This window comes from Ruminococcus sp. AF31-8BH, from assembly GCF_003460605.1.
GTDB classification, from domain to species: Bacteria; Bacillota; Clostridia; order Lachnospirales; family Lachnospiraceae; genus Blautia_A; species Blautia_A acetigignens.
This window is the reverse complement of the sequence record NZ_QTVN01000005.1, coordinates 115,343-172,755: the sequence shown is the minus strand read 5'-3', so window position 1 is coordinate 172,755 and position 57,413 is coordinate 115,343. Positions and strand designations below refer to the sequence as shown.

57 protein-coding genes, 1 tRNA gene and 1 pseudogene (2 of these 59 running past the window's edge) are annotated in these 57,413 nt (G+C 47.1%); 10 read left to right on the top strand and 49 right to left on the bottom strand.

Annotated features, from left to right (window positions below; all coding sequences use genetic code 11):
• The 5 genes from DWZ38_RS08225 to fba form a co-directional block, all read right to left on the bottom strand.
• Window positions 1-21, bottom strand: partial view of a response regulator gene (locus DWZ38_RS08225; protein ID WP_117851527.1) — the beginning only. It extends 1,524 nt beyond the left edge of the window; the window shows 21 of its 1,545 coding nt (coding positions 1-21); the start codon lies at window positions 19-21; its stop codon lies beyond the left edge, outside the window.
• 149 nt (window positions 22-170) lie between these two features.
• Window positions 171-1,007: a carbohydrate ABC transporter permease gene (locus DWZ38_RS08220; RefSeq protein WP_117851524.1), complete on the bottom strand. Its 837-nt coding sequence runs from the start codon at window positions 1,005-1,007 to the stop codon at window positions 171-173.
• Window positions 1,007-1,861 (bottom strand): sugar ABC transporter permease, encoded by an 855-nt coding sequence (locus DWZ38_RS08215; protein ID WP_117851522.1) that lies wholly within the window; start codon window positions 1,859-1,861, stop codon window positions 1,007-1,009. Before DWZ38_RS08215 ends, DWZ38_RS08220 begins: the two co-directional genes overlap by 1 nt.
• Window positions 1,862-2,037: 176 nt before the next feature.
• The gene (locus DWZ38_RS08210) at window positions 2,038-3,315 is read right to left on the bottom strand and encodes an ABC transporter substrate-binding protein (protein ID WP_021924352.1); all 1,278 of its coding nucleotides are present in this window, start codon (window positions 3,313-3,315) and stop codon (window positions 2,038-2,040) included.
• 318 nt (window positions 3,316-3,633) lie between these two features.
• Complete coding sequence (fba, locus tag DWZ38_RS08205) at window positions 3,634-4,503, bottom strand: class II fructose-1,6-bisphosphate aldolase (protein WP_117851519.1); 870 nt, start codon at window positions 4,501-4,503, stop codon at window positions 3,634-3,636.
• A 201-nt stretch (window positions 4,504-4,704) separates the two neighbouring features.
• Here fba and DWZ38_RS08200 point away from each other — a divergent pair.
• Window positions 4,705-4,786: transfer RNA gene (locus DWZ38_RS08200), tRNA-Tyr, on the top strand.
• Window positions 4,787-4,896: 110 nt separating this feature from the next.
• On the opposite strand, the gene DWZ38_RS08195 is transcribed toward DWZ38_RS08200, so the two are convergent.
• From DWZ38_RS08195 to DWZ38_RS08085, 22 genes are all read right to left on the bottom strand, one after another.
• On the bottom strand, window positions 4,897-6,081 hold the full coding sequence (locus DWZ38_RS08195; protein WP_117851517.1) for an MFS transporter: 1,185 nt from the start codon (window positions 6,079-6,081) through the stop codon (window positions 4,897-4,899).
• Complete coding sequence (locus tag DWZ38_RS08190) at window positions 6,081-8,219, bottom strand: glycoside hydrolase family 13 protein (RefSeq protein ID WP_117851515.1); 2,139 nt, start codon at window positions 8,217-8,219, stop codon at window positions 6,081-6,083. The genes DWZ38_RS08195 and DWZ38_RS08190 overlap by 1 nt, the downstream gene beginning before the upstream one ends.
• Before the next feature lie 322 nt (window positions 8,220-8,541).
• Window positions 8,542-10,392, bottom strand: coding sequence for an ATP-dependent zinc metalloprotease FtsH (ftsH, locus tag DWZ38_RS08185; protein WP_117851513.1), 1,851 nt, complete (start codon window positions 10,390-10,392; stop codon window positions 8,542-8,544).
• A gap of 16 nt (window positions 10,393-10,408) precedes the next feature.
• Window positions 10,409-10,936: a hypoxanthine phosphoribosyltransferase gene (hpt, locus tag DWZ38_RS08180; protein WP_021926454.1), complete on the bottom strand. Its 528-nt coding sequence runs from the start codon at window positions 10,934-10,936 to the stop codon at window positions 10,409-10,411.
• Window positions 10,929-12,368, bottom strand: a complete 1,440-nt coding sequence (tilS, locus tag DWZ38_RS08175; RefSeq protein WP_117851511.1) for a tRNA lysidine(34) synthetase TilS — start codon at window positions 12,366-12,368, stop codon at window positions 10,929-10,931. The genes hpt and tilS overlap by 8 nt, the downstream gene beginning before the upstream one ends.
• A gap of 27 nt (window positions 12,369-12,395) precedes the next feature.
• Window positions 12,396-13,886 (bottom strand): SpoIIE family protein phosphatase, encoded by a 1,491-nt coding sequence (locus DWZ38_RS08170; protein ID WP_117851509.1) that lies wholly within the window; start codon window positions 13,884-13,886, stop codon window positions 12,396-12,398.
• 139 nt (window positions 13,887-14,025) lie between these two features.
• Window positions 14,026-14,340: a septum formation initiator family protein gene (locus tag DWZ38_RS08165; protein ID WP_243000201.1), complete on the bottom strand. Its 315-nt coding sequence runs from the start codon at window positions 14,338-14,340 to the stop codon at window positions 14,026-14,028.
• A gap of 460 nt (window positions 14,341-14,800) precedes the next feature.
• Window positions 14,801-15,082, bottom strand: coding sequence for a sporulation protein YabP (gene yabP / locus DWZ38_RS08155; protein ID WP_021926450.1), 282 nt, complete (start codon window positions 15,080-15,082; stop codon window positions 14,801-14,803).
• Between the two features lie 81 nt (window positions 15,083-15,163).
• Window positions 15,164-15,403 (bottom strand): RNA-binding S4 domain-containing protein, encoded by a 240-nt coding sequence (locus DWZ38_RS08150; RefSeq protein ID WP_021926449.1) that lies wholly within the window; start codon window positions 15,401-15,403, stop codon window positions 15,164-15,166.
• 103 nt (window positions 15,404-15,506) lie between these two features.
• Window positions 15,507-15,782 (bottom strand): HU family DNA-binding protein, encoded by a 276-nt coding sequence (locus DWZ38_RS08145; protein ID WP_117851504.1) that lies wholly within the window; start codon window positions 15,780-15,782, stop codon window positions 15,507-15,509.
• A gap of 71 nt (window positions 15,783-15,853) precedes the next feature.
• A complete protein-coding gene (locus DWZ38_RS08140) occupies window positions 15,854-16,837 on the bottom strand; it encodes a CotS family spore coat protein (RefSeq protein ID WP_021925032.1) in 984 nt (327 codons plus the stop codon).
• Window positions 16,838-17,162: 325 nt separating this feature from the next.
• Window positions 17,163-18,497, bottom strand: a complete 1,335-nt coding sequence (locus DWZ38_RS08135; protein ID WP_117851501.1) for a CCA tRNA nucleotidyltransferase — start codon at window positions 18,495-18,497, stop codon at window positions 17,163-17,165.
• On the bottom strand, window positions 18,487-18,648 hold the full coding sequence (locus tag DWZ38_RS22470) for a hypothetical protein (protein WP_195587510.1): 162 nt from the start codon (window positions 18,646-18,648) through the stop codon (window positions 18,487-18,489). Before DWZ38_RS22470 ends, DWZ38_RS08135 begins: the two co-directional genes overlap by 11 nt.
• Complete coding sequence (gene proS, locus DWZ38_RS08130) at window positions 18,638-20,077, bottom strand: proline--tRNA ligase (RefSeq protein WP_021924533.1); 1,440 nt, start codon at window positions 20,075-20,077, stop codon at window positions 18,638-18,640. Before proS ends, DWZ38_RS22470 begins: the two co-directional genes overlap by 11 nt.
• A gap of 623 nt (window positions 20,078-20,700) precedes the next feature.
• Window positions 20,701-21,234 (bottom strand): dCMP deaminase family protein, encoded by a 534-nt coding sequence (locus DWZ38_RS08120; protein ID WP_330385686.1) that lies wholly within the window; start codon window positions 21,232-21,234, stop codon window positions 20,701-20,703.
• Between the two features lie 14 nt (window positions 21,235-21,248).
• A complete protein-coding gene (gene rpiB, locus DWZ38_RS08115) occupies window positions 21,249-21,683 on the bottom strand; it encodes a ribose 5-phosphate isomerase B (protein ID WP_021924530.1) in 435 nt (144 codons plus the stop codon).
• Window positions 21,680-22,744: an L-threonylcarbamoyladenylate synthase gene (locus DWZ38_RS08110; RefSeq protein ID WP_021924529.1), complete on the bottom strand. Its 1,065-nt coding sequence runs from the start codon at window positions 22,742-22,744 to the stop codon at window positions 21,680-21,682. The genes rpiB and DWZ38_RS08110 overlap by 4 nt, the downstream gene beginning before the upstream one ends.
• A 143-nt stretch (window positions 22,745-22,887) precedes the next feature.
• Complete coding sequence (locus tag DWZ38_RS08105) at window positions 22,888-25,161, bottom strand: DUF2298 domain-containing protein (protein ID WP_243000200.1); 2,274 nt, start codon at window positions 25,159-25,161, stop codon at window positions 22,888-22,890.
• On the bottom strand, window positions 25,145-27,124 hold the full coding sequence (locus tag DWZ38_RS08100) for a hypothetical protein (protein ID WP_117851496.1): 1,980 nt from the start codon (window positions 27,122-27,124) through the stop codon (window positions 25,145-25,147). The genes DWZ38_RS08105 and DWZ38_RS08100 overlap by 17 nt, the downstream gene beginning before the upstream one ends.
• A gap of 77 nt (window positions 27,125-27,201) precedes the next feature.
• Window positions 27,202-27,888: an N-acetylmuramoyl-L-alanine amidase gene (locus DWZ38_RS08095; RefSeq protein ID WP_021924526.1), complete on the bottom strand. Its 687-nt coding sequence runs from the start codon at window positions 27,886-27,888 to the stop codon at window positions 27,202-27,204.
• Window positions 27,889-27,994: 106 nt separating this feature from the next.
• Window positions 27,995-29,671, bottom strand: a complete 1,677-nt coding sequence (locus DWZ38_RS08090; RefSeq protein WP_117851494.1) for a glycosyl hydrolase family 18 protein — start codon at window positions 29,669-29,671, stop codon at window positions 27,995-27,997.
• Between the two features lie 266 nt (window positions 29,672-29,937).
• Complete coding sequence (locus DWZ38_RS08085) at window positions 29,938-30,132, bottom strand: hypothetical protein (protein WP_021924524.1); 195 nt, start codon at window positions 30,130-30,132, stop codon at window positions 29,938-29,940.
• Between the two features lie 487 nt (window positions 30,133-30,619).
• Here DWZ38_RS08085 and DWZ38_RS08080 point away from each other — a divergent pair, with 487 nt between their 5' ends.
• Window positions 30,620-31,399, top strand: a complete 780-nt coding sequence (locus tag DWZ38_RS08080) for an adaptor protein MecA (protein WP_021924523.1) — start codon at window positions 30,620-30,622, stop codon at window positions 31,397-31,399.
• A gap of 71 nt (window positions 31,400-31,470) precedes the next feature.
• On the opposite strand, the gene DWZ38_RS23405 is transcribed toward DWZ38_RS08080, so the two are convergent.
• Complete coding sequence (locus DWZ38_RS23405; RefSeq protein WP_317259451.1) at window positions 31,471-31,611, bottom strand: DUF6783 domain-containing protein; 141 nt, start codon at window positions 31,609-31,611, stop codon at window positions 31,471-31,473.
• On the opposite strand from DWZ38_RS23405, the pseudogene DWZ38_RS23400 reads away from it, so the two are divergent.
• Window positions 31,549-31,707, top strand: a pseudogene (locus DWZ38_RS23400) (DUF6783 domain-containing protein); the annotation flags it as partial. The gene DWZ38_RS23405 and the pseudogene DWZ38_RS23400 sit on opposite strands and share 63 nt — an antisense overlap.
• On the opposite strand, the gene DWZ38_RS08070 reads toward DWZ38_RS23400, so the two are convergent.
• The gene (locus DWZ38_RS08070) at window positions 31,640-31,843 is read right to left on the bottom strand and encodes a DUF1858 domain-containing protein (protein WP_117851487.1); all 204 of its coding nucleotides are present in this window, start codon (window positions 31,841-31,843) and stop codon (window positions 31,640-31,642) included. The pseudogene DWZ38_RS23400 and the gene DWZ38_RS08070 sit on opposite strands and share 68 nt — an antisense overlap.
• A gap of 220 nt (window positions 31,844-32,063) precedes the next feature.
• Here DWZ38_RS08070 and DWZ38_RS08065 point away from each other — a divergent pair, with 220 nt between their 5' ends.
• Complete coding sequence (locus DWZ38_RS08065; protein ID WP_021926804.1) at window positions 32,064-32,234, top strand: 4Fe-4S binding protein; 171 nt, start codon at window positions 32,064-32,066, stop codon at window positions 32,232-32,234.
• Window positions 32,235-32,286: 52 nt separating this feature from the next.
• Here the strand turns inward: DWZ38_RS08065 and DWZ38_RS08060 are convergent, their stop codons facing one another.
• The 13 genes from DWZ38_RS08060 to DWZ38_RS08000 form a co-directional block, all read right to left on the bottom strand.
• Window positions 32,287-32,841: a MerR family transcriptional regulator gene (locus DWZ38_RS08060; RefSeq protein ID WP_021926805.1), complete on the bottom strand. Its 555-nt coding sequence runs from the start codon at window positions 32,839-32,841 to the stop codon at window positions 32,287-32,289.
• Window positions 32,842-32,989: 148 nt separating this feature from the next.
• A complete protein-coding gene (gene dnaB, locus DWZ38_RS08055; RefSeq protein ID WP_021926806.1) occupies window positions 32,990-34,318 on the bottom strand; it encodes a replicative DNA helicase in 1,329 nt (442 codons plus the stop codon).
• Window positions 34,319-34,347: 29 nt separating this feature from the next.
• Entirely contained in the window at window positions 34,348-34,797 is a 450-nt protein-coding gene (gene rplI, locus DWZ38_RS08050) for a 50S ribosomal protein L9 (RefSeq protein ID WP_021926807.1), read from the bottom strand.
• A complete protein-coding gene (locus DWZ38_RS08045) occupies window positions 34,794-36,848 on the bottom strand; it encodes a DHH family phosphoesterase (protein ID WP_021926808.1) in 2,055 nt (684 codons plus the stop codon). Before DWZ38_RS08045 ends, rplI begins: the two co-directional genes overlap by 4 nt.
• A gap of 197 nt (window positions 36,849-37,045) precedes the next feature.
• Complete coding sequence (gene rpsR / locus DWZ38_RS08040; protein ID WP_021926809.1) at window positions 37,046-37,312, bottom strand: 30S ribosomal protein S18; 267 nt, start codon at window positions 37,310-37,312, stop codon at window positions 37,046-37,048.
• Between the two features lie 42 nt (window positions 37,313-37,354).
• Window positions 37,355-37,807, bottom strand: coding sequence for a single-stranded DNA-binding protein (locus DWZ38_RS08035; RefSeq protein WP_021926810.1), 453 nt, complete (start codon window positions 37,805-37,807; stop codon window positions 37,355-37,357).
• 73 nt (window positions 37,808-37,880) lie between these two features.
• Window positions 37,881-38,168 carry a 30S ribosomal protein S6 gene (rpsF, locus tag DWZ38_RS08030; protein WP_117851485.1) on the bottom strand — a complete coding sequence of 96 codons (288 nt, stop codon included), beginning with the start codon at window positions 38,166-38,168 and terminating at the stop codon, window positions 37,881-37,883.
• 109 nt (window positions 38,169-38,277) lie between these two features.
• The gene (locus DWZ38_RS08025; RefSeq protein ID WP_021926813.1) at window positions 38,278-38,469 is read right to left on the bottom strand and encodes a DUF951 domain-containing protein; all 192 of its coding nucleotides are present in this window, start codon (window positions 38,467-38,469) and stop codon (window positions 38,278-38,280) included.
• A 62-nt stretch (window positions 38,470-38,531) separates the two neighbouring features.
• Window positions 38,532-39,269 carry an NAD-dependent protein deacylase gene (locus DWZ38_RS08020; RefSeq protein ID WP_021926814.1) on the bottom strand — a complete coding sequence of 246 codons (738 nt, stop codon included), beginning with the start codon at window positions 39,267-39,269 and terminating at the stop codon, window positions 38,532-38,534.
• Window positions 39,270-39,355: 86 nt separating this feature from the next.
• Window positions 39,356-40,282, bottom strand: coding sequence for a class B sortase (gene srtB, locus DWZ38_RS08015; RefSeq protein WP_347519177.1), 927 nt, complete (start codon window positions 40,280-40,282; stop codon window positions 39,356-39,358).
• Between the two features lie 30 nt (window positions 40,283-40,312).
• Complete coding sequence (locus DWZ38_RS08010; RefSeq protein ID WP_117851481.1) at window positions 40,313-41,842, bottom strand: AAA family ATPase; 1,530 nt, start codon at window positions 41,840-41,842, stop codon at window positions 40,313-40,315.
• 10 nt (window positions 41,843-41,852) lie between these two features.
• On the bottom strand, window positions 41,853-43,244 hold the full coding sequence (locus DWZ38_RS08005) for a VWA-like domain-containing protein (protein ID WP_243000199.1): 1,392 nt from the start codon (window positions 43,242-43,244) through the stop codon (window positions 41,853-41,855).
• On the bottom strand, window positions 43,213-43,569 hold the full coding sequence (locus DWZ38_RS08000; RefSeq protein ID WP_117851479.1) for a hypothetical protein: 357 nt from the start codon (window positions 43,567-43,569) through the stop codon (window positions 43,213-43,215). Before DWZ38_RS08000 ends, DWZ38_RS08005 begins: the two co-directional genes overlap by 32 nt.
• Before the next feature lie 230 nt (window positions 43,570-43,799).
• Here DWZ38_RS08000 and DWZ38_RS07995 point away from each other — a divergent pair, with 230 nt between their 5' ends.
• A complete protein-coding gene (locus DWZ38_RS07995) occupies window positions 43,800-45,029 on the top strand; it encodes a 6-phosphofructokinase (RefSeq protein WP_117851477.1) in 1,230 nt (409 codons plus the stop codon).
• A 185-nt stretch (window positions 45,030-45,214) separates the two neighbouring features.
• Here DWZ38_RS07995 and DWZ38_RS07990 read toward each other — a convergent pair whose 3' ends face one another.
• From DWZ38_RS07990 to DWZ38_RS07965, 6 genes are all read right to left on the bottom strand, one after another.
• The gene (locus tag DWZ38_RS07990) at window positions 45,215-46,600 is read right to left on the bottom strand and encodes a nucleobase:cation symporter-2 family protein (RefSeq protein WP_117851475.1); all 1,386 of its coding nucleotides are present in this window, start codon (window positions 46,598-46,600) and stop codon (window positions 45,215-45,217) included.
• 179 nt (window positions 46,601-46,779) lie between these two features.
• On the bottom strand, window positions 46,780-47,004 hold the full coding sequence (locus DWZ38_RS07985; protein WP_117851473.1) for a hypothetical protein: 225 nt from the start codon (window positions 47,002-47,004) through the stop codon (window positions 46,780-46,782).
• A 92-nt stretch (window positions 47,005-47,096) separates the two neighbouring features.
• Complete coding sequence (locus DWZ38_RS07980) at window positions 47,097-48,830, bottom strand: S8 family peptidase (protein ID WP_117851471.1); 1,734 nt, start codon at window positions 48,828-48,830, stop codon at window positions 47,097-47,099.
• A gap of 77 nt (window positions 48,831-48,907) precedes the next feature.
• The gene (locus DWZ38_RS07975) at window positions 48,908-49,693 is read right to left on the bottom strand and encodes a prolipoprotein diacylglyceryl transferase (protein ID WP_117851468.1); all 786 of its coding nucleotides are present in this window, start codon (window positions 49,691-49,693) and stop codon (window positions 48,908-48,910) included.
• Window positions 49,690-50,529: an arginase gene (locus DWZ38_RS07970; RefSeq protein WP_243000198.1), complete on the bottom strand. Its 840-nt coding sequence runs from the start codon at window positions 50,527-50,529 to the stop codon at window positions 49,690-49,692. Before DWZ38_RS07970 ends, DWZ38_RS07975 begins: the two co-directional genes overlap by 4 nt.
• Window positions 50,517-51,347, bottom strand: a complete 831-nt coding sequence (locus DWZ38_RS07965; protein WP_117851464.1) for a DUF308 domain-containing protein — start codon at window positions 51,345-51,347, stop codon at window positions 50,517-50,519. Before DWZ38_RS07965 ends, DWZ38_RS07970 begins: the two co-directional genes overlap by 13 nt.
• A gap of 152 nt (window positions 51,348-51,499) precedes the next feature.
• Here DWZ38_RS07965 and DWZ38_RS07960 point away from each other — a divergent pair, with 152 nt between their 5' ends.
• The 5 genes from DWZ38_RS07960 (at window position 51,500) to DWZ38_RS07940 (ending at window position 56,919) form a co-directional block, all read left to right on the top strand.
• Window positions 51,500-52,594 carry an ABC transporter ATP-binding protein gene (locus tag DWZ38_RS07960; protein WP_021926826.1) on the top strand — a complete coding sequence of 365 codons (1,095 nt, stop codon included), beginning with the start codon at window positions 51,500-51,502 and terminating at the stop codon, window positions 52,592-52,594.
• Between the two features lie 11 nt (window positions 52,595-52,605).
• Window positions 52,606-53,499 carry a sugar ABC transporter permease gene (locus tag DWZ38_RS07955; RefSeq protein ID WP_021926827.1) on the top strand — a complete coding sequence of 298 codons (894 nt, stop codon included), beginning with the start codon at window positions 52,606-52,608 and terminating at the stop codon, window positions 53,497-53,499.
• A gap of 19 nt (window positions 53,500-53,518) precedes the next feature.
• Complete coding sequence (locus tag DWZ38_RS07950; protein WP_021926828.1) at window positions 53,519-54,391, top strand: carbohydrate ABC transporter permease; 873 nt, start codon at window positions 53,519-53,521, stop codon at window positions 54,389-54,391.
• Window positions 54,388-55,998 carry an extracellular solute-binding protein gene (locus DWZ38_RS07945; protein ID WP_021926829.1) on the top strand — a complete coding sequence of 537 codons (1,611 nt, stop codon included), beginning with the start codon at window positions 54,388-54,390 and terminating at the stop codon, window positions 55,996-55,998. The genes DWZ38_RS07950 and DWZ38_RS07945 overlap by 4 nt, the downstream gene beginning before the upstream one ends.
• A 141-nt stretch (window positions 55,999-56,139) precedes the next feature.
• Entirely contained in the window at window positions 56,140-56,919 is a 780-nt protein-coding gene (locus DWZ38_RS07940) for a hypothetical protein (protein ID WP_117851461.1), read from the top strand.
• Window positions 56,920-57,125: 206 nt separating this feature from the next.
• Here the strand turns inward: DWZ38_RS07940 and DWZ38_RS07935 are convergent, their stop codons facing one another.
• On the bottom strand, window positions 57,126-57,413 hold the 3' portion of the coding sequence (locus DWZ38_RS07935; protein WP_117851459.1) for an MATE family efflux transporter. Its footprint extends 1,059 nt past the window's final position; only the last 288 of its 1,347 coding nucleotides appear in the window; its start codon lies off the right edge, out of view — the gene reads right to left on this strand; it ends in the stop codon at window positions 57,126-57,128.

Here is a 57,413-nt window from a genome sequence, read left to right as displayed (position 1 = left end):
GGCAATTAAAACTCTATACATATATATTTTCTCCGATCTTAGTGAATATAAAGATAGCCCTCTGCATTACTGCAAAGAACTATCTTTATTTTATCATTCTGATGTCATATTGAAAAGAGAATTCTTCCCGAAAATATAATGAAAAAATCGTCTGTTTTCACAAATCCGAATCAGCCTTTTACGGCTCCTGCAACAACACCTTCAATAATATATTTCTGGCATACCAGATAAACAATAACGATTGGAATAATATCGATCATAATACTTGCCATCATAGGTCCCATCTGTACATGACCGTAGCTTCCACGGAAATACTGGATTGCCATTGGAATGGTCTTATATTTCTTAATATCCAGAACCAGAGTCGGCAAAAGATAATCATTCCATACCCACATTAATTCCAGAATTGCAGTGGAAATAATGGTTGGTTTCAAAATCGGGATCAGGATTTTAAAGAAAACCTGAAGTGGACTGCAGCCATCGATCATGGCAGCTTCCTCGATTTCAAGAGGACTTCCTTTTACAAATCCTGTAAACATAAATACAGCAAGTCCGGCACCAAAGCCAAGGTAAACGATACAGATAGTGTACGGGCTGTTCAGACGAAGTGTATCCGCTGTTTTTGCCAGCGTAAACATAACCATCTGGAACGGAACAACCATACTGAATACACAAAGGTAATACAGAACCTTGGAGAGTGTTCCGTTTACACGAACAATGTACCATGCGCACATGGAACAGCACAGTAAGATCAAAACAACAGACATTACAGAAATTACAAGGCTGTACCAGAAAGATTTCAGGAAATCCATCTGTGTAACGCTGGCAACAAAGTTCCGGATTCCATTCCAGGTTTCAGATGTAGGAAGCTGAAAAACGCCAGATGTAGTGATCGCAGATTCTATCTTCAATGAGTTAAATAAAATCATGACGATCGGATAAATCCAAATAATTGAAATAATCGTAAGGATTATGGTTGGAATAATACTTTTTTTCTTATCTGCCATTATGCCTGCACCTCCTTAGATGACGTTGAGCGAAGCTGGATCAAAGCGATTACCACAACCAGAACAAAGAACACAACTGCCTTTGCCTGACCAATGCCTTTCCACTGTGGGCCGCTTCGACCATAAAATGTATCGTAAATGTTCAGAGCCAGCAACTGGGACTTCTTTCCAGGATCTCCACCTGTAAGGGAAAGGTTCTGGTCGAACATCTTGAATCCGTTTGTAAGTGTAAGGAATGTACAAATTGTAACAGATGGCATAATCATCGGAATCTTAATCTTAAACAGAATCTGTGATGCCGTTGCACCATCAATCTGTGCTGCCTCAATAAGATCAGGTGATACGTTGTTCAGACCAGCCACATAGATGATCATCATATATCCAATCTGCTGCCACAACAGAAGGACTACCATTCCTATAAAACCATTTGTTGCAGACAGTTTCAGAAGAGGCTGTCCCCACATGGAAAGCAGACCGTTCAACAGTGTCTGCCAGATATAACCAAGTACAATACCACCGATCAGGTTTGGCATAAAGAATACGGTACGGAATGCATTCGTTCCTTTAAAGCCCTTTGTAAGAGCAAGTGCAATGGAGAATGCAAGCACGTTAATCAGAATACTTGATACAAATGCGAATACAACAGTCAGCCAGAATGCGTGACTGAAATCACCGCCGATCATAATTTTCTTATAGTTGGCAAGACCAACCCAAACTACATCTTTTACTGTAGTGAATTTACAAAATGAAAGGTAAATTCCCCAGATAAAAGGCCACAAAAAGCCGATAATAAATGCGGCAAATGTGGGTAATACAAATACAGGCCACCATTTTTTCAAAGATTTTCCTACCATCTTCGCTCCTCCTTTTCCTCTATAACACTATGAAACTATTTTCAGTGCTTTTTCCTTTCCAATAAAACAGGGAGGCAAGTTCACTGCCTCCCCACCCTGTTCACCATTCTATGATTCTGGAATGTCTTCCTACCATATTATCATATACTGTTGGAAAGATTTATTTATTACTTTGATTATTCAGAAAGAGCTTTCTCTGTTGCCCATCCGTCAACGAATGCAGATACAACATCATCCCACTCACCTGCACCAGCTGCATATGATGTAAGAGCAGTACCAAGACCATTCTTCCACTCTTCAGATGGCATTGTTGTGAAGTTCCATGATACTGGTGTAAGACCGGATTCTGTGTAAGCCTGATCCTGTTTTACAAATACGTTAGTAGGTTCTTCTGCTGTTTTGAAAGGAATTGTGAAGCCCATGTCTTCTCCCATAGCCTTTGTTCCTTCGTCAGAAGTTACACACCAGTTCATGAAATCAAGTGTTGCCTGAATGTCGTCCTCAGAAGCTTCTTTATTTACGCACCAGTAGTTCTCTGTACCGGTTGCAAGTCCTTCGTTTTCATCATCAACACCGAAGTAAATCGGAATCATAGCCAGCTCATCATCGCTGTATGTCTTGGACAGTTCGCCATACTCCCAGGAACCGTTCTGATAGAATACTGCATCACCGTTGATGAACTCGTTACGGGAATCATCTGCTGTCTTAGCGGAAAGATCTGCTCCATCGCAGGTTGAATCTGTGATGTAAAGATCAAATACAGCCTTGTAATTGTCAAGGTATGTTCCCTTAATAGCATCTGTATCATCGATACCGTCTGCTTTGTATTCATAATAGATTGGCAGGTTTGCAAGATGTGTTTTGAATCTCCAGTCAGAGGATCCATCCATACCAGCGCTTGTGAAAGCACCCTTTACACCCAGCTCATCTTTTCTTGCCTGGATATCATCAGCTACCTTCTTCAGATCTTCAAAGCTCTTGATATCATCTACAGTGTAACCAGCTTTTTCAAGTAAGGTCTTGTTTACGATCAGTCCGTAGGACTCGATTACGTATGCAATACCGTCAACTGCGTCACCGTCTTTTACAGTGTAGGAATCAGAGGTAAGCTGTGAATAAATATCAGTTCCGGACAGATCATAGCAGTAATCTTTCCAGTTCTTAAGTCCTACAGGTCCGTTTACCTGGAACAGTGTAGGAGCATCACTCTTAGCCATCTCAGACTGAAGTGTTGTCTCATACTGTCCGGAAGCTGCTGTAACAACGGTTACCGGAACGCCTGTCTCCTCTGTATATTTAGCAGCTAAGTTCTGCCAGGCTTCATCCTGCTCTGGTTTGAAGTTTAAGTAGTAAACCTTTCCTGCTGCGTCATCAGCCATAACTGGTAATGCCGGTACCATAGAAGCTGCCATAACTGCGCTAAGTCCCATTGCTGCGATTTTTCTCATCTTCATAATTCTTACTCTCCTTTTTTTAAGAATCTGTTTTCTTAAGCTGGTTATATAGTACTGTTTTTTGTATGAAAAAACCATGATAAAAATCCAAGAAACATGTTCATTTTTCAAGAGAGTAAATTTGGTACATGAAATTTTTGTCACAATCTGTCTAAAACGGACGGAAAATTTATTGGAGCATGGTTCTTTTAAACAAAAAGCCATGGCAGCTGGCCACGGACTTTCCTGCAGTTTTGTTATTTTGTTTTCAGTTCAAAAAAGGAGGACTGCAAAAGCAGTCCTCCTCTGGCTTTCCGCAGATGCGGAACAAAGTCATATTCAGGCTTTTCCAACGGATCCGAAGATCTCCATTTTCTCTTTAACAGTAGCTTTGATAGCCTCGAAGCCAGGTGCAAGAAGTTTACGTGGGTCATATCCTTTACCCTGCTCATCCTTGCCTTCCTCGATGTATTTACGTGTAGCTGCTGCGAAAGAAAGCTGGCACTCTGTGTTAACGTTGATCTTGGAAACTCCAAGGTCGATTGCTTTCTTGATCATGTCTGTAGGAATACCTGTACCACCGTGAAGTACTAACGGCATGTCCCCTGTAAGCTGCTGAATAGCATCCAGAGTCTCAAAGCTTAAGCCCTTCCAGTTAGCCGGATATTTACCATGGATGTTACCAATACCTGCTGCCAGGAAATCGATACCAAGATCAGCGATCATCTTGCATTCCTTAGGATCTGCGCACTCGCCCATACCTACAACGCCGTCTTCCTCTCCACCGATGGAGCCAACCTCTGCCTCGATAGACATTCCGTGCTCTCTTGTGATCTTAACCAGCTCTGTAGTCTTAGCAACGTTCTCTTCGATCGGGTAATGAGAACCGTCGAACATAATGGATGAGAATCCAGCCTCAACACATTTCAGGCATCCTTCATAGGAACCGTGATCCAGATGAAGAGCAACCGGAACAGTAATCTTCAGCTCTTCCATCATGCCTTTCACCATACCAACAACAGTCTTGTAACCAGTCATATACTTACCAGCACCCTCAGAAACACCCAGGATAACCGGGGAGTTCAGTTCCTGTGCTGTAAGCAGGATAGCCTTAGTCCACTCAAGGTTGTTGATGTTGAACTGACCAACTGCATAATGTCCAGCTTTTGCTTTTTTGAGCATCTCTGTTGCATTAACTAACTCATACATGATAAAATTCCTCCTATCTTTGGAAACACCTTAACTATTTCCATTGCTTGTAGTTTAGCAGATTTTTTTCAATTCGTCTAGCTATTTGCAAAAAAAATGGATTATTGATTGTTTTTTTCATTTCTAAGCAGCAAAAGGTGTAAAAAAAGAAAAAATAACTTGCAAAATATGCCGGGATTGTATATAATGGAACAGGTTCATGGATGGATTCCCGAGTGGCCAAAGGGGACAGACTGTAAATCTGCTGGCGATGCCTTCGAAGGTTCGAATCCTTCTCCATCCACTACGTATCTCCCGAATATAGTTCGGGAGATCTTTTTGTCTAATACCAAATCTTTTCATATAGAAAAAACTCTGGAACATATCGCCATACATTCCAGAGTCCTTTCACCTTTATGCTTTCTTTCTTAATTTCGAGATCATTTCCACTCCCACGATCAGCAGAACCGGAAATACCAGAGCTGCGAAAATACCGGTTTTCAGGTTATCGTGAAATCTGCTGGAGATCATTCCCACGTAGGTAGGTCCTGAGGAGCATCCCAGGTCACCGGCCAGGGCAAGAAGTGCAAACAGCGCTGTACCGCCCCTTTTCATGGCAGCGGATGCCATACTGAAGGTGCCCGGCCACATAATTCCAACGGAGAGGCCACAAAGCGCACAGCCCAGGAATCCAAGTGCCGGAATAGGAATAAATGCAATCATCAGGTAGGATACAATGCAAAGAGCCGCGCTCCACTGCATAAATCTCTCAAGATTAATCTTGTCCCCGAATTTTCCGTAAAAAGCTCTGGAGCATCCCATCAGCGCCGCAAAGGACAGGGGACCTGCCAGATCTCCCACTGTTTTACTGAAGCCAAAGCCTTTCTCTGCAAGGGCAGATGCCCACTGGCTCACCGCCTGCTCGCTGGCACCGGCACACAGCATCATAAGCATCAGCACCCAGAAAATTTTCATGCTGAACAGCTCTTTCATGGACATTCCCTTCTCTCCCTCTTCCAGAAGGGACGCCATGGGAACCCGTGTAAAGACCGCTGCGTTGCAAAGAGGGACAATGGCCCAGATCACAGCCAGGATCTTCCAGTTGGAAATTCCAAATACAGTAAAAAACAGGGTGGAAACAAGCACAACGCCCACATGTCCCCAGCAGTAAAAGGAATGCAGAAGACTCATAGCCTTCTCCTTATTATCTGTAGGGCATGCCTCCACAACCGGGCTTACCAGCACCTCCAGAAGTCCGCCGCCAGCTGCATACACCAGCACAGCCAGAAACAGGCCCACAAAGGGATCACTCATAACCTCTGGCAAAATGGTAAGCAAAATAAGTCCCAAAGCTGCCAGCAAATGTGCCAAAATCATAGATGCCCGATAACCAATCCGGTCCACAAACCCAATGGACACCAGGTCAATGATCAGCTGCAGACCGAAATTAAAAGTAACCAGCAAGGTAATCTTCTCCAGGGAAATCCCATAAGTCCCCTGAAAAGTCAGAAACAGCAGCGGCACAAAATTATTTACAATCGCCTGCACCACATACCCCACGAAACAGGCCTGCAGAGTTCTGTTATAATTCTCTTTCATCAATTTTCCTCTTCCACAAAAATCGTAGGATTCTCGCATTTATGATACAGCACCATTGCACCAAACGCAGGCATTGGCACTTTGATCACGCCGGCTTTGGCGGTGTATTCGTATTCCTCGGTTGTGTATCCATCCCTGTAGGACAGCATGATTCTTTTCAGCACAGAATCGCGGAGTCTGCTGATTCCGGTCTTCCATACTTCGATTTCTACCTCGCGGTCCTCATTCCGGTTGTTTAAGATCACGATCATTCTCTCATCATGGGAAAATCTTCCGAAGCAAAGTCCCTGATAATCGTTCCACAGGAACACTAAGGAGCCGTTGCTGAGGAATCCGTATTCTTTATGGATCTTGATCATATCCCTGTGGAATGCAATCATCATCTGATCCTCATGTCCCCACGGATAAGTTCTTCTGTTATCCGGATCGGTAAATCCACAGACGCCAGCCTCATCTCCATAATAAACAGTAGGCGCACCCGGCCAGGTCATCTGTACCACAACGCCTTCACGCATCACTGCCGGATTTATATTCTGGGAAGCAGCCTCCGCTCCTGCATAGGAAATTCGTCCTACCCTGCGGTTGGTTCTGGTCAGGAATCTGGAATGGTCATGGTTGGAAAGCTCATTCATGGAAGTATAAAGGGCGGACATATGAAGGGCTCGCATATGAGTCTTCATAGCCCCGATAAAGGCATCACTGTTTCCATAAAGGTCATCCCTGCACTCATCACTGTGCTTCTCCATACCGGTCAGGAACCAGGTCAGCGGCTCCATAAATGCGTCATAGTTCATGACCGTATCCCACTCATCACCCTGCAGCCAGCTCTCCGGGTTGCCGTAATGCTCAGCCAGAATAATGGCATTGGGGTTGGCATCCTTCACAGCCTTGCGGAAATCCTTCCAGAACTGGTGGTTAAACTCATTGCTGTGTCCAAGGTCTGCTGCCACATCCAGTCTCCATCCGTCTACATTGTACGGAGCGGAAACCCATTTTTTGCCAATCTCAAGGATCTTGTCGTAAAGCTCTCTGGAAGCCTCATAGTTCAGCTTCGGCAGTGTATCATGGGTCCACCAGCCATCGTAGGTTGGGTTATACGGCCAGCGGTTCTCATCATAGAAATTAAAATAGTATCTGTAGGGGCTGTCTGCAGAAATATAAGCACCCTTTGGATATCCCTCCTGGTTCTCATAGATCCGCTCTCTGTCCATCCATTTATTGAAAGAGCCACAGTGATTAAATACACCATCCAGGATCACCTTCATGCCGCGTTTATGAATCTCATCTACCAGATGGGCAAACAGTTCATTGCTGGCTTCCAGATTCTTCTTATCTGTCACACGCTTGATAAACTTCTGCGCATGTGCATTCTCGCGGTCCCCTTCATTCAGAAGCCCACCCTCTATATCCTCCACGATCTTGCCGTAATGAGGATCCACGTACTCATAATCCTGAATATCATACTTGTGGTTGCTTGGGGAAACGAAGATCGGGTTCAGATAAATAACATCCACGCCCAAATCCTGAAGGTAATCCAGCTTATCCAGAATACCCTGCAGGTCTCCGCCGTAGAACTCTCTTACGCCCATAACTGCCGGAACCTTGCCCCAGTTACGGACTCTTGATGTGGTATCTCCAATATAGAAATACTCCCTGTCCTCCACATCATTGGACGGGTCTCCGTTATAGAAACGATCCACAAAAATCTGGTACATAACCGCACCCTTGGCCCACTCCGGTGTATCATAATCCGGATAAATCTCGAACTCCAGTCGTTCCTCCGGGTTCATGGAAACACCCTGGTAATTATAATAACAGGTCACCCATCCATAGGTGATCTCAAAATGGTAGCGGACGATCTCCTCTCCCATAATAATAGAAGTCTCATAATAATCAAATCCGTTTGACTTAGCTACACGCTCCATCTGCTGGCGCTTGCCGTCGTATACCAGATAAACCATATCTACATTATTTCGCTTGGTACGGAAACGGATCCTTACTTTCTCTCCTGCCTTAGGGTTTGACGGACAGCGGTAATAATCAGAACCATCGCTAAACAATGCCTCTGTGTTCAAAATCGGTCTCATATTCAAGATATACTGCATTTTTTTCATTACATCTGCATTATTACGCTCCATAACGTCCCTCTTTCATTCTGCACTCATTCATTCTGCATTTATTTTAACTGAAATTCCTGTTTTCCACAACAGTTAAAATTCGGCTTATCCTCCAAACTTCCGTTTATGTTCAAGGCGTTTTCACCAAAGTTTTTGATCTAGCCCCTATACGTAAAAAAGACAGCCGATGAAAGCTGTCTTTTTTGGAGAAGGTATTTCTTCTTATGGGGTGTAGCAAAAACTATATAATGTATTGGGGGGTTTTTACGATGTATATAGTACCATGCGGCAACGAAAAAGTGTGCACAAACTTCACAAAAATTGATATTATTTTTTGTGCATGTTATATACTCTCGTTGTTTTCACCCTGATTTTCCATTGTAAAAAGTGCTTCAAACTCTTCCCGATGTACTTTTTCCTTCTCGAGAAGAAGCTTCGCACAGCCATGAAGAACGTCCATATGCTGGGAAATAATCTTCACAGCATTCTCATGGCATTCCTCAATAATACGGTGGATCTCACTGTCAATGGCCTTGGCCACATCCTCGCTGTATCCGCGGGTATGGGCAAGATCCCTGCCGATAAATACCTCATCATCGTCGTCTCCATAGGAGATCAGACCAATCTTATCAGACATGCCGTACTTGGTCACCATAGCTCTGGCCTCGCTGGTAGCACGCTTGATATCATTGGAAGCACCTGTTGTAATGTCCCCGAAAATCAGCTCCTCTGCCACGCGGCCTCCAAGGAGGGTGGTAATATCCTGGAGCATTTTGCCCTTGGTGTTGAACATCTCATCATTCTCAGGAAGAGGCATGGTATATCCCGCAGCGCCCATTCCGGTAGGAATAATGGAAATGGTATAAACAGGCTCCATATCCGGCAACACATGGAATAAGATTGCATGGCCTGCTTCGTGATAAGCAGTGATGCGCTTCTCTTTCTCAGAGATCACCTTGCTCTTCTTCTCAGCTCCGATGCCGACCTTGATAAAACTGTTCTTAATATCCTTCTGGCGGATAAAAGAATGGCCTTTCTTTGCAGCTGCAATGGCAGCCTCATTCATCAGGTTCTCCAGATCAGCGCCGGTAAAGCCAGCAGTAGTCTGGGCGATCTGCTTCAGATCCACATCCTCTCCAAGAGGCTTATCCTTGGCATGAACCCGAAGAATCTCCTCACGGCCTTTAATATCCGGACGTCCCACTCCAACCTTACGGTCAAATCTTCCTGGACGGAGAATAGCCGGATCCAGAATATCCACACGGTTGGTGGCAGCCATTACAATGATTCCCTCATTCACGCCGAAACCATCCATCTCTACCAGAAGCTGGTTCAGGGTCTGCTCTCTCTCATCATGGCCGCCGCCCATTCCGGTACCACGCTGTCTTGCCACAGCATCGATCTCATCAATGAAAATAATACATGGTGCATGGCGCTTGCCTTCCTCAAAAAGGTCTCGCACACGGGATGCACCTACACCGACAAACATTTCCACAAAGTCAGATCCGGAAATGGAGAAGAAAGGAACTCCTGCTTCCCCTGCAACCGCCTTGGCAAGAAGAGTCTTACCGGTACCTGGAGGGCCTACAAGGATTACGCCCTTGGGGATTCTAGCACCCACTCTGGTATACTTCTGTGGATCCTTCAGGAAATCTACAACCTCCTTCAGTTCCTCCTTCTCTTCCTCAAGACCGGCAACATTCTGGAAGGTAACCTTCTTGTCATCCGGCATGGACATTCTTGCACGGCTTTTGCCGAAATTCATCATCTTGGCATTGGTACCGCCGCCACCGCCTGACATCTGGCGGTTCATCATCATCATGAGAAAAATAATGAGACCGCAGGTAAGGAGCACCGGAAATACAGAGGTGAGAAATACGCTCTGCTTGGGTACATCCTCAATAGCGGGATCCAGCCCGTTCTCACGGAGAAGCTGCTCTGCCTCACTTACATCTGCCACATAAATACGCTTCTGTCCTTCGTCCTTGATGCTTGCGATCACAGAACCTGTAGGAACCTCACTGTTCTGGTGGATCACGGCATCATTCACCTTGCCGTCTTCCAGGGCCTGCTCAAGCTGTCCCAGAGTATAGTCGCTCTGAGTCTGCACCTGATTGTTCAGATACAGATACCCTGCAATCAAAGCTACGATCAGAACAAGATACAAGCCGATTCTGCCTGACTGCTTATTCACTTGTATAATTCTCCTTTCATTCGAACTCTACCACACCGATGTATGGCAGATTTCTGTATTTCTGGGCATAGTCAAGACCATAGCCCACAACAAACTCATCCGGAATATTGAAGCAGCAGTAATCCACATCAACGCCCTCAACCACTCTGCGGTCCGGCTTGTCAAGCAGGGTACAGAGCTTCACGCTGTTGGGGTTACGTCTCTTCAGAACATCCAGCAGATAGCTTAAGGTTCTTCCGGAATCAATAATATCCTCTACAACCAGAACTTCTTTATCCTCAAGAGGCTGATCCAGATCCTTGACGATCTTGACAACTCCGCTTGATTTGGTGTCGTCTCCGTAGCTGGAAACAGACATGAAATCAAGAGTTACCGGTACTGTGATTCTCTTAGCCAGCTCGCACATGAAAAATACACCGCCCTTAAGAACACAGATCATGTGAATTTCTTTGCCCTTGTACGCTTCGCTGATCTGGGCAGCAACCTCGCAGATACGTTTTTCTACTGTTTCCTCATCCAGTAAAACCCTAATTTTCTCACTCATGATTATCTTTTCCTCCTTGGTATTGTATTTCCAATATTCTCCTGGTTCTGGGAGTAATCTTATAGTTCTCGTTAATTCTGCCTCCCACCACCCACAAAACCTCAGATCCGGCCACCAGAAGGGGAATCTTATCTCTTTCTTCTGATGGAATCTTCTCATCTATGAAATAGCGGTTCAGCTTCTTATGGCTTCCCGCCTCATCCACGATCAGAAAATCCCCCGGCCTGCGGGTTCGGATGGACAATTCCTGTTTTATTCTATCATAATCCAGCCATTTCGTATATGCTTTTTCTTCAATCTTCTGGCCCTGATTTAAAATTATTTGGGTAAAAAATGGATTTTCCCTGAAAAAAGTTCTCCCCGGGATCAAAAGCTCCTGCATTTCCGTTGTTTCCAACTGCCTGCTTTCCATCTTTCCAATGAAAATGCCGCCGTAGGTGCGCTGGGCCTTCAGGCCGTAGGGCAGGCTGATCTGCCTTCCCACCTGAAGCGCCAGAAGCCCGGCAGTACTTTTTATATGAACGGCTGTAAAATCCTTTCGCCTGCCTGCCAGCTGCTCAAACACCCCTAACACGCCATAGGAAGACACAACAGGCTCTTTTTGCCAGAATTCTTCCGAAAGAAGCATCCCGTTCTCCCGCTTCTGTCCGTATTTTTCCACCAGAAGAGCGCCCTGGCGGGATAAGTATTCCTCAGCCTGCGCCGCCAGCTGGGCCGTCTCTGCCATATGGCGGATGCTTCCCTGGTTGATCTCATTTTCCAGAAGGGGAAGAATCCTGTGACGGATACGGTTCCGGGTGTATTCCTCTGTCAGGTTGGTACTGTCTGTAATATAAGGTATATGCTCTTCCATTAAATAATTGACAATTTCCTGCTTGTTTAAACACAAAACAGGGCGGATAATGCCATCTCTTACCGGCAAAATCCCCGCCAGCCCTTTCAGCCCGGTTCCCCGGCAGAGATTGTGAATGAGAGTCTCCGCCGCATCGTTCTCATTGTGGGCAAGGGCAATACGGTATTCCAGAGGATTTGCGCCGTCTTCCAGCTTCCTGGAAACAGCTTCTCCCTGCAATTCCCTAAAGTCCTGTTTCGCCCGGGCAAAAGCTTCCTGTCTTACTTTTCTCCCTGTCTCTTCGGTTCCCATCTTCCATTTCTTTGAAAGCTCCAGAACTGGATAATGATAGGACAAAAAAGGAATTCCCCAGCTGCGGCAGGTGTCCTGCACAAGAGCTTCATCCCGGTCTGCCTCCTCCCCGCGGATTCCATGATGTACGTGTACCGCGCACAGGGAAAAAGGAACTTCCTGGCTGTACTTTCTTAACATGTCCAGCATTGCCATGGAATCTCCGCCGCCGGACACACCTGCCAGAACCACATCCCCGTGGTTTATCATATGATGTTCTTCAATATAAGACTTTACTTTATGATACATGATGTACCTGACTTTCCTTTATGCTTCTTACTTCTTCCACATTCCCGCTACCAGAACGGTCATGTCATCTCTTGCGCAGTAATCGCTGTACCCAAGCACCCTCTCCAGAATACTCCTGCTCATCTCCCTTGGCGTCTCCTCGTGGATGTCCATAATGATCTCCTTCATGGTCTCTTCCTCCCGCTCCGGCGGCAGCGCATCCAGCACGCCATCTGTCATCATGATCAGATAATCCCCGTGATACAGCTTCCTTGAGGAGGTCTCGAAATCCACCTGCTGCATCAGCCCTGCTGCCAGACTCTCAGAAGAGATGGCTTCCACCCAGTGATCCCTTTTGATAAAGGTGGCGCAGGCACCTGCCTTCAGGAAATTGCAGATTCCGGTGTACAGATCCACTGCACAGATATCTACTGTAGAAAACATGCCGTCCTGTCCCTTCATCACAAGAGCAGAATTTACCATTTTCGCAGCAGTCTCCTGGGAAAAGCCGGATTCCAGAAACTGTTCCAGCAGTTCTACCACTTTCTCGCTCTCTCTGCTGGCCTCCACCCCAGAGCCCATGCCATCCGAAAGGCACATGACAAACCGCCCGGCTTCTTCCTGCCGGCAAATATAATTGTCTCCGGAAACATTCTCCTGCTCCTTGGTCAGCTTGGCCACTCCGTAAAGCACCTGGTAGCTTACGTCCTCCACAAAATGAACGGTGTGAAATTCCCCGTTCACGATCCGTCTGCCTCCCCTGGCTGCCGCCATTGGCGTACCGAATTCCCTGGACAAAAGCTGAGCCACCTCATTGACGGAAATACATTGTCCGCTCCTTGCCCGCATGGTCAGAAAGATCTGTCTTCTTCCTTCCACCTTATCCATAACCCAGACCTGCTTTACCACAATGTGGCGCTTCCGAAGAAGCTTCTGCAGATCCAGCATCAGGGAGGGCTCAGCCAGGGAAATGTCGTACAAATCATCTGCCACCATGTCCATGATCCTGGACATTTCCTGCAGCTGCTGTGCCACAGCAAGGCGGCTCTCGATCATCCGGTTGTCCCAGATCAGCCGCTGCCTTTCCCTTTGGAAGCCTTCCTTTAAAGCTTCATAATACTGTACAAAGCGGCTGCATACGCTCATCCAGTCGCTCTTTTTCTCCTGTATGTCCTGGGGATCTCCCGCTTCCATGGAGCGGAGCATCCGTTCCGTCCCCCGGTACATTTCCTGTGACTGGCTGCCCCAGCAGATTTCCCGCTGATAGCAGTGACTGCACACATTCTCACAGGCTTCCCGGATAATGGAATCCACCTGCCCGCTGCTTAAGTAATCCTTCCTGTAGGGAAGTCCGTAAAAGCTGTCTGCAAGCTTCCGAAAGGACGCCGCATACCGCTCTACCTTCTCCTTCTGGGGATTTTTCTCCTGCTCAGGCTGCTCTGCCTTCCTGAAACTTCTTCCCCGGAAAAAAGTTTTTGCCATGTCCCGCAGCACCAGCAGCACACTGATCACGAGCATGGCAATCATCCATTCCTGCATATTCTCCCCTCCCCCTGTACAGCCTTATGCCTATTATAGGGGAGCGGTATGAAAATATATGTCAAACACAGACGAACACTTTCAAAAAGTTTTCGTCAGAAAATCCTATCCTTCGTTCCTTCTCTTATGCGGCAGCGGATCAGTTCGCCTCCTGGAAAATAATCTCATTGTCCTTCACAAGGCCTAACTTCTCTCTGGCAGCCTGCTCTGCATATTCATCCGTCTGCATGTATTCCTTCAGTTCCTTGATCTCCTCCGTGCGGGCCTGCTCTTCCTCCAGCTGCTGGGACAGCGCCTCAGCCCTGGTCTCATATCCGGCGAGAGATTCCTTAAGGTCACGGCTCTGCACCATAAGAGACAGAAGCAGTACCAGAACGATCAGAGAAATCCCAAACATTCCAAGCTGATTATACCCTATTGTCTTTTTTCTTTGTTTTTTCCCTGATTTTCCCAACTTTCCTGCCTTTCTTCGTCTGCAAGGGATTTCTGGTACTATTTTTGTACCGATTTGCAGATTGTCTAGCCAAAATTTTACAACTTTTCCCCCAAAATAGCAACCTGTTTGAAAGCTTTTTTGAAAATTTTTTCATAAATCTGACAGGTATTTCCAGGATTTTGTAACAGATCAGCTCGAATGCTGATGCTAAGGTCAGATATGTAAAAAAGGCACCGGACAACAGCCCGAAAAACAGAAAATTCCGGAGAATGCCCTGGTTGGTCTGATAGATTCTAGCAAAAACAAGCATGGTCAGGACCAGCCAGTACAGAATGTCAAAAAGCCCTGAAGACGCCGAACTGCGGGAAAAAAGCCGCCTTATGACGCGGATCAGACGGTAGAATAAAAGAAGTCCGGCTCCCAGCACAAAGGACTGCAAAAAAAGCCAGATCTCATACTGAATATAGGTGCTCATCCTTTAGCGGAACATCCTTTTAAGCAGAGGTTCTTCTTTTCGCACAGAATCTTTTGATAAATAGACAAGAGAATCCACATGTCCGGCAAGAGCAGCTTCTCCTTTTTCCAGGTTCAGTCCTTTTACATGAAGCTGGCTGCCCCGAATCTGCAGCCTTCCGTCAGCAGTCTGAAGGAGGATTTCTTTCTCATCGAAAGATACCACGTCCTTCACCCCTGTGACAAATGCTTCCTTCCTGTTATCCAGCGTCAGCCTGTGGGATGTATTTACTGATTTCTCTTCCAAATCCCTCTCTCCCGAATATGTGGGTTCAATGATAATCTATGTGCTTCCTGGGGAAAATATGCCTTACCCCCGGCGAGCCTTTTAAATATAACGGTAAAGATTCTCCACTTCTTCTTTCTTTACCGTTTCCTTCACATCCAGCACTTCCACCTTCACATTGCGGCTTCCAAACTGGATTTCGATGGTATCGCCGGTCTTCACCTGCACGGAAGCCTTGGCCGGCTTGTCATTTACCAGCACTCTTCCTGCATCGCAGGCCTCATTGGCCACTGTCCGTCTCTTGATCAGGCGGGATACTTTCAAAAATTTATCTAATCTCATAATTTACTCCTGTTTCTTATACGACCCGTTCACATGTTCTTTGTCACGCAGGGACAAAAAAAGAGGGAACCGAAAAAGTTCCCCCTGGCAAAAGCCTCCGCTATTATGCGTTTACCATATCCTTTAAAGCTTTTCCAGCTTTGAATTTCGGAGCCTTGGAAGCTTCAATCTTCATGGTCTCACCAGTCTGAGGATTTCTTCCCTCTCTGGCAGCTCTCTCGCTGACTTCGAATGTACCAAAGCCAACTAACTGAACTTTCTCACCTTTTTTCAGTTCTTCAGATACAACGTCGATGAATGATTTTAAAACAGCTTCAACGTCCTTTTTGGACAGATTAGTTTCTTTCGCCATAGCTGCTACTAATTCAGTCTTATTCATGGTGTTTCCTCCTCTAATAATTCTTCTATCTATATATATACCTTTTGCCCTGTATTGTCAAGGTTTTTGCATCAGAAAGGGTACTTTCCAAAGCATTTTTCGGGGAAATCTCCCCATATTTCCTTCTGGGCAATTACCTTGGTCAGCTTCTCTGTATTCTTCCCGGAAATCCACGCTTTATTATGGGAAAAGTAGTAATTTGCCAGTTTCCAGTACTTTTCTGGGTAGGTAAAGCGAATCATCAGGTTCTGCCACTGGGCTCTGGAAATTGGATGGATCTGGTGGTATTTTTCCAGCATCTGGCGGGCAAGGATCACATCCCAACTGTATTTTTCCAGAATTTTCCGCATGAAGCAGTACAGGTCGCTGATCTGGATATCAAAGCAGAAATGTCCGAAGTTGGCGGCGGCTGTTCCATCTCTTCTGAAAAAAACGTTGTGCTGGTTGTACTCTCCATGGCAGACGCAGCCCTCTTTCAGTGCTTCTTCCCGAAGGGCAGCATAGTCAGACTGCTGCAGAAGATTCAGCGCCTTTTCCCCTTTTTCCAGAAACCACTGGACGCTTCCTAAGAATTCCTTTTCGAATAAGGCACTGGCTCCTTTTTTGCGGATAAACTTGCGGATTTTGCGGATCTCACAGTTGTGCTTCTGGTATTCCTCCTCTAAGGAGCGCTCCACGTAGGCTTCCTCCACCGGCATTTTCATGGATTTATGTAGCTTTGCAAGCATCTGCACGCTTCTGAAAATGTCTTCCCGGGATTTGGTGTCGCATTCCCTGCCTTCAAACCAGTTCTGAATGGTATAGGGAATGTTGTCCTTATCTTTGGTGATCAGAGAACCGGTCTGGTTCTCCAGGAAGGTATCCACCTGGCAGCCCTCTTTGGCAAGCTTTTGAAGCAGCTCCTGCTGAAACTGCAGTTTTTTTTCCGAGCCGTGAAATTGTTTCAGGATCAGAAGTCCCTGGTCTGTGCGGCATACAAGTGCACCGCGGGTCCGAGACGCAGACTGGGCTGTGATCCCGTATTGCGTCAGGGTGCTAAGACCATAATCATACAATAAAAATCCCCCCGTTGCTCACAAATCGGACATGTCGCCTGCCGGCGACATCACCATATATGAAAGTCAGCTGTTCCGCGCCTATGGGCGCTCCCACAGCTGCCGACCGCATTCGTAATCCGGGCTATCGCCCTACTTACTCATACGGTCTAGCCCATCCGATATCCAAGAATTCGCTCATGCAAAGCATGGCTCATTCTTGGCTGCCGTCTGGGACTTTCATAGTACATCAGATACCTTCTATCTTATGAGGGGGAGGGATTCGATATTCTAAAATGCAGTGGGGCCAGGTGCCAAAAGCTACGGGGCATCTGGCGGACAGGCTTTAGCGATTCCGGTTGGAAAAAGCCAGCTTCAGAAGAGTTTCTTTCTCATTCAGATCCGGATCCTCCAGAACCTGTTCCAAAAGTTTATGAAGCACCTCGCCCATTTCTTTTCCAGGCTTCATGCCGGCGGCGATCAGGTCGCTTCCGGTGACTGCAAGCCCTTTTAAGGATACGCACTGGCCTTTTTCTACAATTTCTTCCCAGGTCTTTCTCACACCTGCCTGGCGGGCTGCCTTTTCCTGGCCTTTGTAATCACTTTTGGCCTTATTATCCGCATACTGGACTTCCATCCACATAAGGAAAAGATCCTCGCCAATGATATTCATAGCTTTTCTCACATCCGCAGGAACCGGTGCAGGACGCAGGTCATGCCAGCGTACCAGACAGCTTACCTTTGCAATGGTATCGTTGTCGAACTTCAGGCGGCGGAGAATTTTCTTCGCCATCTTTTCCCCAAGCACTGCGTGGGTTTTGAAATGGTCTCTGCCATTTTCATCTGTTGTCCTCACGTCAGGCTTGGCAATGTCGTGAAGAAGCATGGTCAGGCGCAGCACCTTATCCTCCTTTACGTACAAAAGGCTGTGAAGAATGTGCTCTCCTACGTTATAGCAATGGTAAGGCGTATTCTGAGGTGTCTCCATACAGCGGTCAAATTCCGGGAGAAATTCCCTGGTAACACCAGCTTCATAGGCAATCCGCAGGTAATCCGGATGTGGAGAAACAAGAAGCTTCACCAGCTCCACCTGGATTCGTTCCGCGCTCACATGCTTCAGATTCGGAGCCAGAACTGCCAGCCCTTTTCTTGTATTTTCCTCCAGGGAAAAGCCGAGCTGGGCAGAAAAACGGACTGCACGCATGATTCGCAGAGCATCCTCTGTAAAACGCTCCAGGGGATCCCCCACGCAGCGGATCACTTTTTTCTCCAGGTCCTCCTGGCCTCCAAACAGATCCACAAGGCCTTTCTTCGGATTATAGGCCATTGCATTGATGGTAAAATCCCGGCGCTTTAAATCCTCCTCAAGGCTTGCGGTAAAGGTCACCTCTTTTGGGTGGCGGCCATCCTCATATTCTCCGTCCACACGGTAGGTGGTTACCTCGAAGCCGTCCTTATCCAGCAGTACCGTCACAGTGCCGTGGGCGATTCCGGTGTCCACTGTTCTGTGAAATAAGGCCTTGACCTGCTCCGGTGTGGCTGAGGTGGTGATATCCCAGTCATTGGGCGTCCTTCCAAGCAGCGCGTCCCTGACGCAGCCGCCAACTGCATAGGCCTCAAAGCCTGCTGCCTCCAGTGTATGGATGATAGTCTCAACTTTTGATGGAATTTCAAATTTCATAGTAATCACCTGCCTCATCTGATAAATCATAATTCCAGACACATTTTTCCTTCTTCACAAAAATTGGGGCAAAATATTTTGCCCCAATACTTTCCAGTGTCTGTATATCTGCACAGGCACTTTCCAGAACTTTTTGTGAATTAATAAGCACGTCCCCAGTAAACCATTTTCTTAGCAGGCTTTCCGCAGCATACGCACACGTCGCTTAAATGCTCCTGCTGGAAAGGCATGCATCTGGAGGTTGCCTGAACATCCTCTTTGATCTTGTCTTCGCATTCGCGGTTGCCGCACCACATAGCCTTCACAAATCCAGGCTTGTTGTTGATGGTTTCCTTGAATTCTTCGTAGTTTGTTGCCACATAGGTATGGGCATCTCTGTGAGCTCTTGCTCTTTCCAGCATTTCCTTCTGCATAGTATCCAGAACTTCCTGTACCTTTGCTGCAAGCTCTTCGAATTTCACTACGTATTTCTCTCTAGTATCTCTTCGGCAGATAACAGCCTGTCCGTTCTCGATATCCTTCGGACCGCACTCGATTCTTACTGGAATACCGCGCATTTCCTGCTCTGCGAATTTGAATCCCGGGCTCTTGTCTGTAGCATCTGTCTTCACGCGGATTCCAGCTGCCTTAAGGATCTGGGTAAGCTCCTCAGCTTTCTCAAGAACGCCTTCTTTTCTCTGCTGGATCGGGATCACAACTGCCTGAACCGGAGCGATTCTTGGCGGAAGTACGAGTCCGCTGTTGTCACCGTGAACCATGATTAGGGCACCGATCATACGGGTAGTCATTCCCCATGAGGTCTGGTGCACATACTGAAGCTGATTGTTCTTGTCTGTGTACTGGATTCCGAATGCTCTTGCAAATCCATCGCCGAAGTTGTGGCTGGTTCCGGACTGAAGTGCTTTTCCGTCATGCATCAGGGACTCGATGGTGTAGGTTGCCTCTGCACCTGCGAATTTCTCTTTGTCTGTCTTCTGGCCTTTGATAACCGGGATTGCAAGTACTTCCTCACAGAAGTCCGCATACAGGTTCAGCATCTGGATGGTACGCTCTTTGGCTTCCTCTGCTGTTGCATGTGCGGTGTGGCCTTCCTGCCATAAGAACTCACGGGAACGTAAGAACGGACGGGTTGTTTTCTCCCAGCGAACAACAGAACACCACTGGTTGTATACCTTCGGAAGGTCTCTGTGGGACTGGATCTCTTTCTGATAGAAATCGCAGAACAAGGTCTCGGAAGTAGGACGTACGCAAAGACGCTCCTGAAGTTGGTCAAGTCCGCCATGGGTAACCCATGCAACTTCCGGTGCAAATCCTTCTACGTGATCTTTCTCTTTGTCCAGAAGGGACTCTGGAATAAACATTGGCATATATACATTCTCTACGCCTGTCTCTTTAAATCTGCGGTCAAGCTCTTTCTGGATGTTCTCCCAGATTGCATATCCTGCAGGTTTGATTGCCATACAGCCTTTTACACTGGTATAGCCGCAAAGCTCAGCTTTTTTTACAACGTCTGTATACCACTGTGCAAAATCCACATCCATGGAAGTGATGGCTTCTACCATTTTCTTCTCTTTTGCCATGATTCTTTCTCCTTTTCTAAAAACTGTTCAGTACCTTCACAGCTGCGCCGCTGCGAACAGTTACTTTTTTACATAAAAAAAGCCCCTTCATCCCTGTATAAGGGACCGAAAGGCTTCGGCGGTACCACCCTGATTAGCAACAGATCTACGCCATAATTCCGCATGCGCATTTCCTGCTGCCCACTTAAGCGTCCCGGTAACGTGGGACATACGCCGTACTTCAATTGCACGGAGCTTGGAGGCCGGTTCCATGATTCACGCACAAAATCCTCACACCATTGTCCTGGAGCCGTATCTGCAAAATCATTTCTGCAAAAGACATGTTCCAGAAGCCGGATTTCTCTCTGAGATTGCTCCTCATGTACTATTCTCTTCATTGCTTTTTCATTATTTAAATAAAATTCCTGGCAGCCATCCGGCAAACATGATCAAAGATGCCAAACAGCTACAACTCCTGTATATTTTATGCGAAATAGTTCCAGGTGTCAAGTACGGAATTTGAAAAAGACGTTTTATTCCTGTTACTGGGCAGGTTGTGAACAATAGCCAGCACAGTAAAAATTAAGCATCTGCTATATTGACACAAGATGAACAAGTCAATATGGCAGATACCTAACTTTTTTCTATACATTCAATGTAATTTTCCGTCCGGTCCTTGTGTACTGGTAATAGCGTACGCCTGCGGCATCCAGCATTCTTTTGGAGGCCAGAACGGATGGGGTGCTTGCATATTTGTCGCAGTCATAGACCAGGGTCTTGATTCCCGCCTGGATGATTGCCTTGGCACATTCATTGCACGGGAAAAGAGTCACATACATCTTGGCTCCTTCAAGGCTGCCGCCCCGGTAATTTAATATGGCATTCAGCTCACTATGGGTAACATACAGATACTTGGTGTCCAGAGGCTCGCCCTCTCTCGCCCACGGAAAGGCATCATCGGAGCATCCCTTTGGAAATCCGTTGTATCCCATGGACAGGATCTTATTGTCCTCGCTGACAATACATGCCCCTACCTGTGAATTGGGGTCCTTGGAGCGCATGCCGGAAAGCATGGCAACACCCATGAAATATTCATCCCAGGTCAGATACCCCTCTCTTTTGTGGGTAGCTGCGTAGGCGGCTCTTGGATCCATCTGCTTGCGGTTTGTATTTTCCATAGAAGCTCTCCTTCCTACTCGGTCTCGATCTGTGCGATTCTGCGGATATGTCTCTCATCTCCGGAAAACGGAGTATTCAAAAATGTATCCACAATCTTAACAGCCAGTCCAGGACCTACCACACGTCCTCCAAGTGCAAGGATGTTGGCATCATTGTGAAGTCTTGTTGCCTCTGCGGTAAAGCAGTCTGTACATACAGCGGCACGAATTCCCTTGATCTTGTTGGCTGTAATGGAAATGCCGATTCCGGTTCCGCATACCAGAATTCCAAGATCACACTCGCCATCCAGAATGCCGTGTGCAACCTTCTTGGCATAAATCGGGTAATCCGTAGACTCGGTGCTGTGGCAGCCATAGTCCTTGTACGCAATCTGTTTTTCCTCTAAATATTTGATGATCTCCTGTTTCAGCTCAAATCCGCCGTGGTCACTTCCTAATGCAACTCTCATTGGTTACTTCCCCCTACGTTTATTATTTTATGGCCGGCTGCTTTTAACAGTCGGTTCATAATTGCCTGTCCCATTTTGGGTGTATAAAAAGCCTCTGAATAAATCTTACTTACCTGACACTGGTCAAATTCCCTTAAAACCTCATACAGATTGTGGGCAATGGTTTCCTCTGCCGCTCTGCTTCCAATGCATTTCACAATTCCATCCGGATACTGGGAAATGGTTTCCTCTGTGGCAATGATTCCTGACTGAAGACCGTTGGCAGCATCTTCTTTTACAAACTGATTGATGGCTTTGATCACTTCTTCTGTGGGGCCTTCCACAATAGCAAGATCTGCCTTAGGCGCATAGTGCCTGTACTTCATGCCTGGAGCCTTAGGACGGATGTTGCTGTCAGGCTTTATCAGCCCCTTGTCCATGCGCACATCTCCAAGAACCTCCTGGAGCATTTCCAGGGAAATATATCCGGGACGAAGCACCACTGGAACCTCCTCTGTAAAATCCACAATAGTAGATTCCAGGCCGATTCCAACCGGACCGCCGTCAATGATCATATCAATGGCATCCCCTAGATCTTCCTCCACATGCTGTGCCGTAGTAGGGCTTGGACGCCCGGAAGTATTGGCGCTTGGTGCTGCCACATATCCGCTGGATGCAAGGATCAAAGCTGCTGCAATGGGATCACTTGGGAAACGCACTGCAACGCTTTCCAGCCCGCCTGTTGTCTCAAGGGGAACCAGATCAGACTTCTCAAAAATCATGGTAAGGGGACCTGGCCAGAACTTTTTGGCCAGAATCTTCGCCTTCTCCGGGACGCTTTTTACAATGGGAGCAAGTGCTTCCATCTCTGCAATATGCACGATCAGAGGATTGTCAGAAGGACGTCCCTTGGCCGCATAAATCTTTTTGGAGGCCATAGGATCCAGGGCATTTCCTCCAAGACCGTAAACTGTCTCTGTTGGGAAAGCCACCAGGCCTCCCCTTTTTAATATTTCTCCGCCTCTGGCAATGGCTTCTTTATCAATGGCCTCTGCCGTCATGGCTACTATTTCTGCTTTCATTTCCATCCAGCTTTCTTTTCGCTGCAGCAGGCTGCAGCTTGTATTTTTCAATATTGGCAGCTGCATGATGCCAGAGTGTACTCCCCAAAAGGCTCTGCACAGCTGCCAGTCCTCATTACTATAACACCAGTTCTTTACCGGTGTCAATCCACCTTCACAATGTAGGTTCCCGAATCCTCATCTATAAATACAATGTCGCCAAGGCTCTGAAGCAGTGCATTATTCAGTGCATCCTCGTATTTCTCCCGTTCCTTGGAGCCTACAAAAATATAGGAAACATCATATTGCTTCAGAAGGGTTCTCACCTGTTCTTCGCTCTCTGAAGTATAAATATTCCGAATATCTGTGCTCTTCACATTCAGGTCTTCCGTGTCATTTCTCCACAGCCACTCATGAACATACCAGCCAAGAATGGTGGGAAGACCAGTGGATGCAGACACACGTTCAAATCCAGTGTAGCTGTCCCCGTTTGCCTCAAGCACCACCGGGGCACCCTCGATATTTTCCTTCAGCCATGTAATTGCAGATACATCCTCCGGGAAATCCGTCTCCAGATATCCAAGGGCATAAAGTCCCTTATAGCCAGATGGATCCAGCACATTTCCAAACCAGGAATTCACGCTTTTTCCGAAATATCCCACTGTCCATACCAGGAAAAACAGGCAGATTCCTGCGATAACTTTAAATATTTTCTGCCTTGTAACCACAAGAAGGCGGTAAATTCCGTATCCCATAGTCAGCCCGAAAAGAATATACGCCTGATAAGTCAGCTTAAACATGGTGTTGGCTCTTGCGTTTCCATTCTCATAAATATCACGCACATATACCAGTTCCGGAATCATCACCAGTCCCATGGCGCAAAGTCCCATGATAATGGCAAACAGGTCTGCCGTGCGCATGGCCTTCATAAGACGGTACAGGCTTTTGTGTTCCATTTTGCGCAGCTTTTCCCAGAGCATTGACACAACAAAGGTGATGGTCAGCACTGCCGGAAGTCCCCACAGCACCATCAGCTGATAGAAATAGGAATGATATTTGGCAATTCCCACACCGTCGATCATGGTATCAAACTGCAGAGTAAAGGGCAGGATTACCAGATAGCCGATGAGATAAATCTCCGCCATCTGCGCAAGAGTCACTGCCAGAATCTTCTTAATCTTGCCCTGGAACCGGATAATATTGGCAAAAAGCACAGTTCCAAGGATCACCACATAATAGATCACAAAATCCCAGAAGTTTGTCCACTGGAACATTCCAAGAAGCACACTGATCACCAGAAGATGAGGCATCAGAAGCTGCTTCTTCCAGAAGCTTCCATCCTTCATGGAAACCTCTGCGGATACGGTTTTCTTGCGCACGCCCCTTAACCACACATAGAGAAGGGCAATTACAAGAAGTACAAATATAATGTTCACCACATGGGCGTGAAGATCCCCAAGAACAAAGGAGTAACAGGGAAATTCGTGAATGGTCCGGTCTTCCTCCCTGTATGGATTGTATCCAATATAACGGGTCGCATCCGGGAACCAGTAACTGCTCACTTCCTGTCCGGTCAGCTTCTGGATCCAGGGAATGATCTGTGCATAGATCACGTAATGCATGTTTCCCGCAATAGAGACAGCCGTACCTGCGGTAAATCCGGCAATAAACGGAAGACGCTTCTTGATTTTCTCCCCCTTTGGCTGTCCCTTCATGCGATCCACCGTCATCTGGTAAACCAGGGAAAAAGGCATGGCAAAGGCAAGTCCAGCCACAAAAGTACGCATCAGGTTATAGGTAAGCTCCACCTTCGTATGGGAAAGCTTGGTAAGAAAAACGGCAAAGTACTGGCCGCCATAATAATAATTAATGTGCCCTTCTGAATACCACAGATCTCTTGCCGGAAGAACTGTGCTTCTCATCATGGCTTCCATAAATCCATAATCCATAAACTTCTCTGTGCCATATGCGGCAGGGTGGAATCCAGCCACATAAGTCCACAAAAGAAAGGCAAGGAAAAAGATCAGTTCTTCCCAGTATACAAGAGAAATCTTCTCTACTGGAAAACACTCAATCTTCTCTTTTGATTCCTTTTTCAGAAGTAAAAAACAAAGAACTGCGCATATCACAGTCACAGCCGCACAGGTGATCCCGGTAAAAGGCACCAGCTTAATGGAAACCAGGAACCATGTGATAAATCCCGCAGCTGCCACAGCCAGAACCTTGGAAAAAATCCAGCCCTTGTCCTCAAAGCGCCAGAACAGCCTGCCAGTCACAGGCATAGCAGCAAAGCCCATCACAGCAGCCAGAAGCCACCAGGTCCAGAAGGTCCACACATCTCCCTTCAGAAGAAAGGCAGATGCTCCAAGCGCCGCTGCTGCCAGCAGAATTTTGACGATCAGTTGTATCTTTCTTTTTTTCTCATTGCTCTGTTCCATAAATTCTGATTCTCCCATCATCTGACTGATAAACCAGAGGATAAGTCTCTGCGATCACATCTTCCCTGCATTCCTTTTCCTCATATGTCATTCCATCCTCATAAAGGATATATGTAATCTGTTCTGCTTCTGCTGTATCCTTCAGTACCTGCGGGTCTGCAGTGGTGTACATCAAAGCTCCCTTTTCTGCACGGTAATAGGTATCGTACCCTGCTGACCATGCATAATAAGGCCATCCCATATACAGCATTACCCCGGCCATGGTCACCTCATTCATGCTGTATTCCGGCGTAAGAAGCAGATCATCCTTCCTAAGATTCTCATCCAGCCACGCAGTCAGATTGCTCTGAAGCTTCACTCCTACGCGGTGGGAGGAATCGTTGTCCTTTAATATTACCACAAAATCATAAATTCCTGTAACCGTAAGGCTAAGGGCAAGAATCACCCCAAGTACCCTGAAGGGCCACTTTTTCCGGAACATCCGGCATACCGCTCCAGCCCAGAAAACCGTGAGAAAGGCGTAGGAAATCATAATATATTTGTGATTTACATTCACATCCGGCGTCAGGGAAACGAAAAATGCAAAAGCAGCCGGAAAAAGAAAGCTTACCGCTGCTGCCCTTTCCATCCTTTTCATAAAAAACAGCAGTACCACAACACCCAGGAAAACAATGCCGCTGATTTCAAACAAATAGGCAGCCACACCAAAAGCGGATTTATCCTCCGCCAGAAATCCCAGATACAAAGACGGAGAAACCACGTTTCCCCACACAAACATCTTGGACTGGATTTCTGAAAACATTACCGTCACCAAAGCCAGGATCACATAATCCAGCTTTCCGTCAGAAAAAGCAGCAAATCCCATCAGGATCAGAAGCCCTGCAATCACTGCCGCTCCATTCCAGAACGCACACAGCCCAAGAAGCATTCCCATCAGAAGCGCCGTCTCCGGCTTCCGGCATTTCCAGGCTTCTTTGGAAGAAATACGGTTCTTCAGCCAGAGGAGCTCCTTCTCCTCATGCGTGCATCCTGCCTCCAGCCATTCCAGGAAAACCCACAGCGCCAGCGCCACGATCAGAAGCCCGAATGCCAGATGCCTCTGATTCAGATACACATTAAAATTCCACAGTCCCCAGTTTTCATTGGCTGTATAGCCAATAAAACTGGAATTAGACGAAAGGGTCTCAAGAAGGTCTCCAGCCTGTATATGCTCATAAGCAAACTGGAAAAAGGCAGTTCCGCTTCTGAAAACCATGAAGCATACAGCCAGAACCCCAGCGCTCATTTTGCCCCAAAACCTTTTGGCCAGGGAATACAGCATCATGAAAAAGCACCACAGTGACAGAATACTCACACTGTTGTATGCAAGGTCAATGGGCATTCCCAGATACTCCAGGTTTCCGGACAGGAACTGAAACATAAAGTGATATTTCACATCCTGTCCGCCAAAATGGGGATACTGGGTAGGAAAATTATTTTCCAGGGAAAAGGACCTCATCATGGCAGTGTGGGGCGCATAATCCCCAAACACAGAAAAGCCGGAATACAGGACGCCGTCACTTATATGAAATACATAATACATAATCCAGGTAATTGCTCCAAGAAGCAGCACAAAAAACAAAATTTCCTTCCACGGCGGCAGCATGGCCTGCAGCTTCTTCTTACAGTCCTTTAAAGCTTCCCTCCTTCTGTAACCAAGGTAAGCCAGAAAAACGGCCGCAGCTGTCATAACGATCAGGTTCGCTCCAAACAGCGGCGTATTAGAGCCTCCATACACGCTAAGCAACCATGCCGCTATGTAAACAGCCCAGGTCAGAAGCAGCACGCCGCATCCATAGGCTGCTGAGAACAGCACCCAGAAAGGCGTAACTCCTTTTTCTTTTATTTTTTGACATGACAGAAGATTTCCGGCAATCTCACGTCCAAGAAGCAGTGCCAGAATCAGATAAACACATCCTAACATGGTATTTCCTCACTTATTTTTTTCCAGTATAGCAGAATCCATGGATTCTGAAAAGTGTATTATTCATGCCTGGGAGGTTAAAGCGTTTCTTCTATGTATTCTTTCACTCCGTCTGCGATCGCCTGGGCCACCTTCTCCTGATATTCCTCTGAGGAAAGGCTGGCTGCCTCCTCCGGATTGGTAAGAAAACCACACTCTACAATATTCAGGACTCCCGGACTTCTCTTTAAGAGATAATAGGTGGTATTTCCCTTGATTTCCCGCGGGCGCTCCACCTCAAGATTCTCGTTCAGCTTCTCCTGGATTTTCTTCGCCAGCGCTTCCCCCTGTGCAGAATCCCGGTAATAGAATACCTGCGGACCCTTTACAGCCGGATCCTCATAGCTGTTCTGGTGAATGCTCACCGTCAGTACCGGATCCACCTTTTGTATGAGGAGAATTCGCTTTTGCATGTCCTGGGCTTTCTTGTTCTGGGAATCCTCATCGTAAAGTCCGGTATCTGTTTCCCTGGTCATCACCACCTGATAGCCGTAATCCTCCAGAGCCTTTTTTAATTTCATTCCTATGGCAAGATTGAATTCCTTCTCCTTAAGCCCATCGATCCCGATCATTCCCGGATCAATTCCTCCATGGCCGCAGTCCACCACAATCACCTTCTTCTGACTCATTCTGGCTGACACCGCTGCAGCTTCCCTGGAAAGACAGTAAAAGCATAAGAGCAGAAGACAGCCCATGATCAGTTCCATTGCATGCTTTTTCAACACAAAACACCCCCTGGCACATACATGATTCAGTATATGTCTCAGAGAGTGTTTTTATCATTGGTGTATAAAACTGTAACCATTCCTTGCCTTCACAGTTACATAAGTCTTACTGGGCAGTACTTCCTGACAGATTGTCTGTAATTACCTGCCAGATGCCGCTGTTCTCAAATCCAAGCTTCCATGCTGCGACGCCTGCAAGATTGTAGGTCTGCACCAGCTGTACCTTGGCTGCGATAGACTGGGCATCCTCGATCCAGATCTGGTAAGTGCAGCCGTCCTTCTCGAAGCTTCCGTAATTCTGGCTTACATCGCTGTCCCAGTATACCTGGGCATTGTTGGTGCTTACCACTTCCTGGGCAGTATCCATGCCGATTGCCTCACTGGATAAGGTACCTGCCTCTGTTTTCCACAGTCTTGTGTAGAATGGAACTGCATTGATCACACGTTCTGCCGGAACCTCTGCGATGGTATCCTGGATTCCTTTCTCCACCCATGGAAGGGATGCTACGGAACCAGCTTCTTCAGAACCTACATAATGCTCATCATATCCCATTATAATTACATAATCCACCACGCGGCCCTGCTCTGCCCTGTCGTAATGGCTGGTGAAATCCTCCGGTACCGGATTGTCCACTGACAGAACCAGGTTATTCTTGTGGCATTCTATGGAAAGCTCACGAAGGAATTCCAGGAAATGGATTCCCACATCCTCGCTAAGCTGCTCAAAGTCAACGTTGATTCCGTCGATGCCGGCACCAACCGCTGCATTCACCAGCTGTGTGATCAGATTCTGTCTGGAGCTGGTCTTGGAAAGAACCTCATAAGTACTGATATCCTGAGTAAAGTTATCTACCAGTCCCCAAACCTTCAGGCCTCTGTCGTGTGCTGTGCTGACATAATCGATCGTGGCATTATTAATGATATTGCCGCTGTTGTCTGACACATAGAACCAGGTAGGTGAGATCACATTCACCCCTGTCATATTCTGGATAGAATCGGAAAGTCCTGCATTGGCATCTGTGGACATAACCTGATGCCATACCAGATTCACAGGCTGATCCATGGTCAGGTAGGTGTAATCCTCCCCTGCAAATGTACGGTCCATAGTCACAGTCTGCACGTCGCTTACGCTCTTCTTCTCCACGTAACCGATATAGCCATCCCAGGTGGCAACCTGAACCCAGTTTTCCAGTTCTTCCATAAACAGAAGATTATCGCCTTTGTTAATCTTGCTCAGGACTTCCGCCTTGATTCCGCCTCTGTAGCGCACATACGTATCCTTATTTGCAGTTACCACTGAAATGCCGGAAAAATCCTTCTGGATGGCTACACGGTTAGGCTGCTGGTACACATAGGTATCAAGGTCTGTATATCTTTTCACAAAATCAAGGCTGAGATAAGCAGTTCCATCCTTCAGCCATACGTCACCGCCTGCTTCCGAAGATGCAGGTACAGATACCAGTTCTGACGGAGTAGCATAAAGAATCTGCTGTCCTTCTTCATCCCAGTAATAGCGCTGGTTCAGATAGCTGTCTACCACATCAACCGGAAGGTACGGCTGTTCACCGGACATGGCTGCCTTCTCTTCCAGGATCTGTGTGCCAATAATGATCACAGCCTCAGATTCACCTGTCTGTCCGTAATATTCTGTCAAATCCATCTGTTTCTTCGTTGGAATGCGCCGCATGATCAGGGTTGTGACGATTCCGATCACTGCAACCGCAGCAATCAGCAGACCGACTATGATTACAGGATTTATTCTTCGCCTTCTTCTTCGCCTCATATAAATATTATCCTCTCGGTATAAGTCTTTTTCAATGGGAATTGGCCCAAAGTTATTTTTCATTATAGCATACTTTCGTGGAATTGTATCGCAAAATTCGACTTTTTACAATTTGTTTACATTATTTATTACCTGTTTATTTTTGCCGGAAACCCTTTCAGTGAAAAGCATGAGTAGGGGGAAACTGCAGTTCCGAAAGGGTCCCGGCTTTAAGGAGTAAAGCCTATGGCTTACAAAACGGATATGCCGCCCCAGGCGGCATCCCATCATGGCTCATCGATTACAAAATCGAAGTCCACACGGGCAATATGCCCTTTCTCATCTTCCGTGTAATCCCGCATATATCCTCCGCCATCTGCAATCTGACAGGCTTTTGCAATGGCTGTGGAGTTACTTGGCTCACCTTCCAGATAAAGGGAAACACCCAACTTCTCATATCCGGCAAGTTCTTCCTCCAGCAATCTGCAGGATTTTTCCTTTCCTGATCGTGATATACGCTTCGTGTCCTATCCTCCTTTCTTCCTTGATGGATCCAGAAAACACCTGAATCATGGTGCAGAAAAAAGAGAGAGACTAAGGCTTCCTTTCATCTTCTGGGAATGGAAACATCGTCTGCAGCAGATATGCTGCCTGATAAATCGACGCTGTTTTTAGAAAAAACTAGATGTCTGTGTTAATACTTAATACGAAACTGTGGTTAGCTGTCCTGCTTATCCGTTGTGAACCCCAGTCCGGTCTTTTTTCTTGTCCCTCATTATACGGATTCCCCAGCCATTATGCAAGAGCTTTTTATGAGTTTATTCTTTTTTCCCGGACTGTTTTGAAAAATTTAATAATTACAGAGGAAATTACCTGTTTTTTTCCTATTGCACTTTTGAAACATATATTATACAATGAGAAATCAAGACATAATGATATTTGATACCACAAAGAACAGGATGTGATCATATGAAAATTGAAAAGATCAGCGATACCCAGATCCGCTGCACTCTTACGAAAGAAGATCTGGACAGTCACCAGATCCGTATCAGTGAGCTTGCCTACGGCACGGACAAGGCCAAGAAGCTTTTCCGGGAAATGATGCAGCAGGCCCAGATCCAGTTCGGCTTTGAAGCAGATAACATCCCGCTGATGATAGAAGCAATCCCGATAAGCGGGGAAAGCGTAGTCCTGATCATCACCAAGGTTGAGGATCCTGAGGAGCTTGACACCCGTTTTTCCAAGTTTTCACCATATAAGAAATCCAAACCGGATGCCCTTCACTTTGACGGGGCTGACAATATCATTGATATTTTCCAGAAGCTTTATGAAGAGACAAAGAAAGCCATCTCCAGCGAGGATTCCTCTGAAAAGCAGAAGAACGCCAGCGCAAAGAACGACCAGGCTGCCTCATCTTCTGGAACTTCTGAAAATGAGGATGATGCCGCGAAGATTTCCGTTAATCTTGTAAGGCTTTACAGCTTCCGTACATTAGATGATGTGATTGCGGCAGCCCATGGGCTGGACGGCTTCTATAAGGGCGTGAATACCCTTTATAAGGATGAGAACGCACTTTACCAGCTGATCGTACATCAGTCTTCCTGCACTGCGGAGGAGTTCAACAAGGTCTGCAATATTCTCTCTGAATATGGCAGCGGGCATGCTTTTACTCCTGCCGGAGAAGCACACTTAAAAGAACATGGAGAACTGATCCTGCGCAAGGCACTGCAGCAGCTCGCCCAAATCTGATAAATAAAAAGGACTGGCATTTCGCGCCAGTCCCTTTTATTTATCACTTAGTATATAACCGAACTACGGTACTATATACTAAAGCGTGTTTGAAAAATCATTCCCGCAATCTGCACGCCCCACTTTGCGGGAGATTTTGCCCGAATTCGGTTGCCGTAGCCCGCTACGGCGCCCTCATCCGGACAAAATCTCCCACAAATTGTGACGCACATCTTACAGAAAGCCTTTTTCAAACACGCTCTAGCGGCCTGCAAGATAATCGTTCAGCTGCTGGATTAATACGTCAGCATCGATTCCGTGTACCATAGCAGCCTCCTCCAGAGATTCCATCTGAGCGGATGGGCATCCTACACATCCCATTCCGGATGCCATAAGAATACCAGCCATATTCGGATCTAACTGAAGAAGCTGACCAATCAGCATATCTTTTGTCACCTGTGCCATGATCTGTTTCCTCCTTTTTGAATTAAACCGTGGTGTTAATTAACTGTTCCATAATCAGTTTCTCCCACGCTCCACCATTATAATACCAAATGTTCATTTACGCAACCATCACAATTCTAAAACTTTGTTTATAATTTTGTACTTGATATCTTATGCCAGATATATTAGAATGTGGTTATATCCCGAGAGGGAACTAAAGAGATTAAAGGAGGATATCACAATGGCATATGTAATTTCTGATGAGTGTGTAAGCTGTGGAACATGCGAAAGCGAATGTCCAGCAGGAGCTATTTCTCAGGGAGATGAGCATTTCGTAATCGACGCTGATACATGCGTAGAGTGCGGAACTTGTGCTGACGCCTGTCCAATGGGCGCTATCAGCGAGGGTTGATTTTCCGGACAATGATAGCGAAGGGAGCTTCCATAATGGGAGCTCCCTTTTTTTATTTATGCGCTTTGCTTTTCTTTTTCCCACGTTTATCCAGGGCTGCGGCGGCTTCCTTTCTGGCAGACTGCTGTCTTCGGATGGTTTCATCCAGCGAACGCCACCTGTCCTCCCCTTCTTTTTTGGCGTGAAGTTCCTGGGTGATCAGACGCTCCATGATTTCCTGGAATTCCAGGATTTTCGTATCTTCTTCCGTTTCCTTTACGCTCTCCCGCAGTTCTTCTTTAAACATTTCTTCATCCTGCTTTTTGTTTTTGTCCGGCAAAGCGGACTCCAAGAGCTGAATTCCGGACGCTTCTGCCTCACCCTTCGGCTCTGACATGTCTCTTCTTGCGATTTTGGGAAGCAGGTCGTGTATGGCTCTTAGCTGCAGCCCCCGATTCTTCAGTTCCTTAATATTCAAAAACAGCTGAATATCCTCTCCGGTGTAGTAGCGGTGTCCCAGCTCATTTCTGCCGATATGCAGATCCAGCTCGTCCTCCCAGTAACGTAGCACATAGGATTTTACCCCTGTCATCTTCACAGTCTCTGCCACGGTATAGCATTTCTCCATACTACCCCTCCTTATGAGATTACTGTTGTTCACAGCAGCATGAAATTCACTGCTTTTATTATAGCAAAGGCACCTTTAATTGCAAGAAAAAAAGGTCGACATAACCTGCCGGCCTTCGCCAGGAAATGCCGCAGCTGACAGCATTTCCTTATTTTTTCATATTTACAAACTGCGTGTATCTTGGCAGCCATACAAGCTCCACGGTACCAATAGGGCCGTTTCTCTGTTTGGCTATGATGATTTCCGCAATGTCCTTCTTCTCTGTGTCCTTGTGGTAATAATCATCACGGTAAATGAACATTACCACGTCCGCATCCTGCTCGATGGCTCCTGACTCTCGAAGGTCAGAAAGCATAGGCCTGTGATCCGGACGCTGTTCCACTGCTCGGCTAAGCTGGGACAGGGCGATCACCGGCACGCTCATCTCACGTGCCAGAGCCTTAAGGGAACGGGAAATATCGGAAATCTCCTGCTGTCTGGAATCTGAGTGTCCGCTTCCGGTCATCAGCTGAAGATAGTCGATCATAACAATTCCAAGGTTGTGCTCCAGCTTATATTTCCTGCACTTGGACCGGAGCTCGGAAATGGAAATACCAGGCGTATCGTCAATGATCAGGTTGGAACGGCCGATAATATCCGCGCCCTCCACCAGCTTGGTCCAGTCCTCATCCTTCAGATTACCGGTTCGCATGTTCTGGGAATCCACATGGGACTCCATGGCAAGGAGACGGTTTACAAGCTGCTCCTTGGACATCTCAAGACTGAATATGGCAACGGTAACATCCTTGCGAAATGCCATATACTGGGCAATGTTCAGAACAAACGCTGTTTTTCCCATGGAAGGACGGGCTGCGATCAGAACCAGGTCAGAGGCATGCATTCCGGAGGTCTTGTAATCCAGATCCACAAATCCGGTAGGAATACCAGTTACGGACCCCTTCAGCTTGGATGCCTTTTCAATGTTGTTAACTGCATTTAACACAACCTGCTGAATGGGAACAAAATCATCGCTGGTCTTTCGCTGCAGAACATTAAAAAGCTTCTTCTCTGCATCCTCTAAAATCATCTGGGTGCTGTCCTTCTCCAGGTAGCAGGAATTCTCCACTTCCTCATTGACCTTAATCAGACGTCTTAAAACAGCTTTCTCGCTGACGATATTTGCATAATATTTCACATTGGCAGATGTGGGAACCGCAGAAATCAGATCCCTCACATATTCCATGCTGCTGATATCCGGCGGAAGATCCTTCTCTTTCAGACGATTCTGAAGAGTGATCAGATCCACCGGCTTGCCCTCATTGCACAGCTCCACCATAGCATCAAAAATAATTCCGTACTGGCTCTGATAAAAATCGTCGCTGGTCAGAATCTCTGACGCTACCAAAATGGCATCACGGTCCAGGATCATGGAACCGATCACAGACTGCTCTGCTTCAATACTGTGAGGAAGAATCCTCTTGATCAATGCTTCTTCCATTTAGCACAAACATCCTCTCTTACTGCTCCTTATGCCTCTTCCTTTACCCATACCTTCAGGCTTCCGGTTACCTTAGGATGAAGCTTTACAGGTACATTGGTAACGCCAAGGTTGCGGATGGGGTTTGGAAGCACCAGTTTCTTTTTCTCGATGTCAAGGTTCAGCTGTTTCTTGGCAGCTTCGGAAATTTCCTTGGTGGATACGGAACCGAAGGTTCTTCCACCCTCGCCTACCTTCAGGGTAAGGATTACTTCTTTGTCCTCCAGATCCTTTGCAAATACTCTGGCAGCTTCTAAGTTCTCCTGTGCCACCTTCTCCTCATTTGCTTTCTGAAGCTTCAGGTCATTTAAGTTCTTCGGGGTAGCCTCAAGGCCAAGCTTCTTCGGCAGGATCATGTTTCTTGCATATCCGTCGCTTACGTTAACGATTTCCCCTTTTTTTCCAAGGGATTTTACATCCTCTAACAAAATTACTTTCATTCTTTGAATTCTCCTTCCTGATATAACTGATCTATAATTTCTTTGATCATCTGCTCAGTCTCATCTTCTGTTGCCTTCACCTGGGCTCCGGCAATGTTCAGATGACCGCCTCCGCCCATGCGTTCCATCATAACCTGCACGTTCACTTCATCAATGGCACGCGCACTTACATATACCTCATTATTGTATGGAGTCAGCACAAACGAAGCCTTCACGCCGGCGATGTTCAGAAGCTCATTGGCAGCCTGGGCTCCTACTACGGTAGGGCTCTCCAGGCCTTCACTTGGACATCTGCCGATTGCAAAGCAGTTCCGGTAGATCTGAGCAGTCCGTACAACCTCTGCTCTTGCCTTATAGGCATCAATGTTATCACGGAGCATCTTGCGCACTCTCGTAATGTCTGCACCGTTTCTTCGAAGGAATGCAGCCGCCTCAAAGGTACGCACACCAGAGCGGGTAGTAAAGTTATTGGTATCAATGACCATACCTGCGTACAGACAGTCTGCCTCCAGGCTTCTCAGTCTCAGATCATCTGAGAAATACTGAAGGATCTCGGCAACCATCTCACAGGTGGATGATGCATAAGGCTCCACATAGGAAAGCACGGCATTTTGAATGACTTCGCTTCCTCTTCTGTGGTGATCCAGTACGACAATGGTCCTGGTTAAGTACAGAAGATCCTGGCACTCGGTGTAGCTTGGCTTGTTGGTATCTACTACAACCACAACCGTATTATTGTCCACAAGCTCTTTGGCCTGGGCGCAGTCCACAAACATGGAAGGCTCATAATCCGGATTGTTGATATAGCCTGCCATCAGCGGCCGGATGGAAGTAGTGGGATCATTGACCACAATGTGAACCGGCTTTCCAAGGGTCTTGCCTGCACGGTAAATACCGATGGCAGCGCCTAAAGCATCCACATCTGTGATCTTGTGTCCCATAACCACAACCCGGTCCTTGGTGCTCATGAACTCTTTCAGAGCCTGTGCCTTCACCCTTGCCTTCACACGGGTGTTCTTCTCTACCTGCTGGGATTTGCCCCCAAAATAGGTGATGGAATCCCCGTTCTTGATCACTACCTGATCGCCGCCGCGGCCAAGGGCCATCTCGATGGCAATACGGCAGTACTCATAGTTCTGCAGATAGTTGGCACCGTTCAGTCCGATACCGATACTTAAGGTGACAGCCATCTCATTTCCGATGTTCACCGTCTTGACCTCGTCCAGGATATGGAACCGCTGTTCCTTCAAGGCCTCCAGGGAACTCTGGCGCATGATCAGGAAATATTTATCCCGCTCAAGCTTGCGCACAAGCCCGTCGAAATTGGAAAAATACTTGGTGATTTTCCTGTCGATCAGGGCAATCAGAAGGGAACGGCGCACATCCTCCACGCCCTCCAGTGCTTCCTCATAATTGTCCAGATAGGCAAGTGCAACTACCAGCTTGTCATCCTCATTCTTCTGGATGTATTCCTGAAGCTCGGTCTCGTCATAGAAGAACATCGCTACCACGCTGACGTCTGAATCCACATTTTCCAGAATGCGTGCTTCATTTATCACATCCTTCATGGTCACAAGCTGCATGGAAACCCGGTAGATCCGGTCTCCGTAGCTGGTGCTCATCTCCGCGATTGCCTGCTTCTCCGGGATGGGAATGCGCTCCAGTGTGATTTCCGGAAAGATGGTGTTAATATTCTTATTATACATCTGGTCTTTCCCCGTCAGCTGGGAAAATACCTTATTTGACCAGATCATCCTGCCATTGGTGTCCATAATGGCATAGGGAAGTGCCAGATCGTCCAGCAGGCGCTTCTCCAGCGATTCATACTGATTGGCAAAGGCAATCAGGTCATTGAGAATCATCGGGCGATGATAGTGGGTCAGCAAAAGCGCAGCTGCCACGTAAATCACCAGTCCTGCCAGTGACAGAAGTCCTGCCTTCACATTTACTGTAAAAATCAGAACATTCAGAAGAACAAGAAGGATGGTCAGATACAGCGGCCATCTCATAAACCGCTTCATGGACCCTTTGAATTTCAGTTTTTTATTCATAAGTTTATCCTCACTTACAAAAACTCAGATTCCCAGCAGGCAAACTGCCCCGGGAAAATTTTTCGCCTTTGAAGGATAGTATAACAGATTCTTGGATATTTTTCCATAGAAGAGTTTATAAAAACAAAAAAGCCCCTAAATACCAGTAAAACCAGTATTTAAAGGCCTTAAGCGTCTGCATCACTGCATTCAGGAAATTAGTCCTGGATGTATGGCATCATTGCAAGATGACGTGCTCTCTTAACAGCAACAGTCAGAGCTCTCTGATGTTTTGCGCAGTTTCCGGTAATTCTTCTAGGAAGGATCTTACCTCTCTCGGAAACGTATTTTCTTAATTTTGCTACGTCCTTGTAATCGATTTCGTTATTCTCTTTACCACAGAATACGCAAACTTTTTTTCTTCTGCGTCCGCCTCTTCTCTTCATTGGAGAATCTGGTCTTTCGCCTCTATTATTGTAAGCCATGTTGGTTTTCCTCCTGTTTTATTCAGTTTTTAGAGCTGTGCTCTAGTTAAACGGCAATTCCTCGTCAATTCCATCCGGAATGTTCATGAAGCCCTCAGCAGCAGCTCCCGGATTCGGCATGGAAGCCTCCGGAGCGCTTGTACGTGGATGGGAAGCTGCGTAGCTGTCGCTGGAAGCCTTGCTCTCAGCAAACTCCTGATCCTCCACAACCACCTCTGTGGTGTAAACCTTCTGTCCATCACGGTTGGTATAGCTTCCGGTCTGAATACGGCCTGTTACGGCAATCTTCAGTCCCTGACGGAAATATTTCTCAGCAAATTCCGCTGTACGTCCGAAAGAAACACACGGAATAAAATCCGCACTTGCCTCTCCATCGCGACGGAATCTTCTGTCTACAGCCAATGTGTATCTGGCAATTGCCAGTGCATTCTCTCCTGCGGAATATCTTACCTCAGGATCTCTTGTTAAGCGACCCATTAAAACTACTTTGTTCATTCTTCTTACCTCTCTTAATATGCTAAGTGAACGACCTTTAATGGTGCTCTCTGAATCTGATCATGCAAAAAGATTACGCGTCTTTTCTGACAACTAAGTATCTTAATACGTTGTCCATGATACGTACATGTCTTTCTACTTCTGCCGGACACTGTGCGTCTGCCTCAAACTGAATAAAGTAGTAGAAGCCTTCATGCATTTTCTGAATCTCGTAAGCTAATTTCTTCTTACCCCATTCTTCAACGTCTGTGATAACGCCGTTGTAACGAGTGATGTATCCTTTAGCTTTCTCAACTACTGCATCACGTACTTCGTCTTCAACTTTAGCGCTAACAACTAATGCTAACTCGTACTTGTTCATGCTTGTCTTACCTCCTTATGGTCTGTTGGCCCTTTGCCTGTCAAAGAGCAAGGATATTTTATATATCACGATTTTTGATTCTAACATACTTTTTGTGGACTGTAAAGCATTATTTTTCCTTTTTTTGAAGATTTTTTGTGTTTTTCTCCACCATTTTACGGGGAACCATGATCTGATGCCCACATCCCATGCACTTCAGGCGGAAATCTGCGCCCACTCGCAAGATCTCCCAGTCCTTGCTGCCGCATGGATGGCCTTTTTTCAAAGTAACGATGTCTCCGATTTCATAAACCTCTGCCATAATCTGACAAACTCCTCTTAAAAACGTTTTATTCTGTGTGTCTCTTCACACGTTTCCAAATACTATTTTTCTGCCTTTTTCACCTGGATCTGTGAAAATACCTGTCCAATAGGCTCCTTGATCAGAAGATCCGCATACCGGTCTCTTGGTGTAGGTGATTTGTTGATCACCACCAGATGCTCACCGGAAAAATAATCGATCAGGCCTGCTGCCGGGTAAACCGCAAGGGAGGTTCCTCCGATGATCAGAACCTGTGCCTGGGAAATAGCCCGCACCGCCTCGCTGATCACACCGTTGTCCAGTCCTTCCTCATACAGCACCACGTCCGGCTTGATCATTCCGCCGCAGGTGCATTTAGGCACGCCCTTTGCATTTTTCATGTAGGCGAAATCGTAGGATTTGCCGCATTTCATACAGTAATTGCGGTATACGCTTCCGTGAAGCTCCAGTACCTTTTTGCTTCCGGCCATCTGATGAAGATTGTCGATGTTCTGGGTGATCACTGCTTTCAGCTTGCCTGATGCCTCCAATTCTGCCAGTTTCAAATGAGCCGCATTTGGCTTTGCTGTGTCACACAGCATCTTGTCCTGATAGAAACGGTAAAATTCATCCGGGTGACGCATAAAAAAGGTATGGCTTAATATGGTTTCTGGAGGATAGTCGTACTTCTGGTTATACAGGCCGTCCTGGCTTCGAAAATCCGGGATTCCGCTTTCTGTGGAAACTCCCGCTCCCCCGAAAAATACAATATTGTCATACTTATCGATCAGTTCCTGCAGTCTTTTTGCTTCCTCGCTCATATGCCATCTTCCTCCAATCCCAGCAGCCTGGCAGGAGAATTTCCCGCCTTGCGCGCCTTTGCATTCCATTTCTCAAAAATCAGTTCTCACTGCTGTCTGTCTTTTTTCACCACATCAAGGGTGTCCACTCTTTTTCCCTGAACCACATAACGTGTGGATTCATTGCCCGTACAGGTGGAAAGGGTAACGATCTTATCTTCCACTCCCAATTCTCCCGGCGTGGTCTTAATATCCGAATAAGAAACAATCTTGTTCATGTAGTCCACAAATTCCTGTCCCGGGCCCTTAAACAGCGTGTAGGTATCGCTGTTTACCGCTGTAGTGTACGCAGAAATAATCTCATATCTGTAGTTCTTCTCCGGCGTGAAAATCCAGAAATATTTGCTCTTGTTATAGGCAGAATCGTCCTTGCTGAAATTCTTCAGCTGGCCGAACATGCTGCCGTTTTTCATATTATGTCCGTAAACCAGGGTATTGCAGTCACTGAAGTCAGCCTTATTCTCATAATCAATGAAAATAGTTCCGGCAAAATTATAGTTCTTCTCATAAGTCATATGAAGATACTGGTCATTGTCAGTTCCCCGAACTACCGGATAGCTGACCCCGTCCAGAGCCTCTACATAAATCCAGCCGATCACATCTGTGTTAATGCTTCTTAAAGAATCAAAATCAATGTCCATAGGGGCTTTCAGGGTGGGACCTTCCGGTCCTGCCGGTTCCTGCTCCTGGGCATCCTGATCCGGATCGCGCTCTGTCACTGCCATCTGGGCAATGGCATTGTACTCATCTGAGCCCTTTTTGTACTCTGTGTAAATATGATAAAGATTGTATGCCGCATAGCAGAATATGCAGATTGCTGCGATCAGCACAACCGTAAGCAGCACATCTCCCGCCTTTTTCTTCTTTTTAGGTTTCTTATCTTCCTTCATGGCAACCTCCTTTTTCTCATGAACTTTCTTCCTCTCCAGGGATGCAGTTTCCCGGAACTTTTTCGCACATTTCCTCCCTGTCATTATAAGCGCTGGGAAAAATTCCCGCAACCATCATTCCTGCAGGGAATCCAGAATCGCCCTGCATTCTTCCCGCATGGCATTCTCCTGCTTCTGGTAAAGCAAAAGCCCGCAGTGCCTGAAATAAGCATCGCATCCATGTTCGGAAATAAAAGTACTGGTGCACGGATTCCCGGTAAGCCCGGTCTCCAGAAGCAGCAGCTCCTGTCCTTCTCCAAAGCAGTCTTCCAGAAAGGCAAAGCCCCTCTCCAGCATAGTTTTCGTGCGCTCCAATTCCCTGCCCCGCAGCTCACATTCTTTTTCAAACAGCTGGCGTATCAGCTGGAAGCCTTCCTGGCAGTCCGTCACATGAGCCTCGCAGATCTGAAGAAAATACTCTTCCAGAATCCCGATCTGCTCTTCCTCCTGGCATCTCTCCCGCTCCGACAAAAGCTCTGCCTTCCATTTCGCATCCAGTGCTTTTCTTCTTTCTGCCAGAAACTCTTTCATGGAATCCACACATGTTTGCTCCTGGAAAAAACGCTTCAGCTGTATCAGATTCTGGTGGAGCATCACAGTTCTTACATCCACTTTTTCGAAAGCTGCTGCCTGCTGATCAAGTGCTTCCATTACAAGCTGGGTCAGGGTAAACCGCTCCTCAAACTGCGCCCTGGCTGCCATCTCACAGATCAGCCTGTATTCCTTCTGGGGCACAGTTTCCTCTAGAATTTCCCCTACCCGGTAATCCGTTTTGTACCTTTCATATAGTCTATAATAGGCGGCAAAGTCCCTTGTAATTTCCTCTTTCTGAAGAAACTCGCCAACAATCTCTTCGGATACTTCCACCTGAAGCTCTTCATAGCTTTTGAGAAGCTCCGAAAGGTCCTCCCAGCCTCTGGCAGTCACAAAAAATTTTCCGTCTACCGTGTTTTCCACTATGTAGAAATTCTCTTTTTTCAGAGTCAGATAGGACAAAATGGCGCCGTGGACCTGCCTTTTCCCGGCGTATTCCAGCCACACATCTGTCTGGGCCTGTATCTCAAGCTTTCGCACGCGGTCCAGGGTTACAATGTCAAACTCCCGGACAGACTTGTTGTACTCAGGAGGATTGCCTGCTGCCACAATGATCCACCCCTTCGGCACTTTATGGGTTCCGAAGGTTTTGTTCTGCAAAAACTGGAGCATGGCAGGCGCCAGTGTCTCGGACACACAGTTGATCTCATCCACAAAAAGGATTCCTTCTTTTTTGCCGGTGTGCTCCATGCATTCGTAGACGGATGCGATGATCTCGCTCATGGTGTATTCGGTGATATCCATTTCCTTGCCGCCATAATTTCTGGTGACGATTTTCGGCAGTCCTACCGCGCTCTGACGGGTATGATGGGTGATGGTATAGGCCACGAGCCCAACCTGGCATTCCTCTGCGATCTGCTCCATAATGGCTGTTTTGCCGATTCCCGGAGGTCCCATCAGAAGGATTGGCCTCTGGCGCACCAGAGGATAGATGTACCCACCCTTTTCGTTTTTTCTCAGATAAGCCAAAAGGGTATGCTTAATCTCATTTTTTGCTTCTTTTATATTCATCGGTTTGCTCCTAACTGATCACCAGCTTGTATGCCCAATTCGGCACATATTTCATATTTTCATTCTTTTTCACAAAGACAAAAGCAGTCTCGTAATCTGGCTTCTGCCCCGGATAAATGCCGTCGCCGTCTGTGAAATAAATCAGGACTTTCAGGTTTTTCAGTTTCTTTTTCTCCCGTTCTTTCTTTATATAAGTAAAAACAGGCACAAAATCTGTGCCGCTTCGCCCCTGTATCTGCACATTTCGCACGTATTCCTTCCACTCTTCTTCCGAATGGATCACGGACACAGACTGGATGCAGCAGTCGCACTGAATAATGTAGACTTTCATTTTCCGGAAAAAATTCTCTCTTGTGCTGAGAATCTGATAGGTTTCCCCCAGAAACCGCTGCACCAGCTCCCTGGAACAGGAACCTGAGGTGTCGATGGCGATGACCAGCTCCTCCAAGCGGTTTACTTCCTTATACTCCAACGGTTCGATCAGAGGCAGATTTCCATAGTGCTCCATTCCAAAATGATAGAAAATGTAGTCAAAGCTTTCCTCATCCAGCTGGATTTCTTCCCTTGGAAAAGCAAATTTTTTCAGAAATTTCCGGTAGTCATAACGGCTTTTGTAAAGCTGTTCCAGCTCTTCCTGGCGGTTTCCAGGATTGGCACCGATCCGGTGCTTCTGGTGTTCTTTTCCAAGGGTGGTGTAGGTGAGGATCTTCTCCCAGCGGCTTTTCTCCTGCTTTGCCCTCTCCGGATTCAACTTCCACAAAGAATGGTCATCAAATGCAAAAAGCTGCTCCATTTCCTCCAGGGAAAACGGAAGCTTCTCCTGTTCAAGCCGATGGTACAATACCTCCGCAGATAAAGGCCTTCCTCCAAAAAATTCCAAAACCCGGCCACGTAGCTTCTTTTCTTCTGCAGAAAATCCCCACAGATCTTCCGGTATATTTTCCTTTAACAAAAGCTCTGCTGCCAGATCGCAGGCAAGGTTCCACAACCGTTTCTTTGCTTTTTCCTGGGAAAAGGGGTGAAGGTACAGGCAGTGAAACAGAATATGCAGATATCCCCGTTTCAGTGCTCCGGGATTTTTCTCCCAGACACGGATGAGAAACATAGGATCTGCCAGAATCCGGCTTCCGTCTGTGCCGATTCCGTGAATTTCCTGCAGGTCTGTTCTCCTGCTTTTCTCCCTGCTGATCACTTCACAGGAAAGGGCCGCGATTCCCGGTGAAAAAAATGGAAATCTGGCGCAGACTTCGCTGCGGCAGGTATATAAAATACGGCTTCCAAGCTCCCGGCAGGCGGATTCTCTGGCATTTTCCGAAGTCCCGGCGCTCTGGGCAGCCTCTGCATTCGTGGACGCCTCTTTTTTCATAACCTCAGAGGGTGAAATCTCTGTCCGTATATCCATATTTACTGTCCTTTAATTTCATCAGCCACACCAGGCTTTCCAGTTTCTGCTCTTTCCTGGCGGTGCGGATAAAGCTCTCCAGTTCATTTATTCCAAACCAGTCCATTCCTGCCAGCTGCTCCATTTCACAGATATTTTCCTGGCGGATCAATTCTTCCATGGCTGGACGTATTCTCCGCTTCAGGTACTGGCTGTATGCGTTTTTTGCTTCTTCTGAAGTCTCTTCTTTTTCCTGAAAAAAGCCTTCCAACGCACAGGACAGCTTCACTTTCTCCTGCCCCGTACTTTTGAATTTCTCGTATAAAAATTCCTGTTCTTTATCCATCGATTCTTTCACGCTCACTTTTTTATGCAGTCTCCCTGCCTGTTATTATAATCCATCCTTTCTTTTCCCACAATGTAAAATTTTCCAATACAGTCCGTCTGCGCCACCCAAATTCCAGCTGAGTTTTCCGCAAAGCGGGGCGTTGGAATGATTTTTCAAACAGACTCTAGCCACCAGCCTGCCTTCCTGTTATAATGAAGAGACCAAGAACAACAGGAGGACTTACTTGTATGGCAAAAAAGAATCTGATCGTCGGACAGTCCGGCGGACCTACCGCAGTGATAAACAGCAGTCTTTATGGTGTGGTTTCTGAGGGAATCCGTCAGGAGGAAATCGGACATGTTTATGGAATGGTAAATGGAATTGAGGGATTTTTGAAAGGCACAGTCCTGGATTTTGAGGAAGCTCTTCCCGGGGAAAAGCTGGAATACCTCACTTACACCCCAGGTGCTTATCTTGGCTCCTGCCGCTATAAGCTTCCCCAGTCTTTGGAGGACCCGGTATACCCGGAACTGTTCCGCAGGTTTGAAGAGATGAATATTGGCTGGTTCTTTTATATTGGCGGAAATGACTCCATGGATACGGTGAGCAAGCTTTCCCGCTATGCAGCCATGATCGGCAGTGACATCCGCATTATCGGCGAACCTAAAACCATTGACAATGACCTTGTGCATACCGATCATACGCCTGGATTTGGAAGTGCGGCCAGATATGTGGCTTCCACAGTCCGCGAGATCACCCTGGATGCCAGCGTCTATGAGAAAAAATCCGTAACCATCGTGGAGATCATGGGACGTCACGCAGGCTGGCTGACCGCCGCAGGTGCCCTTGCCCGCAAATATACAGGTGACAATCCTCTTCTTATTTATCTGCCTGAGACAGCTTTTGACACAGAGAAATTCCTTACGAAGGTAAGCAGTGCATTTGAGAAAAACTGCAACGTTGTGGTTTGTGTTTCTGAAGGAATCCACGATGCCAAAGGCACCTTCATCTGTGAATATGACAACTCCGTAGGCACCGATACCTTCGGACACAAAATGCTGGCAGGCTGCGGCAAATACCTGGAAAACCTGGTGCGTGGCCGCCTTGGAGTGAAAGCCCGCTCCATTGAGCTGAATGTAAGCCAGCGCTGCAGCGCTTCCCTTCTTTCTGACACAGACCGGCAGGAAGCTGTTACAGCTGGAATTTTCGGTGTTCAGGCTGCACTTAAGGGTGAGACGGGCAAGATGGTTTCCTTTATCCGCCAGGAAACTCCAGATGGCGTTTACCAGATGAACTGCGGACTTGAGGATGTGAACCAGATCTGCAACGAGGAGAAAACCGTTCCTCTCTCCTGGATTACGGAGGATGGCTCTGATGTGACAGAGGATTTCATCCGCTACGCACGCCCGCTGATCCAGGGAAATGTGGCGCTCCCTATGGGCGAAGACGGGCTTCCGGTTTGCGTATATCGCAAATAAAAAGCACTTCTGTATATGAATATAACACGCTTCATGAATGGCAAACTTGAAATTTGACAAACCATCGAAAACTTTGATTATCCATATACCCAAACAGCACCAGACGAGAGATCACTCCCATCCGGTGCTGTTTTTCATCTTATTCCATTTCTTCCATATTCAATTTTCCGTTCAGATTTTCCCATTTATTTCTCATTCTCAAAAAGTCTGTGATCCACTTCCAGCTTCTCCTGAATCTGGCTGTCATGAATCTTTTCTTCTTTTTTCTCATCCCGTGACTTAGGCAGGATCAGATTCAGACAGACTGCAATGATCGTTGCCAGAACTACAGGAGATTTTCCAAAAATAGTAGTCACCCACGAAGGAAGTGTGGCAAGTGCTGCGTTGGCCTGGGATACGCCTACTCCAAGGGCTGCTGCCAATCCGACAATGGAGGAGTTGCGGTAATCCATCTCAGCGGAAGCCACCAGTTTCATACCGGTCATGGCAATGGATGCAAAAACGGATACTGTTGCACCGCCCAGCACGCACTGCGGAATGGTTGTCAGAAGTGCGGAAAACTTCGGCACAAATCCGGCAATGCCAAGGAATGCAGCTGCAAGTCCCAGAACCCAGCGGTTGATAACCTTGGTGGTGGTTACAATACCTACGTTCTGGCTGTATGTAGCAGTGGGAAGTCCGCCAAATAAAGCGCCGATGATGTTGGTAATACCATACGCCACAATACCGCTCTGGAGTTCCTGATCCTTCGGAGTACGGTTCATGGCACCGATGGTGGTGGCGGAATAATCTCCGATGGCCTGAATGGAGTTGATGGCAAACAGAAGTCCGATGGCAACGCAGGCAGAAATCTCAAAATGCACTCCAAAGTGCATCAGCTGGGGCAGCTGGAACACGCTTGCATTTCCAACACTGGACAGATTCACCATGCCAAAGGGAATGGATACCAGATATCCGGCCAGCATACCGATCAGAATGGAGGAAAGCTTCCAGATTCCTTTTCCAAAATGATTCAGCGCAGTTACAACAGCCAGGGTGAAGAATGCAACCAGCCAGTTCTGCCAGGAACCGTAGTCCGGATTGGAAGTTCCGCCTGCCATATAGTTGATGGCAGTTGGATACAGGGAAAGTCCAATGGTGAAAACTACTGTTCCTGTGATCAGCGGCGGGAAAAATACGCGGATCTTCTTCACCAGAATTCCCATGATAACCGCTACAATTCCACCTACGATCTGCGCTCCCATAATGGTATCAATTCCGTATCCGTCCGCAATGGCCTGCATACTTGGCACATATGCGAAGCTGACACCCATGATCATGGGAAGTCCGGAACCAATCCGAAACTTTTTCCCGATTGGAAACAGCTGGACCAAAGTGGAAAACGCAGCGATCACAAGAGCAGCCTGAATAAGGATGACCTGGTCCTTATTCTCAAGGCCGGCTGCTCCTGCCACAATAATGGCAGGGGTGACACATCCCACGATCATTGCAACTACATGCTGCAGCGCAAGAGGAAGAGCTTCCTGGATACGCGGGATACCATCAGTTTCAAAAATACTGCCTCTCTTCATAATGTTCTCCTGCTTTCTTTTGTTTTATATAGTATACCAAATAGTGGGCGCAAAAACAATTAGATTGCCTAAAAATCTTTGTATTATTGTTAACAAAAAAACAAGCTTGTTTTTGTCTATATTTATTGTTTTTGTCTATATTTATAAGAGGCTAATTTCCGGTGGTCTCATGCTCTCACCTACTTTACAAGACCGGAATTGCTTCTGTATTCTTCATTCAGTTCCCGCAGTTCCTTTTCCCCATTAATATACAGCTCATAAAAAGCATCCACAGACCCGCCGCCCAGATTATCACACCCATTGCAAAAATCACACGCACCTCCGCACTGATTCAGCCCCTCCTGGACGATGCGGATTCTCTCTTCTTTTGTTGTGTCTTTGATCAGTATACTTGATATTTCCATAGCTGTTTTCCTCCTGTTTATGATTGCGCTTTATAATTTCCGTATCAAAAAAGCCGGCACATATAGCCGTATTCTAAAGCAAAAATATCTTCTCACGTCAACAGTTCAAACGTATGATACAGATCCAGTCTTCCAAATCCCCAGTCCCGGTTGGGATACTGGAGACGGTCTTCTCTTTTGGCGCCGCGGGTGAGGTAGTTTTTGACGCTGGAGCCGGTGAAGAAGGGGCGGTTGCCGCGGATGACGGCCCATTCGAAGAGGAGGGCGGCGGTGCCGGCTGTCTGAGCGGCAGAGAGGCTGGTGCCGGAGGCGTAGCCGTAAAGGCCGTTTAGCTGGGGGACCTTGATCTGCACGCCCGGGGCTGCTACCTGGGGAACCACATTTCCGTCCGGCATAAAGCCCCGGCTTGCCTGCACGTACAGGCTGTTGTCACGGTACTGATAGGCGGTGACGGTAATGCTCTCCAGGGAATCTCCGGGGGCCGTCACGGTATTGTAAGGAGATGGCTCCAGGAAATACGTCTCCTCGGAAATCAGCCCCTGCACAGGCAGCCACATGTGAAAGCTTACATTCTGGTTATCCCTGCCCCGGACAAAAATCCGCCAGATACCAGGCGCAGGCTGGATAAACCGGAAATACACCAGCGTATATCCCGTCTGCCTCTCAATAGACACATAATCGACCTCCACCCTTGTCTCCACAAAAACAAAGGAAAGTTCCTGGGGCACATCTCCAAGTGACGAACTGATATCCAGGATTTCCCCGGTTGGCGACTGCAGAGACAGATTGTAGATTTCCGGAGGTTCTCCCCAGAATTCCATGGTAAAGCCAGGCTCTTTGTTCCCCACGCGAAGATCTGCCCCTGCCTGATTTTCCCGCTCTGACAGCCTGCCTGTATAATGATGCCTTGCGCTGCCCTCATTTCCAGCAGCCACAGACACGGAGATCAGGGAATACGCAGAAGTATAATCCACATATGTACTCAGCGGATTTTTCCCAATATGTGCGCCCTGGCTGCTGCCGATTCCCAGACACACAGACAGAGGCAGTTTCCTCTCATTTGCCATTCGCACAGCGAAATCCATCCCCATCATAATATCATTTTCCTGAAAAAGCTCTGCCTGTGATGGAAACAGATAAAACTCCCGCAAATATTTTTTTGCCTGCTTCACCTTCACAATAATCAGCATGGCCTCCGGCGCCGCCCCGCAAAAGCCCTCCTCAGGGGCATAATTTCCTGCAGCTATGGCTGCCATTCTGGTACCGTGTCCATTTGTATCCAGGGAAGGCACCAGATCCAGCGGATTTTCCGACGCCAGTGCCCGGTCAATGTCACTTTTCCAGAACACTTTTCCATAAGGCACCTCACGCCCGTCTCCATCAAGAGTCTGGTCCCAGATACACAAAATCCTGCTGCCCATTTCATTCTGAAAAAGAGGATTACGGTAGTCAATTCCGGAATCAATAACTGCAATGGCCGTCCCCTGCCCTTTCAGCTGAAGATAAGGATGCTCCTGCAGCCTTGTAATCCCTGACGCCCCAAGGCTTCCAAGATCCATATAAGTATAACATTTTGGAATAAAACTGTAAGAATACGTGTTGATGTTCAGATTTCCCACCTCGGTAAGCGGGGCATAGACCACACCATAGATCGAATTGATTTTCTGAAAGCTAATACCCGGGACATCGCCCAGGTCTTCCTGAAAATTCCCCATATATTTCACAATAAAATCCGCATACAGCTCATTCTGGGCAGGGGACGCATCCGGCCTTGTCCCTTCTTCCTGAATTCCAACTGTATCTGCATACTCCGGGGATTTTTGCATGTGCTTCCCTCCAGCTTATATTCAGTTAAGCCTATGCAGTTTTTTGGCTTTTATGTCTGTGATTTCCATGAACTTGCTCATGCAGACATGTCTCGTTTCGTTTTGCCGTCCCGGGCATTCTCACTGAAAACAAGAAGCAGGACTATTCCTGCCACGAAAGTAAACAGGGAAATAAACTGTGAGGTAGACAATGCCCCTACACTTCCTCTTGCCAGATCCCCTCTGAAAAACTCCAGCACAAACCTTCCCGCACTGTAAAAAATCAGATAAGCCGCGGCCGTCTCCCCGTCCTTTTTCTGTTTTTTGAGAATAAAAAGCAAAATCCCATAATGAATGAAATCCAGAATACTGGAATAAATCTGGGTGGGAATCAGTGCCACCCCGTTTGGCGCAAAGCCGGAGTCATGAAAGGTAATGGAAAAAGCACTGTTCGTCTCCTTTCCATAGCAGCATCCTGCCAGCAGACAGCCGATCCTGCCAAATCCCTGGGCCAGCGCCACCGACGGCATCAGCGTATCAAAGAACCGAAGAAAATCCAGATTTTTTATCCTGCAGTACACATACGCCGTAAGGATTCCCCCGATAATGCCGCCAAACACAACGAACCCATCCGTCAGGGTATCCCCGAGAAAGCCCGGATTGGCCACAATGCTCTTCCACTCTGTGATCCAGTACAGGATCTTTGCCCCAAGAAAGCCGCCAAGCACGCACCATACCACAAGGTTAAAAACATGTTCGTAAGGAAGTCCCCGCTTTTTGGCTCTGCGTTCTCCCGTAAAGTAAGCTGCCAGGATCCCTACCGCGATCATCAGTCCATACCCGTAAACGGTAAAGGGTCCTATTTTCAGCAATTCATTTTTCATAATAAAGCTCCTCTATCTTCCTGCTCGGCAAAAAAGTTTTTCCAGAACTTCAGAAGTTCCCGGTTTGCCGCATCATTTCTCTCATTGTCTGCTCCGTCCGGGTCACATTCCCCGCAGATATCCACCTGAAGGATTTTTCCGCCGGCCTCTTTAAAATGCCTGGTGACAAATTCCAGTGCTGCCATCATTTCCCCAAGAGTCATATCTCCCTGACTCCAGGTAGTGCTGGCATCCGTTGTACCAAGCACATCTTTATCAATGGAAACATAAAGAGGAAGGTCCGTGGGAATTTCTCCAAGGAAAGAAAAATCCATCACATTCCTTTCCATATTATTCGTTTTTTCGGAATAGCTTTCGTTATTTCGAAAGTCCTGGAGCATCTCCCTTGAGAAAAACTTTACCTTCTCTTTCAGCGGCTCTTCCACCTGACTGTAAGCTTCCTCATCTGGCCCTACAAGCCATACTTCAACCAGATTTTCTGCCTCTTCAATTGCACTTGCGATCCAGCCGCCGCAAGAGAGAAGCCCTCCAAAAGCCGGCAGCTGCATGTCCGTATGATTGTCAAAAACCAGAAGCCGAAAGGGCTCTTTCACTCTCTCAATCCCAATCCGGCTCATATAATGATAATTGCCGGAATCAATAAAATAAATTCCTCCCGCTGAAAATTCCTCCAGCTTTTCCAGAATCTGCGTCTTCGCTTCGTCGTCACAATAGCAGTTTGTTCCGGGAATTTCCCGGACATCCAGCCAGGATACCTTTTCCCCTTCAAAAAACTGCTCTCCCTTATAAATCCCGGAAAAATCCATGATCACAATCTCTGCCATCAGTCTTTCCACTCCTCAAGGACTTCTTCTGCTTCCTCGCTTTCCCCGGAAGCTTCATCCGGAACGGCTTCTGGATTCCCGGCACTTTCCTGGGAAACAGCCCCGTCTGGCTGAACATTTTCTTCTGGAACAGTCTCTGTGTTCTTAGAACTTTCTTCAGACGCCATCTGGCTGCTTACATTCCCTGCATCCGGTGCTGGAGCAGAGGTATTTCCTGTCTCTTCTGTATTCTGTGCAGAAGCCGCTTCTGCCTTACTGTCGTCTTTTTCTTCTGTCTCCTCAGATGGAATCTCCTTTTTCAATCCATGCTTCAGGATCAGATAGAAAATAATATCAAGTGCCCCGTTTGCCACAAAAATCCATCCGGAAACCTGCATGGTAAGCCGAAGCTCGCTGAACGGATTCACAAGGATCAGCACGCCAAGCCCCACAAACACCAGGCTCTCAATGAGAAACGCTTTCCATGCCCCAAGCTTTCTTTTCCTTAATTTCATGCTTCCACGAAGCATCCAGATACTGTCCACCAGAACGAAGGCTCCCAGCATCAAAGTAAGAAGCTTCACCACCACCTGTGGATTCATAAACAGAAATGCCCCGATCACCAGCACGATCACACCGGAAAAAAGATCCAGAATTGTGGCGTTTTCTTTTTCCAGCACATAGATCACGATGTGGTACAGTCCTGCTCCCACGAGAACCAGGCCAAACACTACCTTACACAGCACATTTACCGTTTCCACAGGCATCAGGGCCAGGCACACGCCCAGCGCTATGTAGAGAATGGAAACCGGAATCTGTCCTTTTAATACTTTCATTTTTTTATCTTCCATAAAGCGCGCTCCTTTATTTCTTTTCGTCAGTATACCTCTTTTAAACTTTTTCGTCCACCCAAAATGCAGGAAAACTTTTTTGCATTGTACAAACCACTGGAATTCGTTATAATAGTAAGCAAATCTGAATTATAATACGTAGGAGAGAGAATATGAAAATCGTATTAGAACACCTCACCAAGCAGTTTCCTGCCCGCGGGCGGAAATCCCGGGAATCGGTTACTGCAGTGGACAATTTCAATTTTGAAATTCCAGACGGACAGCTGATCGGACTTCTTGGCCCTTCCGGTTGCGGCAAAAGCACCACCCTGAACATGATCTGCGGACTTGAAAAACCAACTGACGGCCGAATCCTTTTCGGCGAAGAGGACGTCACAAATCTTCCCCCTGAGAACCGGGGCGTGGGCATGGTATTTCAGAACTACGCCCTCTATCCTCATCTCACTGTGAAGCAGAACATTCTTTTTCCCCTGCAGAACCTAAAGGGAAAGGACAAGCTTTCCAAGGATGAAATGGACCGCCGCGTCCAGAACGCTGCCCAGCTGGTGCAGATCACAGAGCTGATGGACAGACGCCCCTCCGAGCTTTCCGGCGGTCAGCAGCAGCGTGTTGCCATTGCCCGCGCCCTTGTAAAAATGCCCCGGGTGCTGCTCCTTGACGAGCCTCTTTCCAACCTGGACGCCAGACTCCGCCTGCAGACCAGGGAAGAAATCCGCAAGATCCAGCGCGCCACAAAGATCACCACTGTGTTTGTCACCCACGACCAGGAAGAAGCCATGAGCATTTCCGACATGATCGTTGTCATGAAAAGCGGCGTGGTCCAGCAGATCGGCAAGCCCCAGGATGTATATGACAGCCCGGTCAATCTGTTTGTAGCCAGATTCCTTGGCACCCCGCCAATCAATGTATTTGAGGGCGAGATCCGTGGGCAGAAGCTTTATATCGGGGAAAATGCCATCCTGGACGCTCCCGGAATTTCCGATCAGCAGGTATTTGCCGGAATCCGTCCCGAAGGCTTTGTCCTTGACAAAAACGGCCCTCTTTGCTGCCAGCTTGGAGGCGTTGAGGTCATGGGACGTGACATCTCCGTGGTATCCTCCCACGCTGCTTCCCAGGCACCTGCCATCCGCTCCATTATCAGCTCCGAGAGCAGCATTGATCTTTCTTCCAAAACCATCCGTTTTGCGGTGAAGCCAAACAAGATTTTCCTTTTTGGCCGTGAAACAGAAGAAAGGATTTACCTTTAAGGGAGGTTCCTATGAATAAAAGAAATTTAAAAGGCTGGCTCTATCTTCTGCCGGCAATCCTGTTTCTGGGTGTTTTCATGGTATATCCTCTCATTGACGTTTTTATCTACTCCTTTGAAGAGGGCTATAACTCCGCATCCCAGACCTATTACGGGACAGGCGCATACAACTATTCCTATGTGCTTCATGATCCCTATTTTCTTCAGGCAATCAAGAATACCTTTCTTCTGGTAATCATTACTGTGCCTCTTTCCACCTTGCTGGCACTTCTGATTTCCGTTGCCTTAAGCTCCATAAAAGCTTTGAAGAAGCTTTACCAGACCATTTACTTCCTGCCTTATGTGACCAACACTCTGGCAGTTGGCCTTGTTTTTATGATCCTTTTTAAGAAAACAGCTTACTCGGACGGGCTTGTGAACCTGGTCCTTCAGCTGTTCGGGCGCGGTCCCGTTGATTTCATCGACGGACCCTATTGGGCGAAAATGCTGGTTCTGTGCATTTATACCATATGGATCGTCATGCCATTTAAGGTGCTGATCCTGACCAGTGCACTGGCTTCCGTGAACCAGAACTACTACAACGCGGCCAGGGTGGACGGTACTTCCAGATTCCGTATTTTTGTGCGGATCACCCTGCCCATGATCTCACCTACTGTATTTTACCTGATCATAACAGGCTTCATCGGAGCATTTAAGGCCTACAGCGATGCAGTGGCCCTTTTCGGCACAGACCTAAACGCTGCAGGAATGAATACCATTGTAGGATATGTTTACGATATGCTTTACGGCAACGGGGGCGGCTATCCTTCCTACGCATCTGCCGCGGCGATCATTTTGTTTGTGATCGTCCTGACCATCACCTGCATCAATCTGCTGGTGAGCAGGAAGCATGTTTATTACTCATGAAACAATTCGAGGACGAAAAATGGAAAATTCAAACCAGTTTACCAATGAACGCTCTGCTGCCAGACGACATACAGCAGTCAGCGTGATCACTTACATTCTGCTCACCCTGTGGGCGCTGATCGTACTGTTTCCTTTTTACTGGATGGTCCTGACCTCTGTAAAAAGCTACAGTTCCTACAACGCGGAGCACATTCCCAGCTTTTTTACCCTGACTCCGACCATGCAGAATTATGCAGACGCATTTACGGCGGTGCCTCTGGGAAAATATCTTCTCAATACCCTTATTTTCACATCGGCCACCACCGCCATTATGATGGTCGTGATCACCCTCTCCGCTTTTGCTTTTGCAAGGCTTGAGTTCCGGGGAAAAAATCTGGCCTTTACCTTATTTCTCTCCCTGATGATGATTCCAAACGAGCTTGTGATCATCACCAACTTTGTGACCATTACCAACCTGGATATGCGAAACACCTTCCTGGGACTGATCCTTCCCTCTGTCACCTCCGTATTTTACATTTACCTTCTGAAAGAAAATTTCGAGCAGGTTCCGGACGAGCTTTACCGGGCAGCCAAGGTGGACGGCACCTCCGATCTGAAATACCTGTGCAAGGTTATGATCCCCATCTGCAAGCCCACTATGGTGACCATCGCCATCCTGAAGGTAATTGAATGCTGGAATTCCTACGTATGGCCCCGCCTCATCACAGATGACCAGAATTATTACCTGGTTTCCAATGGTATCCAGGAAATCCGTGAGAACGGCTTCGGACGTGAAAATATTCCTGCCATGATGGCTGCGGTTGTGGTAATCTCACTTCCCCTGATCGTTCTGTTCCTGATTTTCCGCAACAAGATCATGGCCGGGGTTTCAAGAGGAGGTACAAAAGGATGATGACGAAAAAACATAAATTTCCAGGGAAAAAGCTTCTTGTTCTGGCGCTGGCTGCTGTCTTAGCGGCAGGACTTAGCGGCTGTCACGGTGCAAAGGAGCAGAGCGCATTTTCCATCCCTGAAGAATTTGATACCTCCAAGAACTATGAAATCACCTTCTGGGCCAAAAACGACACCAACAAAACCCAGACGGAAATTTACAAAAAGGCCATCTCCGATTTCGAGGCCCTGTATCCCAATATTACTGTAGACCTGCGGCTTTACACCGATTACGGCAAGATCTACAATGATGTCATTACCAACATTGCCACAGAAACCACCCCAAATGTGTGCATCACTTACCCGGACCACATTGCCACTTACCTGACCGGAAATGACACGGTGGTTCCCCTGGATGACCTGATGGCAGATGAAAGCTACGGTCTTGGCGGCAGCAAGCTGGAATTTGACTCTGTAAAAAGCGATGAGATCATCCCCCAGTTTCTGGAGGAGTGCTCCTTTGCCGGACATTACTATGCCCTGCCCTTCATGCGTTCCACAGAGGTCTGCTACGTAAACAAAACCTACGTGGAAAAGCTTGGCTACACCCTTCCCGAAACTCTGACCTGGGATTTTGTCTGGGAAGTCAGCGAAAAAGCCATGGAGCAAAATGCAGACGGCACCTACAAGATCAACGGACAGAACGTGCTGATTCCCTTCATTGACAAGTCCACAGACAACATGATGATCGAAATGCTGAAGCAGAAAAACGCGGGATATTCCACAGACAGCGGCGAGATCCAGCTTTTTAACGATACTACTACCGATCTTCTGTACACCATTGCAGATCATGTAAAAACAGGTGCTTTTTCCACCTTTAAGATTTCCAGCTACCCTGCCAACTTTTTGAACGCCGGACAGTGTATTTTCGCCATTGATTCTACAGCAGGCGCTACCTGGATGGGCACTCATGCACCGCTTGTGGATATCAGTTCCGATGCGCTGGTGGACTTTGAGACAGAGGTTATGACCATTCCCCAGTTTGACCCGGAGAATCCCCAGATGATCTCCCAGGGACCTTCCGTGTGCGTGTTCAATAAGAAGGACTCCCAGGAAGTGCTGGCATCCTGGCTTTTCACCCAGTATCTGCTTACCAATGAGGTGCAGACCGCTTACTCGGAAACAGAAGGCTACGTACCTGTCACCAGCAAGGCCCAGGAATCTGACCAGTATCAGGATTATCTTTCCAGAGAGGGCGAGGACAATTCCACCTACTATGATGTAAAAATAAAGGCCTCCAAAACCCTTCTGGAAAATGTGGACCACACCTTTGTCACACCTGTATTCAACGGCTCTGCTTCCCTTCGTGACGCAGCCGGGCAGCTGATCGAGAACGTGACCAAGTCTGTGAGAAGAAAGCAGGAAATAGACGCCGATTACATTGACCAGCTTTACAGCGATGTCACCTCCCTGTACCATCTTGATCAGATATCCGCGTCGGAAACCTCCGGAAAAGCAGACCTTGGCCCCCTTCCTGTTGAATCAAAGATTCTTCTTGTCAGCCTTGGGGCGGTCTGGTTTTTCATTCTTCTTTATCTGCTTCTGGAAAAAAGGAAAAGCAGAAAATAACTTTCCCCTAATCCCTTGATTTCCTCCTGTTTTCGTTTATAATAAAGGTGGTTGTGCATGCAGCCACCTTTTTTAATAAAATACATATGCTAAAGGCATACCTTTGTGACGTTTCTTGCGTACACACAGAAAGGAGACATTATGAAAAAAAGACTTGTATTACTGATGGCACTCTCCCTTACTTTCGCATTCCCGGGAGCAGTTATGGCAGAGGAGAACACTACTGAAGAGACCGCAGAAGCTGCTTCTGAGGAAGCTGATGTGAAGTCCGAGGGCGTTATGACTCATGATGAGTACCTTGCTGCAGCAGTAGATGACGAGGTTGTGATCGAAACCTATGTACAGGCTAAACAGTCCTGGTGGGAAGACAAGGCAACTCTCTATACCCAGGATAAAGACGGCGCATACTTCATTTACAACATGCCATGCTCTGAGGAAGAGTATGACAAGCTGGTACCTGGTACCAAGATCAAGGTAACCGGATACAAGGCTGAATGGTCCGGAGAAATTGAGGTTGCAGATGTATCCTCTTTCGAGATCGAGGACGGTGAATATGTTGCAGAGCCGCTTGATGTAACAGATCTTCTTGGCAAGGATGAGCTGATCGACCATCAGAACGAGCTGGTATCCTTCAAGGGCATGACTGTAGAAGCTGCCGGACAGGATGCAGACGGAAATGATGTTGCATATCTTTACAACTATGATGGCTCCGGTTCTGAAGGGGACGACCTTTACTTCAACGTTTCCCTTGACGGAGAGACCTATACATTTACAGTAGAGTCCTACCTTTGCGACAAGGACAGCGATGTATACAAGGCTGTAGAAGCCCTGAACATCGGTGACAAGATCGACATGGAAGGCTTCCTGTACTGGTATGAGGGCGTAAACCCGCACATCACATCTGTAACTGCTGCTGAATAAGATTCCGGCGCTGTTATACCGCCTTTGCTGCAGCATCCTGCACAGTACATAGAATTAAGCATCTTACACATAACAGGCCTCGGAAACGGCATTTTCTGCTGCTTCCGAGGCCTTATTGATTACGCTTTATTTCACTGTCTCAAAATTTGGAAAGTCTCTCTTCCATTTCGAAATATCCTATCCTTACATTCCGCCTGCATGTTTCCCTACGCAATCCCGATCTTCGTATTCTTATACACATGTATGAAATAAATGATCTCCACAGTCGCTGTAATTCCCCACGAGAAAATATACAGCAGATATAATGATGGAATCGTTCTGAAATATGCAAAAACCGTATTCACCCAAATCATTCGGAATACGCAAGAACCCAGGATCACAGTTATAGTGGGCACAAAGCTTTTTCCAAGAGCCCTTGAAGCAGCAATGCTGGCATCCATAAAGGCTGAAAATCCATAGCTGAAGCCCATAATGGTCAGTCTTTTCATTCCTGC

Excerpts from the sequence above, each read along its gene's own strand:
- DWZ38_RS08045 (WP_021926808.1), bottom strand. The coding sequence starts at position 36,848 with ATGAATAAAAAACTGAAATTCAAAGGGTCCATGAAGCGGTTTATGAGA.
- fba (WP_117851519.1), bottom strand. The coding sequence starts at position 4,503 with ATGTATGAGTTAGTTAATGCAACAGAGATGCTCAAAAAAGCAAAAGCT.
- DWZ38_RS08100 (WP_117851496.1), bottom strand. The coding sequence starts at position 27,124 with ATGTTAGGATGTGTTTATCTGATTCTGGCACTGCTTCTTGGACGTGAG.
- DWZ38_RS08000 (WP_117851479.1), bottom strand. The coding sequence starts at position 43,569 with ATGGATAAAGAACAGGAATTTTTATACGAGAAATTCAAAAGTACGGGG.
- DWZ38_RS07950 (WP_021926828.1), top strand. The coding sequence starts at position 53,519 with ATGGAAAATTCAAACCAGTTTACCAATGAACGCTCTGCTGCCAGACGA.
- DWZ38_RS08195 (WP_117851517.1), bottom strand. The coding sequence starts at position 6,081 with ATGAAAGAGAATTATAACAGAACTCTGCAGGCCTGTTTCGTGGGGTAT.
- DWZ38_RS07940 (WP_117851461.1), top strand. The coding sequence starts at position 56,140 with ATGAAAAAAAGACTTGTATTACTGATGGCACTCTCCCTTACTTTCGCA.
- DWZ38_RS08170 (WP_117851509.1), bottom strand. The coding sequence starts at position 13,886 with ATGCAGGAATGGATGATTGCCATGCTCGTGATCAGTGTGCTGCTGGTG.
- DWZ38_RS07975 (WP_117851468.1), bottom strand. The coding sequence starts at position 49,693 with ATGAAAAATGAATTGCTGAAAATAGGACCCTTTACCGTTTACGGGTAT.
- rplI (WP_021926807.1), bottom strand. The coding sequence starts at position 34,797 with ATGAAAGTAATTTTGTTAGAGGATGTAAAATCCCTTGGAAAAAAAGGG.
- DWZ38_RS07990 (WP_117851475.1), bottom strand. The coding sequence starts at position 46,600 with ATGAAGAGAGGCAGTATTTTTGAAACTGATGGTATCCCGCGTATCCAG.
- DWZ38_RS08190 (WP_117851515.1), bottom strand. The coding sequence starts at position 8,219 with ATGGAGCGTAATAATGCAGATGTAATGAAAAAAATGCAGTATATCTTG.
- DWZ38_RS08025 (WP_021926813.1), bottom strand. The coding sequence starts at position 38,469 with ATGGCAGAGGTTTATGAAATCGGAGACATCGTTACTTTGAAAAAAGGC.
- DWZ38_RS08220 (WP_117851524.1), bottom strand. The coding sequence starts at position 1,007 with ATGGCAGATAAGAAAAAAAGTATTATTCCAACCATAATCCTTACGATT.
- DWZ38_RS08080 (WP_021924523.1), top strand. The coding sequence starts at position 30,620 with ATGAAAATTGAAAAGATCAGCGATACCCAGATCCGCTGCACTCTTACG.
- rpsR (WP_021926809.1), bottom strand. The coding sequence starts at position 37,312 with ATGGCTTACAATAATAGAGGCGAAAGACCAGATTCTCCAATGAAGAGA.
- DWZ38_RS08210 (WP_021924352.1), bottom strand. The coding sequence starts at position 3,315 with ATGAAGATGAGAAAAATCGCAGCAATGGGACTTAGCGCAGTTATGGCA.
- DWZ38_RS08105 (WP_243000200.1), bottom strand. The coding sequence starts at position 25,161 with ATGGAACAGAGCAATGAGAAAAAAAGAAAGATACAACTGATCGTCAAA.
- DWZ38_RS08120 (WP_330385686.1), bottom strand. The coding sequence starts at position 21,234 with ATGGAAAATACAAACCGCAAGCAGATGGATCCAAGAGCCGCCTACGCA.
- DWZ38_RS08010 (WP_117851481.1), bottom strand. The coding sequence starts at position 41,842 with ATGAATATAAAAGAAGCAAAAAATGAGATTAAGCATACCCTTTTGGCT.
- DWZ38_RS07945 (WP_021926829.1), top strand. The coding sequence starts at position 54,388 with ATGATGACGAAAAAACATAAATTTCCAGGGAAAAAGCTTCTTGTTCTG.
- DWZ38_RS08145 (WP_117851504.1), bottom strand. The coding sequence starts at position 15,782 with ATGAATAAGACTGAATTAGTAGCAGCTATGGCGAAAGAAACTAATCTG.
- DWZ38_RS08110 (WP_021924529.1), bottom strand. The coding sequence starts at position 22,744 with ATGAAAGCAGAAATAGTAGCCATGACGGCAGAGGCCATTGATAAAGAA.
- DWZ38_RS07985 (WP_117851473.1), bottom strand. The coding sequence starts at position 47,004 with ATGGAAATATCAAGTATACTGATCAAAGACACAACAAAAGAAGAGAGA.
- DWZ38_RS08035 (WP_021926810.1), bottom strand. The coding sequence starts at position 37,807 with ATGAACAAAGTAGTTTTAATGGGTCGCTTAACAAGAGATCCTGAGGTA.
- srtB (WP_347519177.1), bottom strand. The coding sequence starts at position 40,282 with ATGACAGGGAGGAAATGTGCGAAAAAGTTCCGGGAAACTGCATCCCTG.
- hpt (WP_021926454.1), bottom strand. The coding sequence starts at position 10,936 with ATGAGTGAGAAAATTAGGGTTTTACTGGATGAGGAAACAGTAGAAAAA.
- DWZ38_RS23405 (WP_317259451.1), bottom strand. The coding sequence starts at position 31,611 with ATGTGCGTCACAATTTGTGGGAGATTTTGTCCGGATGAGGGCGCCGTA.
- DWZ38_RS08070 (WP_117851487.1), bottom strand. The coding sequence starts at position 31,843 with ATGGCACAGGTGACAAAAGATATGCTGATTGGTCAGCTTCTTCAGTTA.
- dnaB (WP_021926806.1), bottom strand. The coding sequence starts at position 34,318 with ATGGAAGAAGCATTGATCAAGAGGATTCTTCCTCACAGTATTGAAGCA.
- DWZ38_RS08060 (WP_021926805.1), bottom strand. The coding sequence starts at position 32,841 with ATGGAGAAATGCTATACCGTGGCAGAGACTGTGAAGATGACAGGGGTA.
- DWZ38_RS07955 (WP_021926827.1), top strand. The coding sequence starts at position 52,606 with ATGAATAAAAGAAATTTAAAAGGCTGGCTCTATCTTCTGCCGGCAATC.
- tilS (WP_117851511.1), bottom strand. The coding sequence starts at position 12,368 with ATGTATCATAAAGTAAAGTCTTATATTGAAGAACATCATATGATAAAC.
- DWZ38_RS08215 (WP_117851522.1), bottom strand. The coding sequence starts at position 1,861 with ATGGTAGGAAAATCTTTGAAAAAATGGTGGCCTGTATTTGTATTACCC.
- DWZ38_RS08005 (WP_243000199.1), bottom strand. The coding sequence starts at position 43,244 with ATGGATATACGGACAGAGATTTCACCCTCTGAGGTTATGAAAAAAGAG.
- DWZ38_RS08150 (WP_021926449.1), bottom strand. The coding sequence starts at position 15,403 with ATGAGATTAGATAAATTTTTGAAAGTATCCCGCCTGATCAAGAGACGG.
- DWZ38_RS07965 (WP_117851464.1), bottom strand. The coding sequence starts at position 51,347 with ATGGAAGATAAAAAAATGAAAGTATTAAAAGGACAGATTCCGGTTTCC.
- DWZ38_RS08065 (WP_021926804.1), top strand. The coding sequence starts at position 32,064 with ATGGCATATGTAATTTCTGATGAGTGTGTAAGCTGTGGAACATGCGAA.
- DWZ38_RS08090 (WP_117851494.1), bottom strand. The coding sequence starts at position 29,671 with ATGAGGCGAAGAAGAAGGCGAAGAATAAATCCTGTAATCATAGTCGGT.
- DWZ38_RS07995 (WP_117851477.1), top strand. The coding sequence starts at position 43,800 with ATGGCAAAAAAGAATCTGATCGTCGGACAGTCCGGCGGACCTACCGCA.
- proS (WP_021924533.1), bottom strand. The coding sequence starts at position 20,077 with ATGGCAAAAGAGAAGAAAATGGTAGAAGCCATCACTTCCATGGATGTG.
- rpiB (WP_021924530.1), bottom strand. The coding sequence starts at position 21,683 with ATGAGAGTTGCATTAGGAAGTGACCACGGCGGATTTGAGCTGAAACAG.
- DWZ38_RS07980 (WP_117851471.1), bottom strand. The coding sequence starts at position 48,830 with ATGCAAAAATCCCCGGAGTATGCAGATACAGTTGGAATTCAGGAAGAA.
- DWZ38_RS07960 (WP_021926826.1), top strand. The coding sequence starts at position 51,500 with ATGAAAATCGTATTAGAACACCTCACCAAGCAGTTTCCTGCCCGCGGG.
- DWZ38_RS08135 (WP_117851501.1), bottom strand. The coding sequence starts at position 18,497 with ATGAAATTTGAAATTCCATCAAAAGTTGAGACTATCATCCATACACTG.
- rpsF (WP_117851485.1), bottom strand. The coding sequence starts at position 38,168 with ATGAACAAGTACGAGTTAGCATTAGTTGTTAGCGCTAAAGTTGAAGAC.
- DWZ38_RS08020 (WP_021926814.1), bottom strand. The coding sequence starts at position 39,269 with ATGAGCGAGGAAGCAAAAAGACTGCAGGAACTGATCGATAAGTATGAC.